Source organism: Aeromonas sp. S41-2 (genome assembly GCF_027705845.1).
Taxonomy (GTDB): domain Bacteria; phylum Pseudomonadota; class Gammaproteobacteria; order Enterobacterales; family Aeromonadaceae; genus Aeromonas; species Aeromonas hydrophila.
Genome location: NZ_JAPDCG010000005.1, coordinates 1 through 57,671, shown reverse-complemented (window position 1 = coordinate 57,671; position 57,671 = coordinate 1). Strand labels below are relative to the sequence as shown.

The 57,671-nt window shown below is 62.8% G+C and carries 44 protein-coding genes and 1 tRNA gene; 15 read left to right on the top strand and 30 right to left on the bottom strand.

Features of this window, described 5'->3' with window-relative positions:
• Nucleotides 1-218: 218 nt before the first annotated feature.
• The 4 genes from OKC44_RS13050 (at nt 219) to dtpB (ending at nt 4,731) form a co-directional block, all read left to right on the top strand.
• Nucleotides 219-542 carry a Bor/Iss family lipoprotein gene (locus tag OKC44_RS13050; RefSeq protein ID WP_044800525.1) on the top strand — a complete coding sequence of 108 codons (324 nt, stop codon included), beginning with the start codon at nt 219-221 and terminating at the stop codon, nt 540-542.
• Nucleotides 543-572: 30 nt separating this feature from the next.
• Nucleotides 573-1,526 carry a hypothetical protein gene (locus tag OKC44_RS13045; RefSeq protein WP_270813276.1) on the top strand — a complete coding sequence of 318 codons (954 nt, stop codon included), beginning with the start codon at nt 573-575 and terminating at the stop codon, nt 1,524-1,526.
• Nucleotides 1,527-1,702: 176 nt separating this feature from the next.
• Nucleotides 1,703-2,674, top strand: coding sequence for an HTH-type transcriptional regulator YidZ (gene yidZ / locus OKC44_RS13040; RefSeq protein WP_044800523.1), 972 nt, complete (start codon nt 1,703-1,705; stop codon nt 2,672-2,674).
• 551 nt (nt 2,675-3,225) lie between these two features.
• The gene (gene dtpB / locus OKC44_RS13035; RefSeq protein WP_268029410.1) at nt 3,226-4,731 is read left to right on the top strand and encodes a dipeptide/tripeptide permease DtpB; all 1,506 of its coding nucleotides are present in this window, start codon (nt 3,226-3,228) and stop codon (nt 4,729-4,731) included.
• A gap of 46 nt (nt 4,732-4,777) precedes the next feature.
• Here dtpB and ruvX read toward each other — a convergent pair whose 3' ends face one another.
• The gene (ruvX, locus tag OKC44_RS13030; protein WP_016351592.1) at nt 4,778-5,200 is read right to left on the bottom strand and encodes a Holliday junction resolvase RuvX; all 423 of its coding nucleotides are present in this window, start codon (nt 5,198-5,200) and stop codon (nt 4,778-4,780) included.
• Between the two features lie 46 nt (nt 5,201-5,246).
• A complete protein-coding gene (locus OKC44_RS13025) occupies nt 5,247-5,801 on the bottom strand; it encodes a YqgE/AlgH family protein (RefSeq protein ID WP_016351591.1) in 555 nt (184 codons plus the stop codon).
• Between the two features lie 118 nt (nt 5,802-5,919).
• Between OKC44_RS13025 and OKC44_RS13020 the strand changes: the two genes are divergently transcribed.
• Nucleotides 5,920-7,545, top strand: a complete 1,626-nt coding sequence (locus tag OKC44_RS13020; protein ID WP_270813272.1) for a methyl-accepting chemotaxis protein — start codon at nt 5,920-5,922, stop codon at nt 7,543-7,545.
• Nucleotides 7,546-7,645: 100 nt separating this feature from the next.
• Here the strand turns inward: OKC44_RS13020 and gshB are convergent, their stop codons facing one another.
• From gshB to metK, 5 genes are all read right to left on the bottom strand, one after another.
• Nucleotides 7,646-8,599 carry a glutathione synthase gene (gshB, locus tag OKC44_RS13015; protein WP_016351589.1) on the bottom strand — a complete coding sequence of 318 codons (954 nt, stop codon included), beginning with the start codon at nt 8,597-8,599 and terminating at the stop codon, nt 7,646-7,648.
• A gap of 114 nt (nt 8,600-8,713) precedes the next feature.
• Nucleotides 8,714-9,445, bottom strand: coding sequence for a 16S rRNA (uracil(1498)-N(3))-methyltransferase (gene rsmE / locus OKC44_RS13010; RefSeq protein ID WP_270813269.1), 732 nt, complete (start codon nt 9,443-9,445; stop codon nt 8,714-8,716).
• 63 nt (nt 9,446-9,508) lie between these two features.
• Nucleotides 9,509-10,192, bottom strand: a complete 684-nt coding sequence (locus OKC44_RS13005) for an endonuclease (protein ID WP_044800517.1) — start codon at nt 10,190-10,192, stop codon at nt 9,509-9,511.
• A gap of 78 nt (nt 10,193-10,270) precedes the next feature.
• Complete coding sequence (locus OKC44_RS13000; protein WP_270813268.1) at nt 10,271-10,804, bottom strand: SprT family zinc-dependent metalloprotease; 534 nt, start codon at nt 10,802-10,804, stop codon at nt 10,271-10,273.
• Between the two features lie 69 nt (nt 10,805-10,873).
• A complete protein-coding gene (gene metK / locus OKC44_RS12995) occupies nt 10,874-12,025 on the bottom strand; it encodes a methionine adenosyltransferase (protein ID WP_011706910.1) in 1,152 nt (383 codons plus the stop codon).
• Between the two features lie 342 nt (nt 12,026-12,367).
• Here metK and tkt point away from each other — a divergent pair, with 342 nt between their 5' ends.
• Together tkt and OKC44_RS12985 are read left to right on the top strand one after the other, a co-directional pair.
• Complete coding sequence (gene tkt, locus OKC44_RS12990) at nt 12,368-14,359, top strand: transketolase (RefSeq protein WP_016351585.1); 1,992 nt, start codon at nt 12,368-12,370, stop codon at nt 14,357-14,359.
• 422 nt (nt 14,360-14,781) lie between these two features.
• Nucleotides 14,782-15,183 (top strand): hypothetical protein, encoded by a 402-nt coding sequence (locus tag OKC44_RS12985; protein ID WP_024945982.1) that lies wholly within the window; start codon nt 14,782-14,784, stop codon nt 15,181-15,183.
• Between the two features lie 144 nt (nt 15,184-15,327).
• Here the strand turns inward: OKC44_RS12985 and OKC44_RS12980 are convergent, their stop codons facing one another.
• Nucleotides 15,328-16,593: a RidA family protein gene (locus OKC44_RS12980; protein ID WP_270813264.1), complete on the bottom strand. Its 1,266-nt coding sequence runs from the start codon at nt 16,591-16,593 to the stop codon at nt 15,328-15,330.
• 825 nt (nt 16,594-17,418) lie between these two features.
• Between OKC44_RS12980 and hchA the strand changes: the two genes are divergently transcribed.
• Nucleotides 17,419-18,282 (top strand): glyoxalase III HchA, encoded by an 864-nt coding sequence (gene hchA, locus OKC44_RS12975; protein WP_101150285.1) that lies wholly within the window; start codon nt 17,419-17,421, stop codon nt 18,280-18,282.
• 96 nt (nt 18,283-18,378) lie between these two features.
• On the opposite strand, the gene OKC44_RS12970 is transcribed toward hchA, so the two are convergent.
• Entirely contained in the window at nt 18,379-19,488 is a 1,110-nt protein-coding gene (locus OKC44_RS12970; RefSeq protein WP_270813259.1) for an anhydro-N-acetylmuramic acid kinase, read from the bottom strand.
• 139 nt (nt 19,489-19,627) lie between these two features.
• On the bottom strand, nt 19,628-20,938 hold the full coding sequence (locus OKC44_RS12965) for a peptidoglycan DD-metalloendopeptidase family protein (RefSeq protein WP_043119306.1): 1,311 nt from the start codon (nt 20,936-20,938) through the stop codon (nt 19,628-19,630).
• 114 nt (nt 20,939-21,052) lie between these two features.
• On the opposite strand from OKC44_RS12965, the gene tyrS reads away from it, so the two are divergent.
• Nucleotides 21,053-22,252, top strand: coding sequence for a tyrosine--tRNA ligase (gene tyrS, locus OKC44_RS12960; RefSeq protein ID WP_005303305.1), 1,200 nt, complete (start codon nt 21,053-21,055; stop codon nt 22,250-22,252).
• A 78-nt stretch (nt 22,253-22,330) separates the two neighbouring features.
• Here the strand turns inward: tyrS and ygjK are convergent, their stop codons facing one another.
• The 4 genes from ygjK to OKC44_RS12940 form a co-directional block, all read right to left on the bottom strand.
• Nucleotides 22,331-24,811 carry an alpha-glucosidase gene (ygjK, locus tag OKC44_RS12955; protein WP_270813255.1) on the bottom strand — a complete coding sequence of 827 codons (2,481 nt, stop codon included), beginning with the start codon at nt 24,809-24,811 and terminating at the stop codon, nt 22,331-22,333.
• Nucleotides 24,812-24,995: 184 nt separating this feature from the next.
• Complete coding sequence (locus tag OKC44_RS12950) at nt 24,996-25,808, bottom strand: helix-turn-helix transcriptional regulator (protein WP_270813252.1); 813 nt, start codon at nt 25,806-25,808, stop codon at nt 24,996-24,998.
• 11 nt (nt 25,809-25,819) lie between these two features.
• Complete coding sequence (locus OKC44_RS12945) at nt 25,820-26,356, bottom strand: YbhB/YbcL family Raf kinase inhibitor-like protein (RefSeq protein ID WP_270813251.1); 537 nt, start codon at nt 26,354-26,356, stop codon at nt 25,820-25,822.
• Between the two features lie 203 nt (nt 26,357-26,559).
• On the bottom strand, nt 26,560-27,816 hold the full coding sequence (locus tag OKC44_RS12940; RefSeq protein ID WP_270813249.1) for an adenylosuccinate synthetase: 1,257 nt from the start codon (nt 27,814-27,816) through the stop codon (nt 26,560-26,562).
• 187 nt (nt 27,817-28,003) lie between these two features.
• Here OKC44_RS12940 and OKC44_RS12935 point away from each other — a divergent pair, with 187 nt between their 5' ends.
• Nucleotides 28,004-28,912 carry a LysR family transcriptional regulator gene (locus OKC44_RS12935; RefSeq protein ID WP_011706900.1) on the top strand — a complete coding sequence of 303 codons (909 nt, stop codon included), beginning with the start codon at nt 28,004-28,006 and terminating at the stop codon, nt 28,910-28,912.
• A 70-nt stretch (nt 28,913-28,982) separates the two neighbouring features.
• Here OKC44_RS12935 and OKC44_RS12930 read toward each other — a convergent pair whose 3' ends face one another.
• The gene (locus tag OKC44_RS12930) at nt 28,983-30,362 is read right to left on the bottom strand and encodes a TAXI family TRAP transporter solute-binding subunit (protein ID WP_270813247.1); all 1,380 of its coding nucleotides are present in this window, start codon (nt 30,360-30,362) and stop codon (nt 28,983-28,985) included.
• A 262-nt stretch (nt 30,363-30,624) separates the two neighbouring features.
• Nucleotides 30,625-31,761 (bottom strand): MalY/PatB family protein, encoded by a 1,137-nt coding sequence (locus OKC44_RS12925; RefSeq protein ID WP_270813245.1) that lies wholly within the window; start codon nt 31,759-31,761, stop codon nt 30,625-30,627.
• Between the two features lie 161 nt (nt 31,762-31,922).
• Between OKC44_RS12925 and OKC44_RS12920 the strand changes: the two genes are divergently transcribed.
• On the top strand, nt 31,923-33,095 hold the full coding sequence (locus OKC44_RS12920) for an MFS transporter (RefSeq protein ID WP_005303290.1): 1,173 nt from the start codon (nt 31,923-31,925) through the stop codon (nt 33,093-33,095).
• Nucleotides 33,096-33,162: 67 nt separating this feature from the next.
• Here OKC44_RS12920 and OKC44_RS12915 read toward each other — a convergent pair whose 3' ends face one another.
• Both OKC44_RS12915 and OKC44_RS12910 read right to left on the bottom strand, forming a co-directional pair.
• Nucleotides 33,163-34,047 carry a LysR family transcriptional regulator gene (locus OKC44_RS12915; protein WP_016351569.1) on the bottom strand — a complete coding sequence of 295 codons (885 nt, stop codon included), beginning with the start codon at nt 34,045-34,047 and terminating at the stop codon, nt 33,163-33,165.
• A 99-nt stretch (nt 34,048-34,146) separates the two neighbouring features.
• Nucleotides 34,147-34,902, bottom strand: coding sequence for a YciK family oxidoreductase (locus OKC44_RS12910; protein ID WP_016351568.1), 756 nt, complete (start codon nt 34,900-34,902; stop codon nt 34,147-34,149).
• Between the two features lie 233 nt (nt 34,903-35,135).
• Here OKC44_RS12910 and sohB point away from each other — a divergent pair, with 233 nt between their 5' ends.
• Nucleotides 35,136-36,143 (top strand): protease SohB, encoded by a 1,008-nt coding sequence (sohB, locus tag OKC44_RS12905; RefSeq protein ID WP_042065667.1) that lies wholly within the window; start codon nt 35,136-35,138, stop codon nt 36,141-36,143.
• An 87-nt stretch (nt 36,144-36,230) separates the two neighbouring features.
• Here sohB and astB read toward each other — a convergent pair whose 3' ends face one another.
• Complete coding sequence (gene astB / locus OKC44_RS12900; protein WP_270813242.1) at nt 36,231-37,568, bottom strand: N-succinylarginine dihydrolase; 1,338 nt, start codon at nt 37,566-37,568, stop codon at nt 36,231-36,233.
• A gap of 361 nt (nt 37,569-37,929) precedes the next feature.
• Between astB and topA the strand changes: the two genes are divergently transcribed.
• The gene (gene topA / locus OKC44_RS12895) at nt 37,930-40,551 is read left to right on the top strand and encodes a type I DNA topoisomerase (protein WP_118880722.1); all 2,622 of its coding nucleotides are present in this window, start codon (nt 37,930-37,932) and stop codon (nt 40,549-40,551) included.
• Nucleotides 40,552-40,665: 114 nt separating this feature from the next.
• A complete protein-coding gene (locus OKC44_RS12890) occupies nt 40,666-40,833 on the top strand; it encodes a hypothetical protein (protein WP_005303277.1) in 168 nt (55 codons plus the stop codon).
• A gap of 15 nt (nt 40,834-40,848) precedes the next feature.
• On the opposite strand, the gene OKC44_RS12885 is transcribed toward OKC44_RS12890, so the two are convergent.
• From OKC44_RS12885 to OKC44_RS12835, 11 genes are all read right to left on the bottom strand, one after another.
• Nucleotides 40,849-41,205, bottom strand: a complete 357-nt coding sequence (locus tag OKC44_RS12885; RefSeq protein WP_102988225.1) for an MGMT family protein — start codon at nt 41,203-41,205, stop codon at nt 40,849-40,851.
• A 67-nt stretch (nt 41,206-41,272) separates the two neighbouring features.
• Nucleotides 41,273-42,826 (bottom strand): methyl-accepting chemotaxis protein, encoded by a 1,554-nt coding sequence (locus OKC44_RS12880; RefSeq protein ID WP_270813240.1) that lies wholly within the window; start codon nt 42,824-42,826, stop codon nt 41,273-41,275.
• Between the two features lie 215 nt (nt 42,827-43,041).
• The gene (locus tag OKC44_RS12875; RefSeq protein WP_270813239.1) at nt 43,042-44,910 is read right to left on the bottom strand and encodes a beta-N-acetylhexosaminidase; all 1,869 of its coding nucleotides are present in this window, start codon (nt 44,908-44,910) and stop codon (nt 43,042-43,044) included.
• 160 nt (nt 44,911-45,070) lie between these two features.
• The gene (locus OKC44_RS12870) at nt 45,071-45,943 is read right to left on the bottom strand and encodes a BadF/BadG/BcrA/BcrD ATPase family protein (RefSeq protein ID WP_171281370.1); all 873 of its coding nucleotides are present in this window, start codon (nt 45,941-45,943) and stop codon (nt 45,071-45,073) included.
• A complete protein-coding gene (locus tag OKC44_RS12865; protein WP_171281369.1) occupies nt 45,936-47,669 on the bottom strand; it encodes a glycoside hydrolase family 9 protein in 1,734 nt (577 codons plus the stop codon). The genes OKC44_RS12870 and OKC44_RS12865 overlap by 8 nt, the downstream gene beginning before the upstream one ends.
• Nucleotides 47,670-47,771: 102 nt before the next feature.
• Nucleotides 47,772-48,764, bottom strand: coding sequence for an ABC transporter ATP-binding protein (locus OKC44_RS12860; protein ID WP_016351558.1), 993 nt, complete (start codon nt 48,762-48,764; stop codon nt 47,772-47,774).
• A gap of 11 nt (nt 48,765-48,775) precedes the next feature.
• Nucleotides 48,776-49,798 (bottom strand): ABC transporter ATP-binding protein, encoded by a 1,023-nt coding sequence (locus OKC44_RS12855; protein ID WP_011706885.1) that lies wholly within the window; start codon nt 49,796-49,798, stop codon nt 48,776-48,778.
• Nucleotides 49,795-50,715: an ABC transporter permease gene (locus tag OKC44_RS12850; protein ID WP_011706884.1), complete on the bottom strand. Its 921-nt coding sequence runs from the start codon at nt 50,713-50,715 to the stop codon at nt 49,795-49,797. Before OKC44_RS12850 ends, OKC44_RS12855 begins: the two co-directional genes overlap by 4 nt.
• Nucleotide 50,716: 1 nt before the next feature.
• Entirely contained in the window at nt 50,717-51,700 is a 984-nt protein-coding gene (locus OKC44_RS12845) for an ABC transporter permease (RefSeq protein ID WP_011706883.1), read from the bottom strand.
• Between the two features lie 119 nt (nt 51,701-51,819).
• On the bottom strand, nt 51,820-53,505 hold the full coding sequence (locus tag OKC44_RS12840) for an ABC transporter substrate-binding protein (protein WP_011706882.1): 1,686 nt from the start codon (nt 53,503-53,505) through the stop codon (nt 51,820-51,822).
• Nucleotides 53,506-53,907: 402 nt separating this feature from the next.
• The gene (locus OKC44_RS12835) at nt 53,908-57,345 is read right to left on the bottom strand and encodes an ATP-binding protein (RefSeq protein WP_270813231.1); all 3,438 of its coding nucleotides are present in this window, start codon (nt 57,343-57,345) and stop codon (nt 53,908-53,910) included.
• 249 nt (nt 57,346-57,594) lie between these two features.
• Between OKC44_RS12835 and OKC44_RS12830 the strand changes: the two genes are divergently transcribed.
• Nucleotides 57,595-57,670 (top strand) — tRNA-Gly (locus tag OKC44_RS12830).
• Nucleotide 57,671: the final 1 nt, after the last annotated feature.

The following is a 57,671-nucleotide window of genomic DNA, read 5'->3' as shown; positions in this document are numbered from 1 at the left end:
ACAGGCTGAACCGCTATTCTATTACATCTCTCTTTTAATAATGGTCATATGCCGGCAGCATGCTGATGGCCAGTGTCGTCTGTATCTGAAAAACAGCTATTTGATAATTAACTCGATTGTATTGTGCGATGCTATTGCATCTCTTGGTGCACCTGTCACCGGGTATCTATCTGTAAAGTTTGGTATCTCCTCCTGACCTCACATGAAAGGTTGTATGAATGTTTGTTGGCAAATATTCCGTTGTCCTGTTTCTGGCGATCCTGAGTGGCGGCTGTGCCAAGCAGGTCATTGATGTGAATGCTTCGCAGCGGTTCGAGCTTGGCGCTGCCAGGCCGGTCAATTCCACCGAGATAACCAGCCACTTTTTCTTTTCCGATATCGATCTTGGCTTGAATGAAAAAGTGGATGCGGCTGCCATCTGTCATGGTGTCGAAAATATCATCAGCATTGAGACAAACGTTAGCTTTCTGGATTCCATGCTCAGTGGCATTACCTACGGTTTTTATACTCCACGATCGGCCAGGATCTATTGCGCCGCGTGATGACGATATAACAAGAAAGGAGAAAGGCTTGTGAAGAAGATCAACGGTCTGCTGCTGGCCGGCATCTGTGCCGGTTCGCTTTATGGATGTGGCGGGAGTGACGATAAAGGGGCTGATCCAGCAGGTTCGGCCCCGCCGGGCAAATCATTCGAGGTGGAACATGTGACTGTGCCCAATGCCGTGCTCTATCAGGCGAATTACATGAGCGCCGATGGTAAGGCCGGTCCGAGTGGTTATGCCCTGCAGTATGAAAAACGAGATGGCGGGACTTACCCGCGCTGGAGTGCTTGGGCCAATAACGGCGTAGTAGCCAGTTGGTGGTGGTTGAACGACGGGGATGAGACAACGACCAGCAAGCCGGCCACCGCTCGGCTTCATCGTACGAGTTACCTGGAGAAAGACGGCGGCATTGCTGCAGCCCAGGCTATCCGGCAGGCCGATGTCGTTTACGAGCGTACCGTGCATGCGCAACCACAGATCGTCACTGAACATCCGGTGGTCGGGGTGGCCAGCAATATCGAACTCAATCTCGCCGCAACCGGGACCGATAGCTATCCCACCTGGTCGGGCAAGGTCGCGCTGACCGAGCTCAAGACCCGGGGGGTCAATACGGGCAGCTGGCATGCAAACAACGGATATGGCACCGAGTTGCTGGGTAATGTGGAGAGCACGCGCAATGGCGACAAGGTGACCATCACGATGGAACTGCTGGCCGCCGGATGCACGCTGACGGGGGAGGGGATCTCATCCGGCCATACCCGCTTCGATCGTCTGCAGTTTACCGGTTTTGAGCGGTGCCGATTTGATTCTGCCAAGGGAGCGGACTGGACGGCGGTGGATTATCACCATAACGCCGCGCTGGCCAAGGCTAAAGAGAGTGCCCTCGGCTATGTGGCCACTTTCAAAAGTGACCATGGCTCCCGGCTGCTGGTGGTGGGCTTTCCCGAGCTGGATGGCCTGGTATGGCTGGTCAATCCGCGCTGACTGGGCGTAAAACCGACGATTGTTGAGGGTTGGAGGTGGGCGCTATCGCATCGCGATGATCAGCCATGTACCCTGTGAAGGGAGCCTCCGACATATTTGGTGCGCCGCAAGCTGCGGCGCGGCGCACGCAGCCCGGATGAGCGGTGCAGTGACAGGAGGCCTTGAGGAGGGGAAGCATGCGAACACTGAGTGAGCTCGACTTGAATCTGCTGGTGGTGTTCAAATACCTGATGGCGGAGCGCAGCGTGGCGGGCACGGCCAAACAGCTCAGTGTGACGCCTTCCACGGTGAGCAAGGCGCTCGCCAAGCTGCGGGAGTGGTTTGCCGACCCGCTGTTCGTGCGCGGGCGCAAGGGGCTGCAGCCCACCAATCTGGCGTTGACCCTGGAAGAAGAGCTGACGGTCTGGTTCCAGCTCACGGAGCGGATCGCCGCCCTCAACAGCGAAGCGATCCCCGATGGTGCCCGCTTCAATCTGGTGATGCAGTCCCCCTTCTACAACAGTCTGCTGAGCGATCTGCCCATGACCATTCATGGGACCTACCCCAACTCCGTGGTCAAGATGCTGGGCTGGAATCGCAACTCGCTGGATGACATCGTCAACGGCGATGCGGATCTCGGCGTCTGCGTGCGGGAGAGCTACAGCCGCTCCCAGCTCAAACTTCGCAATCTGCCTTATTACATCGATCATGAGGTGCTGTTCTGCGACAGGCCCGTGGTCTTCCTGCGCAAGGATCACCCGCTGCTGCAGCAGGAGTGGTCACTGGAGCACTTTCTGGATTGCCCTCACAGCAGCGTGGTGCTGGAGGTACTGGAGACCTGGGGGCTGGATCTGCTGCTGGAAGACGAGGGGCTGGCACGCCGAGTGCCGGTGATGGTCTCCAGCTTCGAGCAATCCCTGCACATTGCCTCCCAGGCCGACAATGACCTGATCGCCGTGGCTCCCTCCTATTGCGCCGGTTATGCGGCCAAATATCACCCCAATCTGATGACCATGCCGCTCCCTCTGCCAGAGGCGCTCTATCAGCAACTGGAGTTGACCTTCATCCTGCTCTGGCACAAGCGCCACAACCAGGATGCCAAGGTGATGTGGCTGCTCAACGAGATCCGGCGGCTCTACCACCGGGAATCGAGCCCCCTGGCGCCCTGAACCTGGCGGCGTATCGGGCGCCGCACAGTTTTCCCCCAGGCACCATAGCCAGGCTCACACTCCCATACAGTGAGCCATCTGAAGACACCTCATACACACAACGGCAGCGAATGCACGTCTCGAGTGAACCTCTTTTCACGAGAAAAACTTATCCGCCAGAATTAGAAAATGTCACATAAAGCATAGTTACAAGTGTGATCTGTGGTTAATTTGCGTAAATTACGGTGGATTATCATCAATAGTGACGATAGCTCGGCTTTTTAATTTTAGGCGAAAATGCCGAGCCATTTTGATGAAAGCGTGTCGCGACAGGACAGAAAGGCCCGTTCGATGCCCGGTTGTGTGTCTGCCCGCTGACGATCAGGCAAGCAGCCATGACGGCGCCGATGACCTGGCCGGAGAGATGGACTGTGTTGCAGCAGGTTGTCCACCCTGGCGCAACATGCACCTTGTTCACGTCGCTCGATCCACAGCAACAAGTTTATGACCCAGGCCGGGTAGGCTGCGGGCCCTTGATAAATAACAAAATACATACAGACAGGTAGGTTAGCATGCGTCCATCGGCCCCGACCGGGTTGTTGCAACAGCCCAAACCCTTTTTCATGATCTTCTTCGTCGAACTCTGGGAGCGCTTCGGTTATTACGGCGTCCAGGGGATCCTGGCGGTGTTCTTCGTCCAGCAACTGGGATTCTCACAGGAGCAGTCGTTCATCACCTTTGGTGCCTTCTCGGCACTGGTATATGGCCTCATCTCGGTGGGCGGCTATGTGGGCGACCATGTGCTGGGCACCAAGCGCACCATGGTGCTCGGGGCCATCGTGCTGGTCATCGGCTATTTCATGACCGGCATGTCCATCTACAATCCCGACCTCATCTTCTATGCACTGGGCACCATCGCCGTCGGCAATTGCCTGTTCAAGGCCAACCCTGCCAGCCTGCTCGCCAAGTGCTATGAGCGTGGCGATCCCCGGCTGGATGGGGCCTTTACCCTGTTCTACATGTCGATCAACATCGGCTCGCTCATCTCGCTGTCGCTGGCGCCGGTCATCGCCGATCACTACGGCTATACGGTGACCTACAACCTGTGCGGGGTGGGCCTGGTCATCGCGCTGCTGACCTTCTTCGCCTGTCGTCACATGGTCAGGGACATCGGCTCCGAGCCCGACCATCTGCCGCTCGATTACGGCAAGCTGCTGCAGGTCTTGCTGGGGTCGGTGGCGCTGGTCTTTTTCTGCGCCTGGCTGATGCACCACGTGGTGATCGCCAACATGGTGCTGATGACGGTGACCCTGGCCGTGGTGATCTTCTTCTTTCGCGAGGCCTTCAAGCTCGATGCGGTGGCTCGCAACAAGATGTACGTGGCCTTCGTGCTGATGCTGGAAGCCGTGGTGTTCTACGTGCTCTACGCCCAGATGCCGACCTCGCTCAACTTCTTTGCCATCAACAACATGCATCACGAGATGCTGGGGATGAGCGTCAACCCCATCAGCTTCCAGGCGCTCAACCCCTTCTGGGTGGTGGTAGGCAGCCCGGTACTGGCCATGATCTATACCCGGCTGGGCAGCAAGGGGCGGGATCTCACCATGCCCCTCAAGTTCACTCTGGGCATGCTGTTCTGCTCCCTCGGCTTTCTCACCGCGGCGGCGTCCGGCATCTGGTTTGCCGATGCACAGGGGCTCACCTCACCCTGGTTCATGGTGCTCATTTATCTGTTCCAGAGTCTGGGAGAGCTGATGATCAGCGCCCTGGGGCTGGCCATGGTGGCGGCATTGGTGCCGCAGCGGCTGATGGGTTTCATCCTTGGGATGTGGTTCCTGACCCAGGCGATGGCCTCTTTGCTGGGGGGCTATGTGGCGACCTTTACCGCCGTGCCGCAAGGGGTGACCGATCCGCTGCAGACCCTGCCCATCTACACGGACGTGTTTGGCAAGATTGGGCTGGTGACGCTGCTGGTGGCGGTGGTAATGGCGCTGATGGTGCCCTGGCTCAACCGCATGATGCATGCCGGTCAGGGTGAAGAAGGGGAGGATTTGCTCTCGCAACAGGCCAAGGCCTGATGCAGGCATGGGGAGGGGCAGGATTGACCTGCCTCTCCCCCGGCTGTCAACTGTACTGCTCTTCCATCCAGGCTTCCAGGATCAGCTGGGCGGAGACCCCGTCCACGCTGCCTTTCTCCAGCGCCCGATAACCTCCCCGCTCGAACAGACGCGCCCGCGCATCCGTGGTGGTGAGCCGCTCGTCCTTGAACTCCACCTGCTTGCCGAAGCGGCCGTGCAGCCGGTTGCCGAATTTGCGGGCCCGTACCGTGATCTCCTGCTCGGTGCCGTCCATGTTGAGTGGCAGGCCGACAACCAGCAGATCCGGTTGCCACTCCTTGAGCAGCTTGTCGATGTCGTCCCAGTTGGGGATGCCGTCGTTGGCCTTGATGGCGCGCAGGGGCTGGGCCGTGCCGGTAAGCTCCTGACCGATAGCCACCCCTATGCTTTTGGTGCCGTAGTCAAAGCCCATGATACTGCGTGATGACATTGCATTGATTCCTCAAAATGCCTCGCGAAATGCGTGGCAAACGGCATCAGCTGTGGCCGATGTCGCTGGATAGATGGATGGGGTTGACCCCTATGCTGGCGGCGGCCTGCTGCCAGCGCTGATGGATTGGGGTCTTGAACACCAGATCCGGATTGGGCGGTATCACCAGCCAGGCACCGTCGACCAGCTCCTGCTCCAGCTGACCGGCGCTCCAGCCAGCATACCCGAGCGCCACCAGCCAGTGGGCGGGGGCCTCCTCGGTGCCCAGGGTTTCCAATATATCCTTGGAAGTGGTGACCATGAGCTCGTCTCCCACCTGCAGGGTGGAGTTGAAGCCGGGTCGGAAGCTGTGCAGCACGAAACCGCGGTCGGCGTGCACCGGTCCTCCCTGCAGCACCGGCTGCTTGAGCTCGGGGCTGGGGGGCGGCGCCAGTTTGAGCTGGGTCAGCATGGCATCCAGCGACATGTCCACCGGGATGTTGACCACCAGCCCCATGGCGCCCTCTTCGCTGTGTTCGCACAGGTAGACCAGCGAACGCTCGAAATAGGGATCGGAGAGGCTCGGCATGGCGAGCAGGAAGTGATTTTGCAGTGTTTGCATATGGGCCAAATATTGCAAAGGTATTTGGGTCAATTATGGCAGTTCGCCGGGGCGGGCAAAACCGCTTTTTACCGCTTGCGGGCCGGTTCCCCGCCGCAGTCAGGATGGAGATAACACCATGGAAGGTATTTCGATCAGACAGAAGTTGATCCTGGGTTGTGTGGTACCCCTGCTGGCACTGGTGCTGTTGGTGATCGGGGTTGTCCAGGCGATGTCCCAGCTGATGGCTGGCATGAACAGCATGTATCAGGGGGAGGTGGTGCAGCTCAAGGAGCTCAAGCAGATCGCCGATCTCTACGCGGTCAAGGTGATCGATGCGGCCAACAAGGCCAATGTGGGGGGCTTTGACCCCGCCAGATCGCGTACGGACATGAGCGCCGCCCAGCAGGAGATCAAGCGCATCTGGCAGGATTACCGCAGTCAGCCGATGAGCCAGGCGGAGCAGCGGGAAGCCGACCAGATGCAGGGGCTGTTTGCGGCGGCAGACCGGGAGATTGAGGCGGTGATGCAGATCCTGGCGGACATGCAGGGGAGCAATCAGGGTCAGCTGGCCGCTCATATCATGCCGCTCTATCGAGTGATCGACCCGGTCAGCGACGGGATCAGCGCCCTGGTGGAGTATCAGCTGAAGGAGGCCGAGAAGAACATGACCGAGCTCAACGGGCTCAGGGTGCAGCTCAACCGGTTGTTTATCTTGCTGCTGGTGGTTGGCGGCGCCTGCATCCTGTTCTTCGGGGTGTGGGCCGGGCGCAGCGTCAGCCAGCCCCTGGCTGCCATGGGAGGGATCTTGCGCGGCATGCAGACGGATCTCGATCTGAGCAAGTTGGCGCCGGTGCTGCGCAAGGATGAGATGGGCGGGCTGGCCCACTCCCTCAATGACGTGATCTGCCATTTTCGCGAGCTCATCACCCAGATCAACGGCATGGCGGAGCAGCTTGCCAGAGAGTCGGCCCAGCTGGCCCATATCGGCGTCGAGAGCCGCCAGCGCTTCGCTCAGCAACAGGCCGAGACCGATCAGACCGCGACCGCCATGAACCAGATGAGCGCGACCGTAGCGGAAGTGGCCAATAGCTCCAACAACGCTGCCGATGCGGCGCGCCATGCCGACGGGAGTGCCCGCCACGGTCACCAGATAGTGGCGGACGCCATCCAGTGCATGTCCGGGTTGTCGTCCCAGATCCAGAATACGGCGGCCATGATCACCCAGCTGGCCGATGACAGCCGCAATATCAGCAGCGTGATGGATGCCATTCGCGGCATCGCCGAGCAGACCAACCTGCTGGCGCTCAATGCCGCCATCGAGGCGGCGCGGGCCGGTGATCAGGGGCGGGGGTTTGCGGTGGTGGCCGACGAGGTGCGCACCCTGGCCCAGCGTACCCAGCACTCCACCGAGGAGATCGGCAAGACCATCGTCAAGTTGCAGCAGGGGGCCACTCAGGCGGCGTCCAGCATGGAGCTGGGACTGGATCAGGTGGAGCAGTCCAACCGCACCGTGCAGGCCTGCGGTCAGGCGCTTGGCGAGATAGTCAGCTCGGTCAACGTGATCAACGAGATGAATACCCACATCGCCACGGCGGCGGAGGAGCAGAGCAAGGTGGCCGAGGACATCAGCCGCAACGTGGTCAATATCGCCCACATCGCCAGCGAATCGACAGAGGCCGCCTCCCAGTTGAACCAGAGCTGCCACGAGCTGGAACAGCTATCGAGCGAACTCAAGGTAAAGGTGGGGCAGTTCCGCTGCTGATGGGCAGAGGTAGAAAAGAACAAAAGCAGGATAGAAAAGAGGCGGCCCCGGGGCCGCTTCTGTTGTTTATCGCCTGTGGTCGTAGCTGGGCTGGGGCAGCTTAAGCCTTGGCCAGCCGACGCTCGATGGCATCCATCAGCATGCCGGTGATATGCACGTCGAAGGCCGCTTCAATCTCGCGGATGCAGGTCGGACTGGTGACGTTAATCTCGGTCAGCCGATCGCCGATGATGTCGAGACCGACAAAGATGAGCCCCTTCTCTTTCAGCGTCGGACCCACCGCGCGGGCGATGGCCCAGTCCGCTTCGCTCAAGGGGCGCGCCTCGCCACGGCCGCCGGCCGCTAGGTTGCCACGGGTCTCCCCCTGGGCCGGGATCCGGGCTAGGCAGTAAGGCACCGGCTCACCGTCCACCACCAGCACCCGCTTGTCGCCATCCTTGATGGCGGGCAGATAGGTCTGCGCCATGCAGTACTGGCTGCCGTGCTCGGTGAGGGTCTCGATGATGACGCCGACGTTGGCGTCATCCTCCTTCATGCGGAAGATGGAGGCGCCGCCCATGCCGTCCAGCGGCTTGAGGATGACGTCCTTGTGCTTGGCGTGGAAGGCGCGCAGCTTGTCGGCACGACGGGTCACCAGCGTGGTCGGAGTGTGCTCGGCAAACCAGGCGGTGTAGAGCTTCTCGTTGGCGTCGCGCAGGCTCTGCGGCTTGTTGACGATGAGGCAACCCTCATCCTCGGCCCGCTCCAGCATGTAGGTGGCGTAGATGAACTCGGTGTCGAAGGGGGGATCCTTGCGCATCAGGATCACGTCCAGGCTGGAGAGCGGTTGATCCACCACCTCACCCAGGCTGTACCAGTCGGCATAGTCATATTTGACGGTGAGCGGACGCATGGTACCGAAGGCGCGACCGGCCTCCATGTAGAGGTCTTTCATCTCCAGATAGAACAGCTCGTAGCCGCGCTTTTGCGCCTCTTCGAGCATGGCGAAGCTGGAGTCCTTCTTGATGTTGATGGCCGAGATGGGGTCCATCACGATGCCGAGTTTAATGGTCATCCGCTGTTCCTTCTTAATGGCTCGAGGGGGTTGTAGGGTCGATTAGCGCAGCGTAATCGGCCGCTTGCGGCTGCATCGAGGTTGCCGTGCGGCTGCTCGATGCGGCCTATGGTATCAAGCGAGATCGCCGAAGCGGCACTGCAGCGCAGTAATCGCCGTCAGGGCGGCGGTTTCGGTGCGCAGCACTCGCGGCCCCAGCAGCATCTCTTTGAAATCTTCCTGCACGGTACGGGCGATCTCGTCGCCGGACAAGCCCCCTTCCGGGCCGATCAGCAGGCGCACGCCGTGCTCAGGAACGGGCAGGGTGTTGATGCTGTACGGAGCGCGCGGGTGCAGGTTGAGCTTGAGCTCTTTGGTTTCTTCCGCCAGCCAGGCGTCGAGCTCCATCGGCATGCGCACTTCGGGCACGGTATTGCGGCCGCACTGCTCGCAGGCGCTGATCACCACCTTCTGCCACTGCTCGCGTTTTTTCTCCAGCCGATCGGCCGGCAGCTTGACGCCGCAGCGCTCGGAGAAGAGCGGGGTGATGCAGGTGACGCCCAGCTCCACCGATTTCTGGATGGTGAAGTCCATCTTGTCGCCGCGGCTGATCACCTGACCGAGGTGGATAGCCAGCGGGGACTCTACCGAGTGGGTGTCGCAACTGTCGATGGTCACTTCCACCGACTTCTTGCCCACATTGGCGATGGTGGCGGGGTACTGGTTGCCGTCGCCGTTGAACAGCTCGAGCTGCTGACCCGGCTGCATGCGCAGCACCCGGCCGATGTGGTTGGCACCGTCTTCCGACAGGGCGAGGGTCTGGCCCACCTGCAGGGCGGCCGGTTCATAGATACGTGGAATGCGCATGGCTCAGTGTCAGTCTCTGGTTCAAGAAGAGGGATTTTAAATCCCTTGTGTCCATAGATGGGGTTATCGGCACTGCTTTTCAATAAAGGGGTTGGTATTGCCCTGCAGCTTGCCGATGCGGCGGTTGCGCTCGCACTCCCAGCCGTCGGCCGGGTACTGCCTGTCCCAGGCTTCGAACAGTTTACGCTGTTGCGCCGCCAGACGCAGCCCATACTGCTGGCTCATGTAGAGGTAGGCGCGGGCGATCTGGCCGCGTACCGGCCCCTTGGGCGGCTGCACCTGACGATTTTTGAAGTCCACCAGCATCCGGCACTGGCCGTACTGATCCGGGGTGCCGTTCCAGTCGGAGAAGCGGAAGTTGGCCCGATCGCCGTTCACCTCGCCGATGGCGGGGAAGAGGTTGTGCATGTCCCCTTCCATCTGGTTGAACTCGTCGCTCTTGCCGCAATTCTTGCGACCGCCCTGCTGCCAGCACTGCAGCTGGTGGCCGAACTCCCAGGCCGGTACCACGTGTTCCCACTCGATGCGAGCGGCGCGCTTGGGCTGCTTGCGCGGCTCATAGCCGCAGCTGGCCAGATCCGGGCTCATTTTCTTGCCCTGATAGTCAATCTTGCAGCCGCAGTAGAAGGTGACCGGGTGATCCTGATAGAGGCGGTTCAGATCCTGTTTGGCGGCGCGAAAGGTCTGGGCATGCAGGGGCAGACTGACCAGCAGGGTCAGGACGAGAGAGAGCAGGGGACGAAGCATGGTGATCCTTGGCAAATGAGATGGTTGGCGGAAAAAAGCAGAGAGGCACCCTAGCACAGGGACGCGACACCGGCTGGCTTACTGCGACGAGCCAACCCGCTCCAGCGGCTGCTTGCAGCGGCGGCAGTGGTAGCGGGCCTCGCCGCGCACCACCTTGTTGTGGCGGCGCACCGACAGCTGATGCTGCTGGCAGAGGCAGCGATAGGGGATGGTCGGCTGCGCCAGTACCGCCAGATCGAAGCTGTGGGTGGTTCTGGGCTCAAGGCCGAACACCTCCCGCATCACCGACTGCCACTGGCGGCCGTGGGGCAGCACCCGCGATCTGCCGCGCCCTTCGCCCCACAGGGCATAGACCAGCAGGTGGGCCACCTCGTGGGGCACCACCTCGGCCAGAAACGCCTGCTGGTTGGCCTGATAGAGGGCCGGGTTGAAGCGCAGCTCCCAGGTTTGCAGCCGCGCCGATCCCGCCGCCCGGCCGCGCATGTTGCAATGGACTTGCGGGCGGGGAAAGGGGCGGCCAAGGCGCGCTTCGGCCTGCACAAAACAGGTGTCGACGCGGGCGAGCAACTGCTGGTGCAGGGCGGGATCGAGGCGGGTAGTGGTGACGGACATCGGGTTCTCGGCAAATGGCGGACAAGCAAAAGGGGAGCCAGGCTCCCCTTTATACCACAAGCGTGACGCTTACAGACCGGCGGCGGAACGCAGCAGTTCGGCCTTGTCGGTCTGCTCCCACGGGAACTCGTTGCGACCGAAGTGACCGTAGGCGGCAGTGGCCTGGTAGATCGGGCGCTTCAGATCCAGCATCTGGATCAGACCGTACGGACGCAGCTCGAAGTGCTCGCGAACCAGCTTGACCAGCAGATCCTCAGCCACCTTGGCGGTACCGAAGGTTTCGACGCTGATGGAGGTCGGCTCGGCCACGCCGATGGCGTAGGAGATCTGGATTTCACAGCGATCGGCCAGACCGGCGGCGACGATGTTCTTGGCCACGTAGCGGGCGGCGTAGGCAGCGGAGCGGTCAACCTTGGACGGATCCTTGCCGGAGAAGGCGCCACCACCGTGACGGGCCATGCCGCCGTAGGTGTCGACGATGATCTTGCGACCGGTCAGACCGCAGTCACCCATCGGGCCGCCGATGACGAAACGGCCAGTCGGGTTGATGAAGTATTTGGTGTCCTTGTTGACCCACTCGGCCGGCAGCACCGGCTTGATGATCTCTTCGCGCACCGCTTCCACCAGATCCTTGTGGCTGATGGATTCGGCGTGCTGGGTAGAGAGCACCACGGCATCCACACCGATGATCTTGCCGGCGTCGTCGTAGGCGAAGGTCAGCTGGCTCTTGGCATCCGGACGCAGCCACGGCAAGGTACCGTTCTTGCGCACTTCAGCCTGACGCTTCACCAGCAGGTGAGAGTAGGTGATGGGGGCCGGCATCAGCACGTCGGTTTCGTTGGTGGCGTAGCCGAACATCAGGCCCTGGTCGCCCGCGCCCTGTTCCAGCGGATCGCTGCGGTCAACGCCCTGGTTGATGTCCGGGGACTGCTTGCCGATGGCGTTCAGCACGGCGCAGGAGTCGGCGTCGAAGCCCATGTCGGAGTGGGTGTAGCCGATGTCGCGCACGGTGTCGCGCACGATCTGCTCGATGTCTACCCAGGCGGTGGTGGTTACTTCACCGGCCACCATGACCATGCCGGTCTTGACCAGGGTCTCGCAGGCGACACGGGCCTTGGTGTCTTGCTTGAGGATGGCGTCCAGGACCGCATCGGAGATCTGGTCCGCAATCTTGTCGGGATGGCCTTCGGAGACCGACTCGGAAGTAAACAGCTTTGCCATGATGGGATTCTCAGCTTGTCTGGGGTTATCGCCGCAGCAATAACCGGGTGATGATAGGATGATTGTAGAGGTATCTACATCTGGACGTCCATTTTAGTTAGCGCCCCCCTCGATTGCCAGCACTATTTTGGTTTTACCGCCCCCCGGCCGAACAAGATCCGCGCTTTACCCCATTTGGGGTGTAAAGCGGTTACGACTCAATCGTTTGCCCCGTCAAGAAAAGCGATTGAGCTCCCAAAGCCACTTTATTCGCCCAGATAATATTTGCACGCCGCGCCCCCTGCTGGGACAATAACGCGCCTTAATCTTGGCCATCAAATGAAGCAATCGCAGGAGATACAGATGCCTTCTCGTAAAGAGCTTGCCAATGCCATTCGCGCATTGAGTATGGATGCCGTTCAAAAAGCCAACTCCGGTCACCCGGGCGCCCCCATGGGAATGGCGGATATCGCCGAAGTGTTGTGGCGCAGCCACCTCAAACATAACCCGAACAACCCCAAGTGGGCCGACCGCGACCGTTTCATTCTCTCCAACGGCCACGGCTCCATGCTGCTGTACTCCCTGCTGCACCTCTCCGGTTATGACCTCTCCATCGACGATCTGAAAAACTTCCGCCAGCTGCACTCTCGCACCCCGGGTCACCCGGAGTACGGTTACGCGCCGGGCGTTGAAACCACGACCGGTCCGCTGGGTCAGGGCATCACCAATGCCGTCGGCATGGCGATCGCCGAGAAGGCCATGGCCGAGCAGTTCAACCAGCCGGGTCACGACATCGTCGACCACTACACCTACGCCTTCATGGGCGACGGCTGCCTGATGGAAGGTATCTCCCACGAAGCCTGCTCCCTGGCCGGTACCCTGCAACTGGGCAAATTGATCGCGTTCTGGGATGACAACGGCATCTCCATCGACGGTCACGTGGAAGGCTGGTTCACCGACGACACCGTCAAGCGCTTCGAAGCTTACGGCTGGCACGTGATTGCCGCCGTTGACGGCCACAGCCCGGAAGCGATCAACGCTGCCATCGAAGCCGCCAAGGCCGAGACCGGCAAGCCGACCCTGATCTGCTGCCGCACCATCATCGGTTACGGTTCCCCGAACAAGTCCGGTTCCCACGACTGCCACGGCTCACCGCTGGGCAACGACGAGATCGCCGCCGCCCGTGCCTTCCTGAAGTGGGACCACGCGCCGTTCGTTATCCCGTCCGACATCGCTGCCGAGTGGAACGGTCAGGAGAAGGGCGCCAAACTGGAAGCCGACTGGGCTGCCAAGTTCGCCGCCTATGAAGCTGCTCACCCGACCCTGGCTGCCGAATTCAAGCGCCGTACCGCTGGCGAGCTGCCGGCCAACTGGGCCGCTGAATCCGCCAAGATCATCGAAACCCTGCAAGCCAACCCGGCCAAGATCGCGACCCGCAAAGCCTCCCAGAACTCGCTGGAAGCCTTCGGCAAGCTGCTGCCGGAGTTCATGGGTGGCTCTGCCGACCTGGCACCGTCCAACCTGACCATGTGGTCCGGCTCCAAGTCCCTGACCAACGACGATGCCTCCGGCAACTACATCCACTACGGTGTACGCGAGTTTGGCATGTCCGCCATCATGAACGGTATCGCCCTGCACGGTGGTTTCATCCCCTACGGCGCCACCTTCCTGATGTTCATGGAATACGCCCGCAACGCCCTGCGCATGGCCGCCCTGATGAAGCAGCGCGCCATCTTCGTTTACACCCACGACTCCATCGGTCTGGGTGAAGATGGCCCGACTCACCAGCCGGTCGAGCAGATCGCTTCCCTGCGTCTGACCCCGAACATGAGCACCTGGCGTCCGTGTGACCAGGTTGAATCCGCCATCGCCTGGAAGCACGCCATCGAGCGTACCGACGGCCCGACTGCGCTGATCTTCTCTCGTCAGAACCTGGCCCAGATGGACCGCAGCGCCCAGCAGCTGGCCGACACCGCCAAGGGTGGCTACGTGCTGAAGGATTGCGCCGGCAAGCCTGAGCTGATCCTGATCGCCACCGGTTCCGAAGTGGAACTGGCCGTTGCCGCCTATGAGCAGCTGACTGCCAAGGGCCGTGCCGTGCGCGTGGTCTCTATGCCGGCCACCGACGTGTTCGATGCTCAGTCTGCCGAGTACAAAGAGTCCGTCCTGCCAGCCTCCGTCACCAAGCGTGTGGCGATCGAAGCCGGCATCGCCGACTACTGGTACAAGTACGTCGGTTTCGGCGGCAAGATCATCGGTATGACCACCTTCGGTGAGTCTGCACCGGCCGAGCTGCTGTTCAAGGAATTCGGCTTTACCGTGGAAAACGTGGTTGCGACCGCAGAGTCCCTGTAACAGCCCCTATAATTCCTAAACGTTGGGCCACTCTGGCCCAATAGCCGGAACGATAAAACGCCCTCCATCGCAAGATGGGGGGCGTTTTTTATGGCAGCTTGGGTATGACGAAATAGCGTGTGAGCCGATACGGGAGGTATTCAGATCGATTACTTGATCAATCTCGCTTTTTCTTTTGAATTTGCTTTCAAATTTGGCGTCATACGATACCATGCTGGGCGGCTTACCCCCGTCATTACAAGGCATAAACCAATATTCGGTAGCGTCCATTGAACAAGCCTGGTTAGCAACGTTCGGGCTATTTGATGGTTGCTGGCTGCTTGGTGTCATGCAGCAGGGTTGTCGGGATGGCGGTCAGTTTTTCATGAAGAGTTCTTGATTATAAAAATGTCATGTGACATATATCTGAAATGGAGTTTCCCATGTCTTGTTCCATTGTCATCAATCAGTCAGCACAGAAACTACAAGTAAATAAGGACAGTTACGATCTGGGAAGAATATCGAATGTACAGGTCAGGGTACTTTCCTGGAAAGACAAAATACTCAATATGATTATGTTGGGGGCCATTGCTTCCAGTTTACTTTTCATATTCGTGCCAACGGATGCACAAGGTCAGGTTATTACATGGATTCTTCCTGCTATTGCATTTTTGATTGGTGCATGTCTGGCACTGGTGATAAGTACCAAGTATGAATTCAGGTTGGAATTCAGACATTCTGATGAGGTAGGGGTGCAATGGTTCACGGCAGCCAAGAGTCGAGCCGAGGGTGACTTTACATTGTTCAAACAGTGGGAAGCTGAACTCAAGCACCATATTCGATAGCGTGTTATTGGCCCGCAGGTTCGATTAGCGAAGCGTCATCGAACGTTCGCGCATCTGTGTCGATGCCATAAAAATAATATCCTTCCTGTTACCAAAAAAGAGACCGGCATATAGCCGGTCTCTTTTTATTATTCAGGGCATGTCTTATGCCTGCGGCGGGGTGCTTTCCGCGTTGGACATCACCGCATCAATCTGCACCAGAGCGCCGGCGGGCAGCTCGCTGACGGCAATCACGGTGCGGGCGGGCAGATAGGCCGGGAAATATTTGGTGTAGATGGCATCTACCTCCGCCAGATCCGCGATGTTCTTCACCTGGATATTGACCTTGACGATATCGTCCATCACGTGGCCGATGCTCTCGACGATGGTCTTGATATGGCCGAGGCACTGGGCGGTCTGCTCCTTGACACAACCGGTCAGGATCTTGCCGGTGGCCAGATCAACCGGCAGCTGGCCGGCGATGTGGTTGTAGTGGGAGAAGGCGACGGTCTGGGTGTGCAGCGGGCTTCTCGGCGCCTTGTCGGTATTGCGGGCGCTGATCACCAGATTGTGTCTGTCTTCCACCAGCTGTGGCGGGGTGCCGTCACCGTGGGAGATGACCGCATCCATCTGCACCCGGGCGCCCAGCGGCAGGGCGGAGGCCACGATCACGCTGCGCGCCGGCAGGTAGGCGACGGCACGGGCAATGGCGGAGTCCGGGAAGAAGGTGGTGTAGACCTCGTTGACGGCGTCCAGATCGGCCAGGCTGGTCAGATAGACGGTGACCTTGACGATATCGTCAAACGGTACATCGATGCTCTCCAGCACGTGCTTGATGTTGCGCAGGCACTGGCCAGCCTGCTGCTGGATGCCACCGGCGACCAGCTGGCCCGACGCGGCATCGACCGGCAGCTGGGCACCGATATTGTTGTAGTGGGAGAAGGCGACGGTGTGGGTCGAGAGTGGATCCTGCGGCGCCTTGTTGCTGTTGCGGGAGAGCTTCAGCAGCGGGCAGGGGGCCTGCGGGAAGGTGCCTTCGCCGTTGGAGATGAGCGCGTCCATCTGCACGGCGGCGCCGAGCGGCAGACCGGCCACCGCCAGCACGGTGCGGGTCGGCAGCAGGTGGGGGAAGAACTCGCCATAGACGGCGTTGACCGCGTCGAGATCGGCAATCTCTTTGAGAAACACCGTGATTTTGACCACGTCATCCATCACATGATCGATGCTCTCGACGATGGCCTTGATGTTGGTGAGGCACTGTCTGGCCTGCGCCTTGATATCCCCTGCGACCAGTGCGCCCGTTTTCGGGTCGACCGGCAGCTGGGCAGAGATATTGTTGTAGTGGGAGAACGCCACGCTCTGGGTGCTGGGGCTCAGATCCTGCGGTGCATTGGCGGTATTTCTGGCTGACTTGATGATGGTACCACTCATGGCGATACTCCTTTTTCGTTTTTGATGTAGGGTCAGGCCGCGTTGCTCTTCCCTGGCCGAATGCGTCACGCAGGGCGATACCCATGATGGCGGCAACAGTTGCCCGTTCCCGCCGCAGGGTGACGGGGCAAGGGACCATGGTCATCACTGTGTAAAGCCTTGTGCCGGTGCCGCCGGCGCGTGCAAACGGATAAGGGAGAAATAAATCGGCTTGATGATTCAGACGGGAGGATTCTAGGGGGCGTTCGCCAGCGGATGCAAACCGGGATCCGGTTTCTATGAGGTGGCTCAACAGAGTGAAATATATTCACTTTGCTATTCAATGCATGACCAGAATGACCAATAAAGGTGATGGCGCTCCCACTTTTTGCCATGCAGGCGGCTGATGGCGCCTTTATTTGCGTCGGTTCAGGTTACCAGCTGTAAATTCCAGGTTAATGATTCTGACCAACTTGCAGGATATTATCCCGGTTTTGCATAGCTATTTATTTTTCGGCCTGGTGAAGGGCTTTTCATAAGGCCAAAAATATGCCTGAAGTGAGTCGCAAGCGAGCCATTGAAATAACATTCAGCCCATCTGCATGGCAATAAGCTGGAGTGGCAAGAGCGGATGGAAATGAGGGGCGCCGTTCACTGCCGGATGCGGCAACCAGACGGGCAGGATGGAACCCTGCATATGCCATATATTTTCAGCGCTGCGAACAGGGCCTGGCTGCGCGGGCGCGATGCGTGAGCTGCCAGTCTGAGGTAAGGGCGCTGCGCATTTACCCGGCCCCTGGCAGCCAATACTGTGAGAGCGAGTCAACCCATGATGGAGAGAGTCCCATGACCGAGAAGCTGATTGACGACAGGCAACCGACCCCGGATCCGGCGGAGCAGAATGCCTTTTTCCCTTCCCCCTATTCATTGAGCCAGTTCACTTCGCGCAAGTCGGATCTGGCGGGGGCCGACTATCCCGCCCCCTATCGCGGCGGCCGCTGGAAGATCCTGCTGATCGGGGCCGATGAGCGCTATCTGCCCACCGATAACGGTACCCTGTTTTCTACCGGCAACCATCCGGTGGAAACCCTGCTGCCCATGTATCACCTCGACAAGGCAGGCTTTGCCTTTGAGGTGGCCACCCTGTCGGGCAATCCGGTCAAGTTCGAGTGGTGGGCCATGCCGACGGAGGATGAGGCGGTGGTGGGGCTCTATGGCAAATACCAGGGGCAGTTCCGCCAGCCCGCCAAACTGGCGGATCTGCTGGCGCGGGTGCAGGCCCCCGATTCCGACTACCTCGGCGTGTTCATTCCCGGCGGGCACGGCGCCCTGCTGGGGCTGCCCGAGAGTGCCGAGGTCAAGGCGCTGCTGGAGTGGGCGATGGCCCACGAGCGTTTCATCATCACCCTCTGCCACGGGCCGGCGGCCTTGCTGGCGGTAGCCAATCCGCACACCTTCGCCGGCTACCGGATCTGCGCCTTCCCCGATGCGCTGGATGAGCAGACACCGGCGATCGGCTACATGCCGGGCCGGCTCACCTGGAAATTTGGCGAGCGGCTCAAGGGGATGGGGTTTGAGATCGTCAACAGCGGCATCTCGGGGGAGGTGTGCCGGGATCGCAATCTGCTGACCGGTGACAGCCCGCTGGCCGGCAATCCGCTCGGCAAGCTGGCCGCCACTACCCTGCTGGAGGCGGTGAGCCGCCGATAGCGTATCCACCTCGCAAGAGGGACTGGCAGAGCAGGCAGGAAATCAGGCAAGGAATAAAACCGCAGGGCCGTCGCGTGACGGCCCTGCTTTATTGGCTCAGGCAGGATAAAGGGCACCCAGTATCGCCGGGCGGCTGGCACCGGTGACAGCCGGCAGGTTGCCGGGTTGGCGGTGGATAAAGCGCTGCGCCAGCCAGGCAAACGCCGCGCCTTCCATCCAGTCGGGGGCGATCCCCAGCTCGGCCGTGTTGGCAATGCGCCAGCCGGGCAGCAGGCTGGCCAGCTCCGCCAGCAGCGGGCCGTTATGGGCGCCGCCGCCGCAGACATACAGCTCGGGCCGGCTCTGCGCATCAGCTAGTACGGGCAGCTGGCGGGCGATGCTGTGGCAGGTGAGCGCCTGCAGGGTGCGCTGCACATCTGCCGGGGCATGGGCGTGGCCGGCCAGCTCGCCATCGAGCCAGTCGAGGGTGAACATCTCCCGTCCGGTGCTCTTGGGGTGGGGGGCGGCAAAGTAGGGGTGAGCCAGCAACTGCTCCAGCAGTGCAGGGACAAGCCTGCCGCTGGCCGCCCACTGGCCGCCGGCATCGTAGCCGGCACCCTGGGGGTGATGGCGGCGATACCAGCCGTCGAGCAGGGTGTTGGCCGGGCCGGTATCAAAGCCATAGACGCCGTCTGCCTGGCCCGGCAGCACCGAGATATTGGCGATGCCGCCGAGGTTGAGCACCACCCGCAGGGCGCCGGGGCGGGCAAAGAAGGCCTGATGGAAGGCGGGCACCAGCGGCGCCCCCTGACCGCCGAGGGCCATGTCCATGGTGCGAAAGTCGGCCACCACATCGATGCCGGTCAGCGCCGCCAGCAGGGCTGCGTTGCCGATCTGCAGGGTAAAGCCGAGCTGGGGGCGGTGGCGGATGGTCTGGCCGTGGCTGCCGAGGGCGCGAATATCTTTGGGAGTCAGCCCCGCCTTGGCCAGCAGGGCGTGGGTGGCGGCGGCAAACTCGCGGGCGACTAGGTTGTCGGCCACCCCCATGCGGTCGATCTCGTTGTTGCCCGGGGTGCAGAGGGCGTGCAGCTCGTGCGCGGTCTCCGCTGGCCAGGAGTGGCACAGCGCCGCCTCTACTCGAAATGCTTCCCTATCCATCGTCACCAGCACGGCGTCGATACCATCCATGCTGGTACCGGACATCAAGCCTATATAGCGTTCAGTCATCAGGCTTCCTTACTTGCAGGTCGGGAAATAGTACGTGAGGAGGAAGCGGCCTCGATTCCATGCCGTATTCTGGTGCCCGGCATCAAACCTATATAACGCTCGCTCATGACTGCTCCTTGTGGGTCTCTGGCATGGTGGCTCAGCTGCCGCCGTTGGCCCGCTTGTTCTGGGCCAGCTGCAGCTCCGGGCTGTCCAGCTTGGCCAGCTGGGGCATGGCCTGCGCCTTGAAGTTGGCCAGCGCCCGTCCGCTCAGCGTCTCCGCCTGTGGCAGGTTGAGGGTGCGCGGGTTCTTGTGCACGCCGCCCACCACGAACTCATAGTGCAGGTGTGGCCCGGTGACCCGTCCGGTCCCCCCCAGATTGCCGATGGTCTGGCCCTGTTTCACGCGCTGCCCCTTGTTGACGGTGCGCTTGGAGAGGTGCAGGTACTTGGTCACGTAGTTGCCGGCGTGTTTGATGAAGACGTAGTTGCCGTTGAACTGGTTGTAGCCGGCGGCCACCACGCTGCCTGAGCCCGCCGCCATGATGGGGGTGCCCACCGGCGCCACGTAGTCGATGCCGTTGTGGGGGCGCACCTTGCCGGTGACCGGGTGCAGCCGGCGCGGATTGAAGTTGGAGCTGATGTATTTGAAGTTGACCGGCGCGCGCAGGAAGCTCTTGCGCATCGCCTTGCCATCCGGGGTGTAGTAGTTGCCGTCCTCGTTCAGCACGGCGCGATAGGTGGCACCCTGGTTGACGAACTCGGCGGCCAGGATGTCGCCGGAGGCAACCCGCTCGTCATCCTGGTACTTCTCTTCGTAGACCACCCGGAAGCTGTCGCCCGGCTGCAGGTCCTGGGCGAAGTCGATGTCCCAACCGAAGATGGCGGCCAAGTCCATGATCTGATCCTCGGTCATGCCGGCGTCGACGGCGGCGCCCCAGAAGCTGGAGCGGATCTCGCCCTTGGCCACTTGTTCGCGGGTGTCGAGTTCGAGCTTGACCGGTCTGGCCACGAAGCTGTCGGCCTTGCGGCTCACCTTGAGCGCCTGCTCCAGGCTGTGGGGGTAGTAGAGGCTGTGCAGCTCGCCGCCCTTGGTGAGCTTGAAGGTGAGCTCCTGGCCCGGCTTGAGCAGGCGCAGGGTATCCGTGCCCTCGAGCTGATCGATCAGGTGCAGATCCGTGGTGCTGAGGCCGAGGCGCTGGAAGATGACCCCCATGTTGTCACCGCTGCGTACCTTCACCTGCTTGGTGATGTAGCTCGGCTTGGGCGGGGCGACGGGCTTGGCTTCGGCCAGCAGCGCCTCCTCGTCGACCTGCTGCTCCATGGCCAGCTCGTTGCCGTTGTCATCGACCCGGGTCGCGACCGCCTGTTCGCTGGGCCAGGCCGCCAGCATCATCACCATGATGCTCAGGATCAGCACCATCTTGCGGTGCCAGTGAGGGAGAGAGTTGAAGGCGTGCCAAATGACCATGAGAAGCAGACGAAGTTGAGCCGGGAAGAATGTCGGAGTTTACCGCCTTTCCAATTGGCCCGCCATTCCAGTAATATGTCTGGCCCTGTGGAATCGTGATTGGAGAGTCAAAAAATGTCCCAGCTCGAGGTGGCGCTAGCCGAGATCAAGCGCGGAGCGGAAGAAATTCTGGTGGAAGAAGAACTGGTCGCCAAGTTGAAGGAAGGGCGCCCGCTGCGCATCAAGTTGGGGATGGACCCGACGGCTCCCGACATTCATCTGGGTCATACCGTGATCCTCAACAAGCTGAAGACCTTCCAGGATCTGGGCCATGAAGTGATCCTGCTGATCGGTGACTTCACCGCCATGGTGGGTGACCCGTCCGGCAAGAACGCCACCCGTCCGCCGCTCTCCGAAGAGGCCATCAAGCACAACGCCCTCACCTATGCCGAGCAGGCGTTCAAGATCCTCGATCCCGCCAAGACCCGCATCGAGTACAACTCGACCTGGCTGAGCGAGTTGGGCGCGACCGGCATGATCAAGCTGGCGGCCAAGCAGACCGTGGCCCGCATGATGGAGCGCGACGACTTCAAGAAGCGCTACAGCAACGGCCAGTCCATCGCCATTCACGAATTCCTCTATCCGCTGCTGCAAGGCTATGACTCGGTCGCGCTGAAGGCGGACGTTGAGCTCGGCGGTACCGATCAGAAGTTCAACCTGCTGATGGGCCGCGAGCTGCAAAAAGATGCCGGCATGGCGACCCAGTGCGTGCTGATGATGCCGCTGCTGGTGGGCCTGGACGGCGTCAAGAAGATGTCCAAGTCCGCTGCCAACTACATCGGCGTGCACGACGCCCCGGGCGAGATGTTCGGCAAGATCATGTCCATCACCGACGATCTGATGTGGAACTACTACGAACTGCTCTCCTTCCGTCCGCTGGCTGAAATCGAAGAGTTCAAGGCGGGCATCGCTGCCGGCACCCTCAACCCGCGCGACGTGAAGATCTGGCTGGCCAAGGAGATCATCGCCCGTTATCACGACGAGGCGGCGGCCGAAGCGGCCCACGAAGACTTCACCCAGCGCTTCTCCAAGAACGCCATTCCGGACGAAATGCCGGAAGTCGAGCTGGCACTGGAAGGCGAAGGGCTGGCCATCGCCAACCTGCTCAAAGACGCCGATCTGGTGGCCACCACCTCCGAAGCACTGCGGATGATCAAGCAGGGCGCGGTGAAGGTTGATGGCGAGAAGCTGGACGATGGCAAGGCACTCATCGGTGCCGGTACCGCCGTCTACCAGGTCGGCAAGCGCAAGTTTGCCCGGGTGACCGTCAAGTAAGTCGCCACCTTTGGCGCCGCCATAAGAAAGGCCTCCCTTGCGGAGGCCTTTTTGTTGGCTTATTTCTGCTGATAGGGATCAGCCCTCGGTTTTCAGGAAGTTGCGATAGAGCATGTAGAGGTGGGCCGAGCTCCAGCTGAAGTTGCTGGCCCCCTGCATGGCGCCGGTCTCCGGGTTGTAGTTCTCGCGGATGGGGCCGCTGCCCGCCAGCCCCTCGGCGTTGGCAAACAGCTTGTTGACGAGCTGCTGGGCATCGCTGCGATAGCCGTAGTTCTCCAGCCCCTTCATCCCGAAGTAGAACTGATCCAGCCAGACCCGGCCGCGCCAGTAGATGTCGGGGTCGTAGGCCGGGTTGGTCAGCGCCGCCGTGCCGAGCGGCACCTTGGTGTTGAACTCCTGGGCATTGAGCATCACTTCGCGCACCCGCGCCGCCTTCTCCTTGTCTGCCACCTCGGCCCAGAGCGGGCTCCACCCTTCCGGGCCACGGCCGCGGGCGGTCAACAGCTTGCCGACGCAGCCGTTGGCGTCGGGCAGATCCCCCTGGGCTATCTGGCGGTCGTAATAGAAGCCGGAGGCCTCATCGAACAGGCAGCTGTTGATATAGCCGGCCAGCTGGGTCGCCCCTTCGCGATAGCGGCTCGCCTCGTCCGGCTTGCCGAGCAGCTCGGCCATGTCGGCCAGGATGCGTTTCTCCTTGGCGAGGAAGGCGTTGAGTTCCACCGACTCCTGATCGATGGAGAAGCCGATGAGGCTGCCGTCGTCCTGGTGGTTTTCGAAGAAGAAGACGTTCCAGTCCTGGCGCGCCTTGGCCATGTCGCCGCCATAGGTCTTGTCGGCATAGCGCTTGAGCTGCTCCGGTTCGATAAAGCCGAAGCGGGCGGCGTTGTCCATGCCGGACTCCCAGCCGGCCCCGTGCTGGGCGCCGATATCCATGTCGGCGTAGCCGCCAACGCTCAATACCTGCTGATAGAGCGCCATGCCGGCGCAGCCATACCAGCCATCTCCCTCATTGGTACAGCTCGACAGATCCAGCCCGGCCGGTGCCCCCGTCGGGTACTGCACCTTGAAGGTGATGTTGCCGAACTCGTCGTTGTGCTCGACGTGGCGGGTGGCGCCGTATTCGATGATGCCGTTGCGGTTGTTGTCCCGCGCCCGATACCACCAGTCGTGATAGGCCTGGATCTTCGGATACATCTCGGCGATGAAGGCCTTGTCCTGGGTGGCGCTGTAGATCTCCCAGATGGCCCAGGCGGAGAGGGGCGGCTTGGTATCGCGCTCGTTCCAGTTGCCACCGTCGCCGCCGCGATCGGCGAGCTTGTTGTAGAAGACGGCGTCGATCACCATGCCGGCATCCTGCGGCCGGACCGGGTCATCGGCCTGGATCTGGTAGTCATACATGGCGCGCACGTTGTTCTTGGCTACCTCGGGGTTGAAGTGGGCCATGGCGTAGGCGTGCTTCCAGCTGTCCCAAGCCCAGACCCCGTCGAACCAGCGAGCGGTGTTGGAGGGGGTCACCCCGTCGTGCAGGATGGCGCCGGCCGGTGAGCGCCAGTTGCCGTTGAGGGTCTCCATCGCCTTGACCGCGATGCGCCGCTCCGATTCCGGGATCCCCTGATTGGAGAGGCCGCGCGCCAGGTAATCCTCCCAGCGGCGGATGGAGTCGTCGAAATGGCTGGCGGGGTCGGCCAGCAGCGCCTGGCGGCTCTGCTCGAAACGACTCGCTTCAGCACTGCTGTGGACATAGCTCTGCAGGGTGTAGATATCCTGCTGGCCCTTGGCGGCCAGGGTGAGGCTGGCCTCGCTCACGTAGCCGAGCCCCTGTTCGTCGAGGGTGGTGCGACTGGGCAGGGTGCGATCGATGCGGTAGCTGGCGCTGCCGCTTTGCATGATGTTCCAGGTGCTGCGCAGTTTGCCGAACTGGAATGCCACGCCGCGCTCGGTCTGGCTGATGGTGCGGGTCCAGGCGGGGTACTGCTCGGCGACCGTCTTGTTGGCATCCCACTGGTTGAGCAGCTCCCCCTGCCAGTTGAGCTTGAGGGGGAGGGGGGCGTCAGTGTGGTTGATGAGGCGGGTGCGAACCAGCGCAGTGCGGGCATCGCCATAGCGCAGCTCCAGCTCCAGGGTGAAGGGGTCAAATTCGAAGCGCTGCACCAGCGCCCCCGGGATGGCGTACAGCGCCTGCTTGCTGGCGCTGGTGAGCGGGAAGGCGCGGCCGCTCTCGTCGCTCAGGGTCAGCTTGTCCAATTCGCTTGCGAAGAACAGGCTGTACTCCTCGGCGATGACCATGGGGCCGGTAAAGCCGCCCCATTCGCTGTCGCTGGCGGGCAGCAGGAAGCCGTGCCAGGCGCCGAGATCGAGCAGCGGGTTGTATTTGAGGTTGGAGTAGCTGTCAAAGTCACGGAACTGGAGCGGGGTGCCGCTGCGGTCGATCACGTTCTGATACTGGTTCGCCAGGGTGGCGCTGGGGGCGGCTGGGCTGCTGGAGTCATTGCCGTTGCAGGCAGTGAGGCCGAACAGGGCGACGCTCAGGGTAACGGATAGTAAACTTTTACGAAACATCTCTCGCTCCAATGACAGTTTTTGTAGGTTAAGGAAGGTGTTTTTTAGTGTTTGTTTTAGTGAAATCGTTTGCGAGAGCCATTATAGGGTGATTTTGACGGGATTATTGGCGCTGCGTCACAGTGCAGGAGGGGCTGGTGTGAGCCGGATCACCCGGTTACACGAGGTTACATAATTCGATATTTTAGTAACTATTTACTTGTCTGGCGGCAGTCAGCGAGAGGGAGGAGGGGCAGGTACGCAGGTATTGATAGGGGGTCAGGCCGAACTCCTGCTTGAAGCGGGCGGCAAAGCGGCTGGGGGAGTCGTAGCCACAGGCGAGGGCCGTCTCCAGCGGCGCCAGCCCCTGCTGTAGCAGGGTGAGGGCGTGGCTCATGCGCACCTGGGTCAGCAGCTGGCGAAAGCTGCGCCCCTCGGCGGCCAGCTTGCGCGCCATGGAGGCGCGGCTCATGGCGAAGTGCGGTGCGACCCCCTCCAGGGTGTGATCGGCGCCCGGCTCCACCCCAAGGTAGCGGGCCAGCCGCTCGCCGAGGGTCATGGCATGGGCGGGAAACAGCAGGTCGAGCCCGCCGGCGGCCTGCAGCTCGGCATAGAAGCCCTGCAGCAGCTGGGCCTGGGTGGCCTCATGGAGTCGCTGATCCGCCATGGAGCAGACCAGCTCGAAACAGAAAGCCAGCGCCGGACTGACCGTCAGGCGCGGCTCCCTGAGCGGGCCGGCCTGGGCGGCGCCGAGCCATTCGACGGGGGGCGGGGTCAGCAGGGTCAGCGCGCGGGAGCGAAACTTGCCCTGCTCCGGCTGGTTGACGAAGGTGAGCTGGTGACCGGCCGGGATCAGCAGCCAGCTCGCCTGATCGAATGCCAGGCGCTTCTCCTGCCACCACAACTGCTTGTGACCCTGCTCCACCCAGATGATGGTGGGGGCGTAGATGAGCACCCGGTGCAGCGGCTGCTGGCGGATCCCGAGATAGTGGTGCAGTTGCAGCAGCGGCGTGCTCATCCGGCTGGCTCCTAGGGGGTGACGAAGGTGGCGGTCAGGGTGGCCTTGCCAAGGACCATGCTGTTGAGCATGTAGCCTACCATGGCGGGCGGGGTGTCTGCCTTCACCTCCAGGGCCTGGGGCAGGGCCCAGGCGGTGAACTGGTAGCGGTGCATGCCGTGGCCGGCGGGCGGGCAGGGGCCGCCGTAACCCTGGCTGCCGAAGTCGGTCTTAAGCTCCAGCCCCTGCTTGAGCTTGCCGGAGGCGTTGCTCGGCAGCTCGCTCTGACTGGCCGGCAGGTTCACCACCAGCCAGTGCCACCAGCCGCTGCCGGTGGGGGCATCGGGGTCATAGGCGGTGATGGCGACACTCTTGGTGCCGGCAGGCAGGTCCTGCCAGCTCAGCTGGGGCGAGCGGTTGTCACCGCTGCAGCCAAAGCCGTTGAAGCTGAAGGTCTTGTCCATCAGCTGGCCTTCGTGGATGTCGCTGCTCTTTAGGGTCATGGCACTGGTGGGCAGGGCCGCCACGCACAGCAGGGAGAGCAGGGTGGTACGCTTGGCAATCTTCATGGTGAGGCTCCTCGGTGGATGATGGGATCAGTCTAGCGAAGAGGGGGAGAAGGTGAGTGACCCAACAGCTCAAAGTGGCCTGCTTGCTGCCATGATATGAGTCGTTGTGTTAATTGCTTTGAAAGCGGGTGGCGCGCCCGGGCATAAAAAAACCGGCATCTTGGATGCCGGTTTTTTACTGTGCTGACAGCTGATCGCGCGACTTAGCGCAGGATCATCTCGTCACGGCCCGGGCCGACGGAGACCATCGGCACCGGTACGCCCAGCAGCTCTTCGATGCGCAGTACGTACTGCTGAGCCGCTTTGGGCAGCTCGGCGAAGGTACGGCAGCCGGTGATGTCTTCGTTCCAGCTTTCCATCACTTCGTAAACCGGCTTCAGACCGGCAGTTTGCGGCCAGATCGGGTTCTCGGTGTGGGCACCTTCGTAGGCGACGCAGATCTTCAGATCCGGCAGACCGGTCAGGCAGTCCAGCTTGGTCAGCGCCACTTCGTTGGCAGCCTGCAGCTCGACACCGTTCTTGGTGGCGACGGCATCGAAGTAGCCGACATCGCGGGGACGACCGGTGGTGGCGCCGAACTCGTTGGCGATCTTGCGGAACTCGTCCTGGTTCTCCATGGCGGTCAGCAGGGTGCCGGTACCGACGGAGGTGCTGAACGCCTTGGCGACGGCGATGATGCGCTCGGGACGCAGACCCGGCAGGCCGCCACCGATGCCGGCATAGGCGCCGGACACGTGGGAGGAGGTCACCCAGGGGTATTCGCCGTAGATGAGGTCACGGCCGGCGCCCAGCTGGGCTTCGAACAGCAGGGTCTTGCCTTCGGCCTGCAGCGCTTTGAGCGGCATGCTGACGTTGCAGACGGAGTCGATCCAGGGTGCGGACACTTCCAGCAGCCAGTCGGCCATCTCCTGGGCGGTCTGGTTGAATTCGAAGGTCGGGTAGAGCGCTTTAAGTTGCGGCAGTTTCCAGTCGAGGAAGAATTGAATGCGCTCGACCAGTACTTCCGGCTGCTTCAGCCAGCCCACCAGGATCGCTTTCTTCATGACGCGATCGCCATAGGCGGGAGCGATGCCCTGACGGGTGGAACCGTAGGCGCCGTCGCCCAGGCGCTGCTCTTCCAGGGTATCTTCCATGGCGTGCAGCGGCAGGCAGAGGGTGGCGCGATCAGAGATGGCCAGCTTGGGAGTGACGCCGGAGGCTTTCACTTCGTCCAGCTCAACGGTCAGTTTCTCGGGGCTGATCACCATGCCAGGGCCGAGCACGACCAGGCAATCCGGGTTGAATACACCGCTCGGAACCTGGTGCAGCTTGAAGGTGCCAAGGTCGTTGACGACGGTATGGCCGGCGTTGTTGCCGCCCTGGAAGCGAATGCTGGCGCCTGCTTGGCCTGCCAGATAATCCACGATACGGCCTTTGCCTTCATCACCCCAGTTGGCACCTACGACTACGATAGACGACATGACTCTTTCTCCTAAGACGTTAGGCGATCATCCTAGGAGGCTCAGGAGGATTAGAAAAATTAATTATCTTTATAATTCCGATAAGAGAGTCATATAATTGCGGTGAATTTATCGGCAAACCGCCCCGCTGCCGTGCCTATGTCCCCCTCAGGGGCCAGTGCGGCCGTGGCGGCACAAGAGGATCCCCATGCTGGATATTCACTGGCTGCACACCTTCGTCACCCTGGCCCGGCTGCAGCACTTCGGCCAGACCGCCACCGAACTGCACATGACCCAGCCCAATGTGAGCCTGCACCTCAAGAATCTGGAGCAGGCTACCCGGGTCAAACTCATCGAGCGCAGCCCGTTTCGGCTGACCCAGGCCGGCGAGCGGCTGCTGCAAAGCGCCGAGCGCGCCATCGCTGAGCTGCAGCTCTGCCAGTCCGATCTCAACGCCCTCAACCAGCTGAGCCAGGGAACGCTGGCCATCGCCGCCAGCGACATCATCTCGCGCCTGCTGCTCATTCAGCCCTTTCAGCGCTTCAAACAGGAGTTCCCCGGCATCGACCTCACCCTGTTCAACACCACTTCGGATCAGGCGGCGGAGCTGGTCAAGGCGGGCAAGGCGGATCTGGGCTTCGTGATGGCGCAAAAGCGCAGCGAGCCGCTGTTCTACACCGAGCTGCAGCAGGTGACCTGGTGCGCGCTGGGCCACGGCCTCGCTCGTTGGCAGGCGCGGGCGAAGGCGGGGGAGAGCGATCCCCTCGACGAGCCGACCCTGATCCTGCTGGGCCACGACACCCGCACCCGGGCGCTCATCGACCCCTCTTTGCCGCTGCTCGGTCTGCCCAGCTGCCGCATCATGGAGGTGGGCAGCGTGGACGCCCAGCTCGACTGGGCCGAGGCGGGTTTCGGGGTGGCCATAGTGCCGGACTTCTCCATTCACCCGCGGCTCAAGCTGACCGCCCCGGTGACCCGGCTCACCGACTTTCCCGGCACCAGCTTGGGGTACGTGGTGCGCCAGAACCAGGTGCTGTCGCGGGCCATCAAGCAACTTTTGCACTGGGTGGAGCAGGAGATCCAGCGCCCGCAGCCGTTGCCGGACGCCAGGGCTTGAGCCCACCCAATATCGAAACAAAAAGAGGCCACCCTTGGGTGGCCTCTGTCGTTGTGGCTGTTTGGCGGTCTTACTGGGCTGGCACGCCGTCCCCGGTCGGTGAGGCGGCGCTTGGTGCGGCCGTTGCTGGCTCAGAGGGCTCTGGCGAGGCGGGTTGTTCCCCGCTCATCACGGCAGAGGGGCTTGGTGTGGCCGTGCCCGTCAGCTTGCCGCCCTGCTCCACGGCGGCCCCTTCGAGCACGCTACTGGCGCCCGGCTGGGTAGTTGTGGCTGCCGAGGGGGTCGGCAGCAGGGCGCCAGGGGTCTGCCCGGACGAGGGGGCGGGCGCGCCTTCCGGGGAGGGGGCGCCCGTCTCGCCGGCAGGTTGCTTCGCGTCCTCACCGGCGGGGCGTTCCACTTCGGTGGGCTGCGCCGCTGAGGTTGCCAGGGCCTCCGAGGTGGCTGGAGCCGGGCTTAGGGCTTCGGGCAGCAGGGCAGGGGCGGGCGGGGCATCCGCCATGCCGGCGTGGCGCGGTACTTCCGCCTCCGCCTGCATTCCCTCCAGGGTGAGGGCGGTGAGGGCCGGATGGAGGCGGGTGAACTGCTTGAGTCGCCCGCTTAGCACGTCGCGCACGGTGCGCACTTCGCCCTCTGGCAGGCTGGCCAGCGCCACCAGCTCGGCGGTGACGGCGAAGGTGTTGACGCCGCTCGGCTGGCCCGGGTAGAGGTTGGCGCCGATGCGGCTGCGCTGATAGTAGGGATGCTGTTTGAGCAGCGCGTCGACCTGCTCCCCTTCGATGGGGATGAGGCGCGCCTTGCAGCGGCCGGTGAGATCGCCGATGGCCTGGTTGGGGTGGCCCGCTACCACGAAGGCGGCGTCCAGGGTGCCGTCACAGAGCCCCTCCAGCCGGTTGTTGGCCGCGGCGGGGATGACGGGGGCAAAGCTCTTGGCCTGCCAGCCCATGGCATCGAGCAGGGCCTGGCTGGTGATGTGCTCGCCGGAGCCCGGGTTGCCCAGATCGACCCGCTTGCCCTCGATGTCGGCCAGGGTGTTGATGCTGCTGTTGGTGCTGGCGAGCAGGGTCAGCGACTCCTGATGAAGCCGATAGAGGCTGCGCAGCTGGTCGTCGGGCGCCTGACCCATGAAGGGGCCGGTGCTGTGGGCGGCGTGGTGCACCACATCGGACTGCACCAGCGCCAGCTGCACTTTCCCTTGATGCAGCGCCTTCAGGTTGGCAAGGGAGCCGGAGGTGCTCTGCACCGAGCAGTGCAGGCCATGGCTGGCCGTCTCTTGATTGAGCAGCCGGCAAATGGCGCCACCGGTCGGGTAGTAGACGCCGTTGAGTGGGCCTGTGCCGATGGTGAGATAGGCAGGCGTGGCTGCCTGCAGGGGCAGCGCCAGGGCCGCTGCCAGCCAGGGCAGGGTGCGGCGAAGCAGAGTCGGCAGAGGGTGCAAGGCTGGTTGGGGCATAGTGAACCGGATCAATGGCTGATAAAAGGGATGGGGCTGGCCCATCCCGGTTGGCATTCGGCCGCGCCAGCTGCTGGCGGCGGCACTGCACCGTATTCGGCGCCATCGACATCCCGGGTTGCGGGGCCGTGGCGGCATGTTGCCAAAATATACCCTATTGCGATCGGATACGGATCTGGCTGACTTCAATATATTGCGGGGCCGGCTGCTGCCGGCCCCGCCACTGCCCATAGGGTGAGGCCATGAGGGAGAACGCGCGTGATCAGCGCGCCAGAATGGCCTTCTCCATGCGGGCCAGCGCCTCGACGAGGCGGGCCCGGGTGCAGCCGAAGTTGAGCCGCACGAACTGGCCGTCACCAAACTGGGCACCGGGGGAGAGCCCCACCCCGGCCTGCTCGAAGAAGGCGATGGGGTCGTCCAGCCCGAGCGCGCTCATGTCGATCCAGGCGAGGTAGGTGGCCTGGTGGCGCGCCAGCTCGATGCCGGGCCAGCGGGCGACTGCCTGCTCGATCAGGGACAGGTTGGCGGCCAGGTAGTCGAGCTGTTCGCTGAGCCACTGCTCGCCGCCTTCGTAGGCCGCCTCTGCCGCCACGAAGCCCAGCAGGTTGACGTCGGCACTGATGCCGCGCATCGCCTGCTGCAGCTTGAGGCGCAGACGGGCATTGGGCACCACCGCGAAGGAGCAGCAGAGCCCGGCGATATTGAAGGTCTTGCTCGGGGCCATCATCACCGCCGAGCGCTGGGCCGCCGCCGGGCTGATGGCGCCGTAGGGGATGTGGCGGGCGTCCTTGTCCAGCAGCAGGTCGCAGTGAATTTCATCGGAGCAGATCACCAGATTGTGGCGCTCGGCGATGGCGTCGATGGCGAGCAGCTCCTCGCGGGTGAACACGGTGCCGCCCGGGTTGTGCGGGTTGCACAGCAGCAGCAGATCTGCCGCCGGCGCCTGGCGCTCCAGCTCCTCGATATCCAGCACCCAGCGACCGGCCTCTTCCACCATGGGCACGGTGAGCAGCGGCCGGTCGTTGAAGCCCGGCGCCTGCAGGAAGGGGTAGTAGACCGGCTTGGGAGTGATGATGCCACGGCCGTGCTGGCTCCAGGCCTTGCAGGCGAGGTTGAGACCGGGCACCACGCCGGGCAGGAAGACGATCCACTCGGGCTGGATGGTCCAGCCATAGCGGCTGGCCAGCCGCGCGATAATGAGTTCGATCAGCCGGGGAGAGGGGCGCGAGTAGCCGAAGATGCCGTGAGCGACCCGTTGGGTGAGGGCCTCGATGACGGCAGGGGGGGAGACGAAGTCGGTGTCGGCAACCCACATGGGCAGCACGTCCTGTCCCTTGTACTTGTCCCATTTCAGGCTCATGGTGCCGCTGCGATCTATTTCCCGGTCAAAATCAAACATGTGAAATCCTTATGCTGGCCAGTGGGCTTTCACTGTACGGGGTCGGGGACGGGGTCGCAAGCCTTGAGGTGGCTCTTGATAATGACATAAAATAAGCGACGCCATTTCATGCACTTGCCGAATTTTGGCCAGTTTTCTTCCCTCCAATCAGTGGTAATTCTATGCGCTTGCTGACCGCCGCTCGCAACAGGACGGACCCCGTCTCTCTCTCTTTTCTGGCCGTGACCTTTATGACCGGGGTGGCGGTGGCACTGCAGGTGCCCACCTTGAGCCTGTTCCTGGCCGAGGAGGTGCAGGTGCGTCCCTTCCTGGTGGGGCTCTTCTATACCGTCAACGCGGTGATCGGCATCCTGATCAGCCAGTGGCTCGGCCATCGCTCCGACAACAAGGGGGATCGCAAGCGGCTGATCCTGCGCTGCTGTTTCGCCGGCGTGGTGCTCTCCCTGCTGTTCGCCTGGAACCGGCAGTACTGGTTGCTGGTGAGCTTGGGGGTGTTGCTGGCGAGCCTGGCCGCCACCGCCAGTCCCCAGCTGTTCGCGCTGGCGCGTGAATACGCCGACAGCCGCAACAAGCGGGCCGACATGTTCAGCTCGGTGCTGCGGGCCCAGTTCTCGCTGGCCTGGGTGATAGGGCCGCCCATCGCCTTCGCGCTGGCCATCGGCTACGGCTTTGAGGTGATGTACCTCGCCTCCGCAGTGGCCTATCTGCTCTGCGCCTTCGTGGTGTGGCGCTGGCTGCCCTCGCTGCCGCTGCCGGTGATGGACAGCGAGGTGGAGCGGGTCAGCAGCTGGCGGGATCCGTCGGTGCGGGCGCTCTTCATCGCCTCCACCCTGATGTGGACCTGCAACAGCATGTACCTCATCAACATGCCGCTCTACATCACCCGCGAGCTGGGGCTGGAGGAGAAGCTGGCCGGGGTGCTGATGGGCACGGCGGCGGCTCTCGAGATCCCCTTCATGCTGCTGGCGGGCCACTACACCCAGCGCTTTGGCAAGCGCCCCATGATGCTGCTGGCGGTGCTGGCCGGAGTCGGCTTCTACGTGGGGCTGGTGACCCTGTCGAGCCAGCATGCCCTCATTGCGCTGCAACTGCTCAACGCCATCTTCATCGGCATCGTCGCCGGCATCGGCATGTCCTACTTCCAGGATCTGATGCCGGGTCGCGCCGGGGTGGCGACCACCCTGTTCGCCAACAGCATCCGTACCGGCTCCATCATGGCGGGGGCGATCGCCGGGACTGTGGCGGAGATCTGGAGCTTCCACGGGGTCTTCATGGTGGCCATGGGCTTGGCGCTGCTGGCGCTGGCCGCCTGCTGGCGGGTGCCGAACGTCTGAAAGCGGAGGGGTTGAGGGGGCGAGCGGGTCGGCCCGCCTCACTGTCTGATGGCGGCGGGGAGGCGCTCTAGCGGTCGTTGTCGTTCTGGTATTCGTTGCGCAGGCAGCGCAGCAGCAGCTCGGTGGCCGGGCCCAGCGCATCGGCCGACGGAGTCAGCAGATAGGTATAGAGGTGGCGCTCGTTGCCGCTCGCCAGATCCAGCGGTACCAGGGCGCCGCTTGTCAGCTCTTCCTGCACCAGGTGGCGCGGCAGCCAGGCATAGCCGAGGCCGAGCTTGAGCATGGCGATCACCTCGTGGTAGTGGGTCGCCTTCCAGCCGGTGTCGTCCGCGTCGTTCCAGTCTACCGAGCGGTGAATGGGGGGATGCAGGCTGATCTGGTTGTGGCTGGCCAGCTCCTCGGCGGCGATGGCGCCGCCTTGAGTGGCGAGCGGGTGCTCGGCCGAGCAGAGCGGCAGCAGGCACACCTCGTCCAGCGGCAGGCCGGTGCGATCGTGGGGCAGGTGTTCGGAGAGCATCAGATCCCCCACCTGCAGGGCGTTGAAGTGGCAGTGGATGCGCTCGTGCAGATTGACCCGGCAGCCCCGGCTGCGGGGATAGAAGTTGGCCAGCGCCCGATAGAGTCGCTCGCGCGGCTGCAGCACCGACACATAGAGGTTGATCTGCGGCTCCCACTGCCGCTCCAGGTTGTTGGCCAGGTTCTCCAGCTCTTCCACCTGCTGGCTGAGCTGACGGGCCCGCTTGAGGAAGATCTCCCCCGCCGGCGTCAATACCGCCTTGCGCCCTCTCACCTCCAGCAGAGCCACACCCAGACTCTGCTGCAGCTTGGCTACCGCATGATTGAGAGAGGATTGGCTCTTGTTCAGTGCCTCGGCGGCCTGGGCGTAGCCGCCACAGTCCACCACGGCCTGAAAGATCCGCCATTGCTCAAACGTGCTCTTGGGACGAAACATATCTCAACCTGATAAGGGAGCGGATGTTGCAACAGGGTGCCGACGGCACCCTATTGAATGTAACCCCATGCGGAGCAGGGTTGCGGTTATTTTGTTGATTTATTTGGGCTGGGCCACAAAGGTCTGGCCGGTTTTGCCCCGGCTGTCCGCGCCCATCAGATAGAGATAGAGCGGCATCAGGTCGGCGGGGGTCTTGAGGTTCATCGGATCTTCGGCCGGGAAGGCGCTGGCCCGCATCTTGGTGCGGGTGCCGCCCGGGTTGAGGGTATTGACCCGCACACCGGTATTTTCCAGCTCGTCCGCCAGCACTTCCATCATGCCTTCGATGGCGAACTTGGAGATGGCATAGGTGCCCCAGTAGGCGCGGCCCTTGCGGCCCACGCTAGAGGAGGTGTAGACGATGGAGGCATCGCCCTGCTCCTTGGCGGTCTGGCGGATGAGCGGCAGCAGCGCCTGGGTCAGCAGGAATTCGGATTTGACGTTGACCTGCATCACTTCGTCCCACTCCTGCTCCTGGATGTGTTCGAACGGTGACAGGGTGCCGAGCAGGCCGGCGTTGAACAGCACGCCGTCGAGGCGGCCGAACTGCTGGGCGAAGGTCTCGGCCATGCCAAGGTAGTGGCTCTTGGTCGCCCCCTTCAGATCCACCGGCACGATAGCGGGCAGCGGATGGCCGGCGGCCTCAATCTGGTCGTAGACCGCCTCCAGCTTGGCGCTGGTGCGGCCGAGCAGGATCACGGTGGCGCCGTGGGCCGCATAGGTGAGCGCCGCTTCGCGGCCGATGCCGTCACCGGCACCCGTGACCAGAATGACCTTGTCCTTGAGCAGATCCCGGGGGGCCTGATAGTTGAACATGACAACTCCTGTTAACAATTCGTGGCAGATGCGCGCGGCAAATAGAGGGGCAAGTGTACTGATCCCGCACGGCGTTTGACCAGTATGAGATGGCAAAAATGTGAATAAATCAGAGGGGTTGTGATTGTCGATTGGCATTTTTGACGGGTTGACGCAGAGTTTTTGCGCACACCGGGCAAACTCCCTAGAATGTGAAAAAATCGTCCCCCCGGGGCACACCAGTGGAGCATCAAGTGGCATTTTTGACCGAATACGGCCTGTTCCTGGCCAAGACCCTCACCCTACTGCTCGCCATCGGCGCCGTCATCCTGATGGTGGTGAGCAGCCGTCAGCCCAAATCCCGCAAGGGGGAGCTGGTGGTGACCGATCTCTCCAGCGAGCTGGAGCAGGGACGTCACCAGTTGCAGGCCGCGCTGGCCGGCAAGGCGGAGCGCAAGCAGCTGGAGAAGGCGCGCAAGGCCGAGCACAAGGCGCGGGCCAAGAGCGAAGATGCGCGCAGCCGGCTGTTCGTCATCGATTTTCACGGCAGCATGGATGCCAAGGAGGTGGCCTCCCTGCGTGAAGAGGTGAGCGCCGTGATAGGGGTGGCCCAGCCGGGCGACGAGGTGCTGCTGCGGCTCGAATCCGGCGGTGGCGTGGTGCACGGCTACGGCCTAGCTGCCTCCCAGCTGCAGCGGCTGCGGGATCGTGACATCAAGCTGACCGTGGCCATCGACAAGGTGGCGGCGAGCGGCGGCTACATGATGGCCTGCGTGGCGGATCAGATCCTGGCGGCGCCGTTTGCCATTGTCGGCTCCATCGGGGTGATCGCCCAGCTGCCGAACTTCAACAAGCTGCTCAAAAAGCACGACATCGAGTTCGAGATGCACACCGCCGGCCAGTACAAGCGCACCATCACCATGTTCGGCGAGAACGACGATCAGGGGCGCGAGAAGTTTCGCGAGGAGCTGGGTGCCATCCACGAGCGCTTCAAGGCATTCGTGGCCGAGCACAGACCCAACCTCGACATCGACAGCGTCACCACCGGCGAGCACTGGCTGGCGAGCCAGGCCAAGCAGCTCGGGCTGGTGGACAGCCTCTGCACCAGCGATGACTATCTGCTGGCCCAGGCCAGCCAGCACAAGGTGGTCGGCATTCGCTACAGCAAGCCAAAAAGCCTGACCCAGAAGCTCGGTCAGCAGGCCGCCGTGGCGCTGGAGTCTGGTCTTGGTCGGCTGTGGCAGCAGGGCCCCTGGCGCTGAGTTAGGGCAACGTAAAATCAAATCAAAAAAGCCGGGCACTTGCCCGGCTTTTTTGATGGGGTCGGCGCTGCAGGCCGATGGCGCGTCTCAGCGCTGGAACGGGTAGACGGAGCCGAGTTTGAGGATCTGGGTCAGCTCGTCCAGCGCGGTGCGGGACTCCATGACCAGCGCCGGATCCCGCAGGTCGTCCAGCGCCAGGCTGTCGCGGTAGTGGCGATCAACCCAGCCATCAAGGCGGGCAAACTGGCTGTCGGTGATGAGGCAGGCCGGGTTGACCGCAGCGAGCTCGGTGTCGTTCATCGCCACCCGCAGCCGCAGGCAGGCGGGGCCGCCACCGTTGCGCATGCTCTGCTTCACGTCCATGTAGTGCACCCCCTTGATCGGGGTACCCAGGGTCACCAGCTTGGCCAGATAGGTGGATACCGCCGGGTTGTCGCGACATTCGGTGGGGGCGATGATCGCCATCTCGCCGGACGGCAGGGTGAGGATCTGGGTGTTGAACAGATAGGACTTCACCGCATCCTGCACCGACACTTCGGCAGTCGGCACCTCGATGAAGTGCAGCTCGCCGTCGCCGAACTTGGTGCGCACCTCGGCCAGCGCCGAGGCGGTATTGAGAAACGCCTGCTGGTGGAAGAACAGCACGTTCTGGTTGCCCACCGCGATCACGTCGTTGTGGAACACTCCCTGATCGATGACATCCGGGTTCTGCTGGATGAAGACCGCGCTCTCGTCCCCCAGGCCGTGCAGGCGGGCGATGGCCTGGCTCGCTTCCAGGGTCTGGCGGGCCGGGTAGCGTTTGGGGGCAGGCTGGGAGACGTCGAAGGCGCTGCGGCCATAGACGAACAGCTCGACCCCGGACTCGCCGTAGGCGCGGCACAGCCGGGTGTGGTTGGCGGCCCCCTCGTCACCGAAGTGGTCGTTCTCCGGCAGGTGCTGATGGTGATAGAAGTGGCGGTCGTTGTTGAACACGGCGCGCAGGATGCGACCGGTCACCTCGGGCTCGAGGGAGCGGTGAAACTTGTTAGTCAGGTTGGCGGGGGTGAAGTGGATGCGGCCATCCTGGGTATCGGCACTCGGGGAGACGGTGGCGGCGTTGGCGGTCCACATGCTGGAGGCCGAATAGCAGGCGGCCAGCACGGCGGGGGCCTGCTTGGCGGCCTGGGCCAGCACGCTGGCATCGTTGCCGGTGAAGCCGAGGCGGCGCAGGGTGGCGAGATCCGGTCGCTCCTGCGGGGCCAGCACTCCCTGGGTCATGCCGAGCTCGGTCAGTGCCTTCATCTTGCGCAGACCCTGCTTGGCCGCCTCCTTCGGATTGGACGCCTCCTTGGCATTGTTCTGGGAGGCGACGTTGCCATAGGACAAGCCGGCATAGTTGTGAGTCGGGCCGACCAGGCCGTCGAAGTTGACCTCGAAGTGCTTCATTGAGTACATCCTTTCGATTTTTATATGGGTAGCGGTTCCTTCCGCGCACAATGCTGCGGGATGCAGCCATTATAAGGAGATTTTGTCTTTTGTAACAAGCTGATAACGAAACTGGTTTGTTATGTTACAAGAGCGGTTGGTTATGTCGTTTCAAATATAAAAAGAGGGTGGATATAGCATAAAAATAAAAAAGCGGTTGCTTCCCGCGGCTCGGCTTCGCATTAATAAATAAAGAAACAAAGTGGTTCGGGCTGCCGGGCAAATTTGCTCACAAGATTGCTTTTTCCCGTCAAATCTCTTATACAGCCCCACAAAACCGCACACCAACCCCGTCGGGTGCAATGAGGATAATAGTTACAGCATGGGCAAATCACTGGTCATAGTGGAGTCTCCGGCCAAGGCCAAGACCATCAACAAATATTTGGGCAAGGACTACGTGGTGAAATCCAGCGTCGGTCACGTGCGCGATCTGCCCACCAGCGGCAGCGCCAGCAACGAGCCCAAAAAACCTGTCATTCGCGGCATCAAGCTGAGCGAAGCAGAGAAGGCTGCCAAGGATCGCAATGCCCTGTTCTCACGGATGGGGATCAATCCGACCGCAGGCTGGCAGGCCAACTACCAGATTTTGCCCGGCAAGGAAAAAGTGGTCAGCGAGTTGCAGAGTCTGGCCGAGAAGGCCGACACCATCTATCTCGCAACCGACTTGGATAGAGAGGGAGAAGCGATCGCCTGGCACCTGCGCGAGATCATCGGCGGCGACGACAGCCGCTACAAGCGCGTGGTGTTCAACGAGATCACCAAGACCGCCATCCAGGAGGCGTTTGCCCAGCCATCCGAGCTGAACATTCACCGCGTCAACGCCCAGCAGGCCCGTCGTTTCCTCGACCGGGTGGTGGGCTACATGGTCTCCCCGCTGCTCTGGAAGAAGCTGGCCCGCGGCCTCTCCGCCGGTCGGGTACAGTCGGTCGCGGTGCGCCTCATCGTCGATAAAGAGCGCGAGATCAAGGCGTTCGTGCCGGTCGAGTTCTGGGATCTCAACGCCGATCTGCTGACCGCCGACAAGAGCGATCTGCGGATGGAAGTGGTCAGCCGCAACGGCGCCGACTTCAAGCCGGTGACCCAGGCCGAGACCTTCGCCGCCGTGGCCGCCCTGGAAGGGGTCGACTACAAGGTGGTGAACCGGGAAGACAAGCCGACCGGCTCCAAGCCGTCCGCCCCCTTCATCACTTCTACCCTGCAGCAGGCAGCCTCCACCCGGCTGAGCTTCGGGGTCAAGAAGACCATGATGATGGCCCAGCGTCTCTATGAAGCGGGTTACATCACCTATATGCGTACCGACTCCACCAACCTCAGCAAGGAGGCGGTCGAGGCGGTGCGGGAATACATCGGCGAGCAGTATGGCGCCGCCTACCTGCCGAGCGATCCGAACCTGTACGGCGCCAAGGCCAATGCCCAGGAGGCGCACGAGGCGATCCGCCCCTCCAGCGTGCTGGTGACCGCCGAGATGCTGGAAGGGATGGAGCCGGACGCCATGCGGCTGTATGACCTCATCTGGCGTCAGTTTGTCGCCTGTCAGATGACGCCGGCCCAGTACGACTCCTCCACCCTGACCGTCAAGGCAGGCGAGTTCGAGCTCAAGGCGCGCGGTCGTACCCTGCGTTTCGCCGGTTGGACCAAGGCGCTGCCGCCCATGGGCCGCAAGGGCGAAGACAGCCAGCTGCCGGCGGTGACCGTCGGCGAGATCCTCAAACTCGTCAAGCTGGATCCGCGCCAGCACTTCACCAAGCCGCCCGCCCGCTTTACCGAAGCGGCGCTGGTACGCGAGCTGGAGAAGCGCGGCATCGGCCGTCCGTCTACCTACGCTTCCATCATCTCCACCATCGTCGACCGTGGTTATGTGCGGGTCGAGAGCCGCCGTTTCTTCGCCGAGAAGATGGGTGAGATCGTCACCGACCGGCTGGTGGAGAACTTCGTCGAGCTGATGAACTACGAGTTCACCGCCAAGATGGAAGACAAGCTCGATGGCATCGCCGAAGGGAGCCTGGAGTGGAAGAAGGTGCTGGATGCCTTCTACGCCGAGTTCACCCAGGAGCTGGAGAAAGCGGACAAGGCGCCGGAAGAGGGGGGCATGCGTGCCAACCAGATGGTGCTGACCGACATCGACTGCCCGGATTGTGGCCGCAAGATGGGTATCCGTACCGCCACCACCGGGGTGTTCCTCGGCTGTTCCGGCTACGCTCTGCCGCCCAAAGAGCGCTGCAAGAAGACCATCAACCTGGTCTCCGCCGACGAGTTCGTCTCCGCCACCGACGGTGAAGAGGCCGAAACCGAGGCGCTGCGTGCCAAGCACCGCTGCACCATTTGCGGCACCGCCATGGATGCCTACATCATCGACGACAGCCGCAAGCTGCATGTCTGTGGTCGCAACCCGGATTGCGATGGCTACGAAATCGAAAAAGGCCAGTTCAAGCTCAAGGGCTACGAAGGGCCGAGCATCGAGTGCGACCGCTGCGGATCCGAGATGCAGCTCAAGAACGGCCGCTTCGGCAAGTACATGGGGTGCACCAACGACACCTGCAAGAACACCCGCAAGATCCTGAAAAACGGTGATATCGCGCCGCCGAAGGAAGACCCGGTCCCGCTGCCGGAGCTCAAGTGCACCCAGTCCGACGCCCACTTCGTGCTGCGTGACGGGGCGGCCGGCCTGTTCCTGGCCGCCAGCAACTTCCCGAAATCCCGCGAGACCCGTGCGCCGCTGGTGGAAGAGCTCAAGCGCTTCAAGGAGCGTCTGTCGCCTAAGCACCAGTATCTGGCCGATGCCCCGGCGTCAGATCCTGACGGAAACCCCGCCATCGTGCGCTTCAGTCGCAAGACCAAGGAGCAGTACGTGATGACCGAGGTCAACGGCAAGGCGACCGGCTGGACGGCGCACTACGACAACGGCAAGTGGCAGGAGAGCCTGGCCAAGTCGAAGAAGGCGTGATTGCGCGCAGTTCACACTCTGATGAAAGAGGCCCCTTGCAGGGGCCTTTTTGTTTTCGGATGGCGGTATACTGAAACCGCTGCAAGGATGACAGCGCTGGACACGGAGGTTGTGATGGAGATTAACGAGATCCGGCCGGGAATGACCTGTCTGACCCGGGAAGGAACCGCCTATGTGCTGGAAGTAGACAAGCAGAGTCTGCTGGTGCTGCTGCAGCGGGAGTACGAAACCATCCCGGTGCAGGTGCGCAGCGACGAGATCCTGGCCCCCATCACCCGGTGAGGTGGGCCGTCATCGTCAAAAGGGCAGGAGAAACAGCAGCTCGGCGAGGTCGGGCTGCCACTGCCACTCTCGCATCCTGACCCGCCCGCCAATCACGGGCACCCCCTCTTCCTGCAGCAATCCCGCCTGTTTCTCAAAGCCTGCCGACCCCTTGGGCAGTGAAATGGTGCCCGCCGCGCCCAGTACCCGGTGCCAGGGCAGCACCTTATCGGTCTCCCGCAGCACCTTGCCCACCAGCCTGGCTCGACCGGGCAGCCCCGCCAAATCCGCCACCTGGCCGTAACTCACCACGCGACCAGCCGGGATCAGGGCGAGGATCGCCTCGATGCGGGCAACCTTGTTCAGCGGGGCAGGGGTCGATTCCATTCTCATCCGGATCACTCGTCAATAACGACAGAAGCGCCATTGTGGCGCTTCTGTCGGGTGGCTGGCAAATGGGTCAGCCGAAGGTCTGGCTGAGCCCCTTGAGCTGCTTGGCCCGCTCCAGCAGCTCCTGACTGGAGTCGTCGACCTCCTGCATCTTCTGGCTGTTGGCGTGGGAGTACTCGGAGATCTGGTTGATGCTGCGGCTGATGTCCTCCACCACCGTCTGCTGCTGCTCGGCGGCGGCGGCGATCTGGGTGGAGAACTCGGTGACCAGCTCGATCTCCTGAAGCACGGTATGCAGGCTGCTGGAGCCCTGGCGGGTCATTTCGGCGCATTCGCGGGTCTGCTGCAGGTTCTCCTGCATCATCCCCTTCCAGCGGCCCAGGGTGTGCTGGATCTGCTGGATGCTGCCCTGGATCTGCTCGGTCGCCTTGTGGGTACGGGTCGACAGGGTCCGCACCTCGTCGGCCACCACCGCGAAGCCGCGCCCCTGCTCGCCGGCCCGGGCCGCCTCGATGGCGGCGTTCAGCGCCAACAGGTTGGTCTGGTCGGCGATGCCCTGGATCTCCCCCATCACGCTGCCGATCCGCTCCGACTCGCTGGCCAGCTCCACCGCCGAGTTGAAGGCCTGCTCCGCCTGTCTGGCGAGCTGCTCGATGCGCTGCTCGGTCTGGGCCAGCTGCTTGTCCGTGTGCTGGCAGCGGCTGCGCGCCTCGCTGACCTGACCGTTGGAGTCCTGGATGTTGCGGGCAATCTCGTGGGCCGTGCTGGCCATCTGGGTCATGGCGGCGGCCATCTGCTGGGTCTGGGCATCCTGCTCGTTGATGTCGAGGCAGGCCTGATGGGAGGCCTGTTTCAGGTTGGTGGCCAGGGTCTGCAGCGGATTGGTCGCATCGTTGACCCGGCCCAGCACGGTGCGGATGCGGGCCTGCAGCATCTTGATGTGAAAGTCGGCGATGGCGCCGGGGGCGTCCCCGGAGTAGACCAGCCGGGTCAGGCTGTCGTATTCGCGACCGAGCTGCTGCAGATAGAGCGGCAGGGCGAAGAGCTCGCGCCAGTAGGCGCCGCCGATGAGCAACAGGGGCAGCAGCATCAGCAGGGCTGTCGTCGGGCCCTGACTGCTGGCGGCCCAGCCCAGCAGGCCGAGCAGCAACAACGCGAGCACCGGCAGGCGGGCACGGGCGAGAGAGGGGAGGCGGCGGCTGGTGCCGCGCTCCGCCTTGAGCAGGGCCTGGTAGGTCTGGCTGGCGATGCGCTTGAGCTGGGGATCCGGCTTGCAGCGCACCGACTGGTAGCCGCTGATCCGGTTGCCCTCGTAGATGGGGGTCACATAGGCATCGACCCAGTAGTAGCAGCCATCCTTGCAGCGGTTCTTCACCATGCCGCGCCAGGGTTTGCCCTCCTTGAGGCGGGCCCAGAGATCGGCGAAGGCGGCCTTGGGCATGTCGGGGTGGCGTACCAGGTTGTGATTGTGGCCGACCAGCTCCTCGACGGGGTAGCCGGCGATGCGGCAGAAGGCTGGGTTGGCGTAGGTGATCACCCCGCGCAGATCCGTGGTGGAAACCAGTTGTTCGTCGGCAGGAAACTCCACTTCGCTGTCCAGGGTATGGACGTCTCTGCGGGCCATAGGAATACGCTCCGATGTTCTTGTTGATAACTTTGTCGTTGTTATTGTGGCAGATCTGGAGGTGGCTGCAGGCTCGTGCCAGCAGGCGGCAGACCGGCTTCATAGGGGGCTGAATTTTGCCAACAATGACGGATGAATGGTAGGGGCAAGTTGATGTTTTGTTGGCGAATCGTAAAAAAAGGCGGCCATCGGGCCGCCAAGGAAAAAAGATAACACTACCTCTGTGGTACCCGGTAACGCACCTGAAGCTGGTCGAGGATCTGCAGCTGGCCCGGCAGACGGGCGGCGAAGTGCTCCCACGCCTTGCGGGCGGGGTCGCTCCAGGCCACCTCGGCGGTCGCCAGCATGCGCGGGAACAACATATAGTCGAGGCGATCGCGAGAGGTGATCAGCTCCGACCATAAGGGGCTCAGCACCCCCAGGATGTTATCGTTGGCATGGAAATCGGCTGGGGCCGGGTCACATGCGTAGACCTGCGCCAGATTGAGGGTGCCCGCCCAGTAGAGGCCGGGTTCATGGATGTCCTGGCTCCAGGCCAGATCCAGATAGAGGTGCTGGGCCGGTGCCATCACCACCGGATAACCCGCCGTCGCGGCGTCGAGCCCGGCCTGGAAGCTGGTCCAGGCGAAGATGGTGGCGTCCCGGCTCACCTTGTCACCGAGCAAAATCTCCTCCCAGCCCAGCATCCGCTTGCCCTTGCCGGCCAGGTACTGCTGACAGTGGCGCAGCAGGTGGCCCTGCAGCTCGCGGCAATCCTGATACCCCTGCTGCTTCATCAGCTGCTGGCAGGCGGGGCTGTCGGTCCAGACCCCGGCGGGCACCTCGTCCCCCCCCATGTGCACCAGCGGCCCCGGGAACAGTTCGCACACCTCGTCCATCACGGCTTCCAGGAAGCGGTAGGTGCCGGGCAGCGCCGGGTTGAGCACGTTGTCGTCAAAATATTGCACCGACAGGTAGCGGGAGCGGTCGGCCTCCTCCACCAGCAGTTCGGGCAGCGCCTTGATGGCGGCGTGGCAGTGACCCGGGATGTCAATTTCCGGAATGATGGTGATGCCGAGCCCGGCGCCGTAGGCCACCAGCTCGCGCACCTCGCTCTGGGTGTAGTAACCGCCGTAGGGCTCGGGGCCGCCGCTCAGCTGGGGCCCCACCGGCAGGGCGTGGCCGCGCCAGGCAGCCAGCTCGGTCAGCTGGGGGAAGGCCTTGATCTCGAGTCGCCACCCCTCGTCATCGGTGAGGTGCCAGTGGAAGCGGTTGAACTTGTAGAGACTCATCAGCCTGAGCAGGCGCTTGAGGGTGGCGAGGGAGTGAAAGTGGCGGGCACAGTCGAGAAAGATGCCGCGAAAACCGAAGCGCGGTGCATCGCTGAGCTCGATGCAGGGCAGGCTCTCTCCGTGCTGCAGATACCACTGGGCCAGGCTGACGAGGCCGTGGCGCCAGCCCGCCTCGCCGCTGGCGGCAATCACTATCTCCTCCGGGGTGATGGTCAGCCGGTAGGCCTCCGGGCCCAGACCGCTTTCAACCAGCCGGATCTCGGCGTCGTGATCCTGCGCCAGCGCGAGCCCGGTCAGCTCGTTGAAGTGGGCCAGCAGCGGGCCGAGCAGGGGGCTCGGGCCGCTGACGTGGGCGCGCTCCGCCAGCCGGAAGTTGCCCTCCAGCAGCAACAGCCGATCCGGCTGGGGCACGATGCCGGCGAGGGGCTCCACCTCGGGCAGATCCGGCGTCGCAGTGGCGGATTGCGGCAGGCCCAGCTCCTCGCCGGTCAGCGCCACCGGCATCAGCTGGGGGCCGCCGCTGGCCTGGGGCAGGCTCAAGAAGAAGCCGCGCGGCATGTCGGAGAGGCGCTTGATGGGGGTGTTGCGACAGCAGAAGCACAGCTCGCTGGCCCCCGTTTGCGGGATCAAGACCTTGTAGCTGCCGCTCTGGCGCTCCAGCTCCCCCCCCTCTACCGAGCCGGGGTCGATGTGGCGGGCCAGGCAGAAGTGGAGTTTCCAGGGGGCATCCGGTAGCTGGCTCAGGCTGAAACGAAACCAGACGTCATCGCCGTCGCGTCGGTCGACCTGGGTGTGGATCAGGGGTGCAGACATGAAAATTCCTCTGATGGAGTGAAGGGGACGAACAGCCAGACAGCGTCCTTGTGGTATTGATCAACCCCGGCCGGGAGCCGAAGGGCTGACATGGGCTCCCCCCGCAGCGGGCAGACCGGGGTCAGGCCCGCACTTTGGGGTGGGGTGAATGGGGACAGATTCAGGGGTGCAGACACGGGTAGGCCTCCGATCGGGCAAACAGGATGGCCCCCTCCAGCGCATCGGCGCCGGGGCTGACCAGCGGCAGGTGCGCCAGGCGGGGGGCGAGGCGCATGCCGATGCCGCCGAGCAGGGCTATCCGGTCGGCGCCCAGCTGGCGCATCCCCTCCAGCAGGGTGGCCAGCTGCTGGCAGGTCTCATCCAGCAGCTGGCAGGCAAGCTCGTCACCGTCGCTGGCGGCATCGAACACCCAGGGGGCGAAGCGGCCGTAGTCGGCGGGAATGGCGCGGGCGGCCCAGCGCACCACCTCGGCCTGATCCCGCTTGAAGTGATCGAGCAAGCGGATGGCCAGCGTGCTGGGGGGCAGGATGCCGTCGTGGCAGAGCAGGGATTGCTGGATGGCGCGCAGCCCCAGCCAGGCGCCGCTGCCCAGATCCGAGATGGGAAAACCGCGACCGGAGCAGGTGTGCAGCTGGCCGTGGCGATAGATGAGCCCGGCCGAGCCGGTGCCGGCGATGAGGATGGCACCCTCTTCGCCGCCAAAGGCACCCAGGCAGGCACCGAAGGCGTCGGAGGTGAGCCGCACGCTCGCAAAGGGGAAGGGCATGGTCAGCATGGCGTGATAGCAGTCGGCCAGCTCGGCGGAGGCAAGCGCCAGCCCGACCCCCATCCGTTGCTGGGCATTCTCAGCCAGGCCGGCCTCGATACGGGCCTGCTCGATGGCGGCCAGCACGTTGCCGTGGGCGAGCGCGATGCCGAGCTCCAGATTGGAGCCAGCGGCGCGCCCCTCGCCGAGCAGCTTGCCGGCCCGATCCCGAATGCGGGCACGGGTGTGGGTGCCGCCGCCATCGACCCCGACCCAGTACTCAATCATGTCGACCTCCATTTCCCTGCGCATTCTGCCAAGTGATGGCCAGAGCAAACCAGGCGGCGTGGGGTATCCACTGCTCGCCCCAGCGCCAGTTCTGATCCAGCCGATCCTTGTACGCCTCTGGAATGAATGCGATCTCCGCCTCGTCATCGAAGCCGGCGGTGATGCCGTTGCAGATCCCCCCCAGCGCATTGGGATAACCGGCGGTGTAGGTGGGGTTGTTGCTGCCATGACCCGCCAGCATGCAGGCGTTGAAGGGATTCCGCCCCAGGATCCAGTCGAGCTGGTGCTGACCGAAGGTGAGAAGCGGCTTGCGCTGGCGCGGCAGCTGGGCAGCGGCGGCAAACGCCATGGCGGCCAGCGATGCCAGCCGGGCGTTCTCCCCCTGCCACCAGTAGCCCGACTCGTTGTGATGGGGCATGAAAAAGCTCACCCGGGGCGCCTCATCGACCCCCTTCACATACTGGCGGGCGAGGGCGAACGGGTTGCCAGGGTGGGCGCAAAGCGCCAGCTCGGCGGCCAGCGCCTGTTCGATGACGCGCTGGGCCGTCCCCTGGCGCGCCGGATCCGGCTCGATGGCGAGATACTCCAGCAGCGCCAGCACCGGCAGGCCCGCCTCGGCGGCGTGGTAGTAGGGGCGCGAGCCATCCTCGTTGGCCGACCAGTAGTGGCCGAGCTCAGGGTGAGGGCGCTGGCGGGCGCACAGCTTGTCGGCCCGCACTCTGGCCTCTGTCAGCCACTCGGAGCCCAGGGTGCGAGTCAGTTCGATGGCGGCCAGCAGGGCGCAGTAGTCGTCGATGATGTTCTCGACCCCGTCGTCCAGATAGGCCAGGTTGTGCTCACGCAGGTGCAGGTAGCCGCGGCGGGCCGCCTCGGCGTAACGGCTGGCATCAAAGTCGCCGCTGACGCTCTCGCGGGCGGCGCGGGCCAGCGCCGCGATGGCCATGCCGCCCCCTTGTCGAAAACCCGCCTGCCAACTGGTGGACTTGAGCCCCTGCTGGGTGGCGTAGGCGCACAGCTCGCGCTGGGCGGGATCCTTGCTCCATTTGTCGAACAGGGTCATGTAGAAGAAGCCCGACTCATCCTGCATCCGGCAGAGGAAATCCGCGCCGTGCAGTGCCTCGTCGTTGAGCCGCTTGCAGAGGTTCACCCCGTCGATGTCCTGGCGCGGGGCCAAGAGCTCGCGACACTTGAGCAGGGACCAGACCACCATGGGGGTCTGCTGGGGGTTGAGGTAGTTGGCGTAGGAGAGGTGGCTAAGGTACTTGCTCACATCCCCGCTGGCGTCATACCAGCCGCCGTGCACGTCTTTGCGCTGATCGCTGCCAAACAGGCGGGCGCTGCGGTCGGCCCGATCGAAGGCGCCGCTGGCGCGCTGCCCCTTGAAGTAGTGAATGACGTCGGAGAGGCAGCGGCTGGCCAGCAGATCCTGGCCGATGGCAAAGGGGGCGGTGTGCACGATGCGCTCCTTGGTGCCCGTCTGGATGAGGGCCTCCAGCCGGTAGTGGCCGGGCTCTTTGCAGGGGGAGAAGTCGGCGCGCCAGTAGTGGCGCCCCTGCCAGCCCTCGACCTGGCCGGCCGGCTGCAGCGGGATTTCCAGCAGGATGCGCTCGTCATCCTGGCGCAGCAGCCTGAGGTGGCCGCGGATATCGAGGTCGGTGTCGCTCTGCAACAGGGCGATCTTCTCCCCGTCGCACTGGTAACCCACCTGATTGATCAAGAGTTCCATCAACGTCTTACTCCTGTGGCTCGCCTGGCGTGGCGAGGCACATTGCGGGGCCCTGACGGCCCCGTGGCGAGGCGTGGCCGGACGCCGTGTCCGGCCGGTCTGTCATTGGTAGAGGTAGCAGCGCACGAAGTGGTTGTCGGCGAGCTTGCTGACGGGGGGCAGGGTCTCCTTGCAGCGGGGCATCGCCTGATTGCAGCGCCCGGCAAACGGGCAGCCGCAGGACTCCGGCGTCCAGAGCGGGATCTCCCCCTTGCGGCCCCCCTCCAGCTCGGCGTGGATGCTCTTCTCGGGGTCCGGCACCGCCGAGATGAGCAGCTGGGTGTAGGGGTGCTGGGGGTGGTGCAGGATCTCGTCCACCTCGCCCCACTCCACCATGTGGCCCACGTACATCACCGCCAGATCTTCGGCCACGTAGCGGGCGGTGGCGATGTCGTGGGTGATGTAGAGCATGGAGACCCCGAGCTCATCCTTCATCTGCTCCATCAGGTTGAGGATGCCGATGCGAATGGAGACGTCGAGCATGGAGGTGGGCTCGTCCGCCAGCACCACTTCGGCCTCCACCGCCAGGTTGCGGGCGATGTTGACCCGCTGGCGCTGGCCGCCGGAGAGCTGGTGCGGGTACTTGGCTGCGGTGGCCTTGGCGGGGGTGAGCCCCACCTTCTCCAGCAGGCCGTAGACCATGTCGGGCAGATCTTTCTTGTCGATCACCTTGCTGTGCAGCAGCAGGGGGCGGGCGATGTGGTGGTAGATGGTGTGGGTCGGGTTCAGTGAACCGAACGGATCTTGCCACACCATCTGCACGCTCTGGCGGTAGTCGAGCAGGGCGGTGCCCTTGTTGAACTCCTCGAGGTCGCGGCCACGATAGAGGATGCGGCCGCCAGAGAGCTTGTACATCTTGGCGATGATCTTGGCGATGGTGCTCTTGCCGGAGCCGGACTCCCCCACCACCGCCAGGGCGCGGCCCCGGTGCAGGTTGAAGGTGATGTCCGAGAGGGCCCGCATCTTGCCGCTCTTGATGGCGTTGGAGTTGACGGGGAAGTCCTTGTAGAGGTGCTGGACTTCGATGATGGGGGCGTCGGTTTGGGCGATTTGCATGACAGACATCCTTAACAGCCAGCGGCCTTGTCCAGATAGATCAGGGGATCTTGTTGCTCATCCTGCGCCTCATAGAGGTGGCAGGCGGTTTGTTGGCCGGGGCGGATCTCGGCCAGTTTGGTGTACTGCTGGCGGCAGCGCTCGTGCACCCTGGCGCAGCGGGCCTGAAAGCGGCAGCCCACCGGCACCTCCAGCAGGTTGAGCGGGGTGCCCGGGATCCCTTCCAGCACCGTCTTGGGCCCGTGCAGGGGCGGGAAGGAGTTGCCGAGCCCCTTGGTATAGGGGTGCAGCGGCGCGGTCAGGATCGCCTTGGCCGGCGCCACCTCCACCAGTTCACCGGCATACATGATGCCGATGCGATCGCAGAACTCGACCATGAGCGACAGGTCGTGGGTGATGAACAAGATGGAGAAGTTGAACTTCTCTTTCAGCGCATAGACCTTCTGCAGGATCTCCCGCTGTACCACCACGTCGAGCGCCGTGGTCGGCTCGTCCATGATGAGCAGCTCGGGGTTGAGCGCCATGGCGATGGCGATCACCAGCCGCTGGCGCATGCCGCCGGAGAACTGGTGCGGGTAGTCCTTGAGCCGGCTCGGGTGGATGTCGACGATGGCGAGCAGCTCCTGGGCGCGCTTGATCGCCTCGTAGCGGGTCAGCCCCGGGTTGTGGGCCAGCAGCACGTCGCAGAACTGCTCCTCCATGCGCAGCACCGGGTTGAGCGCGTTCATGGCGGACTGGAACACCACCGACACCTGCTGCCAGCGGTAGGATCGCAGGCGTTCGTCGCCGTAGTGGAGGATGTTCTCCCCCTTGAACAGGATCTCGCCGCCGCTGATGTAGGCGGGCGGCTTGTGCAGCCGCGCCACCGAGAAGGCGACGGTGGACTTGCCGCAGCCCGATTCGCCGGCCAGGCCGAACACTTCACCGGGGGCGATGTCGAAGCTGACCGAGTTGACGGCGCGCACGTCGCCGTTCTCGGTGATGTAGTCGACGCAGAGGTTGCGTACCGACAGCAGGGGTTGTTGCGATCTCATGCTGTCTTCTCCTGTACGGCCGGCACCGGCGTGGTGACGGGGGCGGCGAGTTTCTTCCAGCGATTGAGCCCCTTGTGGGAGCGCAGCTGCGGGTTGGCGATTTCGTCGATGGCGAAGTTGAGCAGGGCCAGGCCGGCGCCCAAGGTGGCGATGGCGAAGCAGGGGGCCAGGATCTCCCACCAGGCGCCGACCAGGATGGCGCTGGAGGTCTGGGCGTTGTAGAGCATGATGCCCCAGCTCACTACGGTGGGGTCGCCCAGGCCGAGGAACTCCAGGGTCGCTTCGGTGACGATGGCGTAGATGATGGAGCCGATGAAGCTCACCCCTATGATGGAGATGAGGTTGGGCAATATCTCCACCAGGATGATGCGCCAGGCCGGCTCGCCCAGCACCTCGGCGGCGATGACGAACTCTTTCTCCCGCAGCGCCAGAGTCTGTGCCCGGATGACGCGCGCGCCATAGGCCCAGGAGGTAAAGCCTATGATGAGCGCGATCACCGTCGGCGACGCCTCCCCGATAAAGCTTGCCAGCACCAGCAGCAAGGGGAGGTTGGGGATCACCAGCACCACGTTCATCAGGAAGGTGAGGCACTCGTCTATGACGCCGCCGAAGTAGCCGGCGGTGATGCCGACCGTGATGGCGAGGGCGCACACCAGAATGCCGGCACCGAAGCCCACCATCAGGGAGATGCGGGCGCCGTTGGTGAACTGGGCCCAGATGTCGTGACCCATGCGGGTGGTGCCCATCACGTACTCGGCACTGGGCGGCTGGTGCGGGCGGGAGACCCGCTTGGTCGGCTCGTAACTGGCCAGCAGCGGGGCGAACAGCGCCATCAGCACGAAGCTGACCACGATGAAGAGGCCGCAGGCGGCTTTCTTGTTGCCCAGCAGGATTTTCAGAATAGTCGGCATGCGCATCTTATTTGCCTCCGGTACGCAGACGGGGATCCAGGAAGACGTAGAGCACGTCGGCCAGGAAGTTGAAGCTGAGCATGGTGATGGTCATGATGAGCAGCTGCCCCTGAATGAGCGGGTAGTCGCGGGCCAGAATGCCCTGATAGAGGGTCAGACCCAGTCCCGGGTAGTTGAAGATCACCTCGGTGATGAGGGATCCGCCGATGACGAAGCCCAGCGCCATGGAGAGGGCGGTGACGCTCGGCAAGATGGCGTTGCGGGCGCCGTAGTTGAAGATCACCCGGTTGCTGGAGAGCCCCTTGGCCTTGGCCATGGTGATGTAGTCTTCGCCCAGCAGGTTGATCATGTTGTTGCGCATGGTGATGAGAAAGCCCCCCACCTGCACCATGGCCAGGGTGCCTACCGGCATGATGGCGTGGGTCAGGATGCTCTTGATGTGCTCCCAGCCCCAGTCAGGCTTGATCTCCGGGCTGTAGGCGTAGCCAATCGGCAGCCATTCCAGACTCACCCCGAACAGGAAGAGTGCCAGCAGCGAGATGACCACCGGCGGAATGGCCTGCATCACCAGGGTGAGCGGGGAGAGGAAGCTGTCCATGCGTCCGCCCCGGTGCCAGGCGGCGAAGATGCCGACGATGGAGCCGATGGAGAAGCTCAGGATGGTGGAGGTGCCCACCAGGAACAGGGTCCAGCCGATGGCACGGCCGAGCACGTCGGCGACCGGTTGGGGATAGTAGCGCACCGAGGTGCCGAGATCCCAGGTGAAGACACTCTTCACATAGGTGAGAAATTGGGTGCCGATGGGGCCGTCCACGAACCCGAAGGTGGCCTTGAGGGCTTCCAGGGCGGCGGGTTCCATCATGGCACCGGCCCGGGCAAACATGACGGAGACGGGATCCCCCGGCATGGCTCTGGGTAGCAGGAAGTTGATGGTGGCGGCCACCAGAAAGGCGACCAGATAGAAGGAAAAGCGTCTCAGTATGAATCCCATGATGATACCTTTTACTGCTGGTCCGCCCCGCGCCGGGCATAGTTACCCCAACCCCGGCAGAGCCGGGAAAAAAGGGGGATGGGCGGGGAAGAGGGCCCCCCGCAGGGGGCCGGGATTGATTAGCTGTTCGGCTTGAGTGACAACACGTGCAGCAGACGCTCCGGGGTGTCCGGGTGAACCTGCGGCTTGGCGACCGGGTTGTCGGCACTGAACCAGCCGTGGAAACGCTTGGTGCTGTATTCGTACCAGGTCGGGTTGTTGAACACCGGGATGATGGTCTGGTTGGCACCGACCCTGTCCTGGATCTCGAACATGATCTCCTTCTGCTTGGCGGCATCGGCGGTCTGGGTAAAGTCGTCGATCAGCTTGTCCAGCGCCGGATCCTTGTAGCGGGGCGCCGCAAAGCGGTTGCCGCGCTCACCCATGTTGCGGGAGTGGAAAGCCGTCTCGAAGTACTTGTGCGGGTTGGCACCGGCAAAGTAACCCTGCAGGGCGACGTCGAAGTCACCGGTGATGAGGTTCTCGGTCCAGACGGTCGCTTCCGGGGTGGCGGTCTTGGCGTTCAGGCCCAGTGCCTGCAGCCCTTCCACGCCGATCTGGGCGGTGTTGACCCAGTCGGTCCAGCCGTTCGGTACCAGCACCTTGAACTCGATCTTCTGGCAGGTGGGGGTGTCGAGGAACTTGTCGCCGTCACAATCCTTGTAGCCGGCCTGTTTCAGCAGGGCCTTGGCGCCTTCCAGATCGAACTTGTTGTACTTGCCGTACTTCTTGTCCACTTCCGGGTTGTTCCAGGAGTCAAAGGCTTTGCCGAGCCCTGACGGGTACTCGTTGACGGTCGGGTAGCCATAGCCCGCGATATCCACCATGGACTGGCGATCCATCGCCATGGAGAAGGCGCGACGGAAATTGATGTCGTTGAAGGCTTCGTGGTTGCCCGGTTTCTTGGCCTGGAAGTTGACGTTGAACGCCACTGTACCTGAGGCCGGGAACCAGTACTTGTTGTTCTTCGGATCGTTGCCGACGTAGAGGCGCTCGATGTCCGGTACGAAGGAGCCGAACCAGTCCACGTCACCCTTCATCACAGCGGCCAGTACCTGGTCGTTGGTGGCCATCTGCGGCATGCGCAGGCAGTCGATGGAGAGGTTGGCGTTGTCCCAGTAGTGCGGGTTGCGGCACTGGGTGTAGAGCTGGGCGGAGAAGTTGTCCACTTCGGTGAAGGGACCGGTGCCGACCGGCTTGTCGTTGGTGAAGGCGACCGGGTCTTTCACTGACTTCCACTGGTGCTCGGGCACGATGGGGACCAGTACCAGATCGTTCACCACGTTGGTGTTGACGTCGGTCAGCTCGAACTTGACCTTGTTGGGGGCCAGCTTCTCGACGCTCTTGATCTGGGTCCAGATCGAGCGCTCGTCCAGCGCCTTGTTGGCCTTGACCAGATTGAAGGAGAACAGGATGTCATCGGCGGTAAAGGGCTGACCGTCCGACCACTTCACGCCGTCACGCAGATCGAAGGTGACGGACTTGAGGTCCTTGCTGAACTCGTAGTGGGTGGCCAGACGATAGACGGGTTTGCCACCCTGCATATCGTTGAAGATCACCAGCGGTTCATAGATGAAGTGACGAGTGGTGTGCAACAGACCCGCTTGCAGGAAGGGGTTGAAGTTCTTGACCCACGCGGTTTCCTGTTGTGCGACCAGGGTCAGCACCGTCTTGTTGTCGGCCGCCATGGCGTTGCCGGCAGCGCCGGCAAGCATCATGGTGCCCAGCATTACAGCAGTAGAGATTTTGGATACTTTGGCAAGCATATTATTTCCTTTCTTATTTATATTCCTTGTTTGGATTTGAGCACCGACTTCGCATGCTGGGGAGGTCGGCCCTCAATGTTGGCCAGGTTTTGCACCCTTGTAGTTGTGTCATCCAACGTCCCTAGCAAAGCAGAGTTAACAGGAAAACAACAACTGTTCAGATCGTCGATATCGTAAAAATCGACGCCCTCACGTCAATTTCGTCAAAACTTCTTTTAACTCGATTTAAATCATCAGGTTATGTTAATTGCTTTGGCGTAATAAGTCCCTGTCAATCGACCTTCCATGACAATTGTGTGAATTGGATCGGCTCTCGTTTTGACGTATGGCGAAGGCTTAATTCTGCACAAAAAAAAACCGCCCCGGCAAGTGTGAGCCAGGGCGCAGATTGGGCGGTGGATATCAGGGCTTGCGGTTGGCGAGCTGACGCAGGGTCTGGGCGCTGTGGTGCAGCTGCTGGCGCTGGGTCTCGTTGAGCGGGCCGTGATTGAGCACGTACTCGGCGGTGGCGACCACCGTCTTCCAGCGCGGCGCCTTGGGCAGGGTATCCAGGCTCAGGTACTTGTCGAGGGTGCGGGTCTGCGGGCTGGAGCGGTCCATGTAGACCCGCCACAGCTTGCTCTTCTCCGCCAGCACTATCTTGCCCTTGCCGGTGCTCTGCTGCCAGGCATCCAGGGTGAGCCGCATGGTGTCCACCAGGGCGCGGCGCAGGGGCTCGTCATCCTGCTGGCGGATGAGGTCGTCGGCCAGCGAGCGGAACTCCCCGCCCAGCCGGCTCAGCTCGCCCAGCAGTTGGCCATCTTCGATGATGGCCTGGCGTGACAGGCTCTTGAGGGCGTTTTCCAGCGCCATCACCCGGTTCTCGTCCTGCCGCAGTTCGGTGCTGAGGGTGAGGGCCAAGGCGGCCTGGCCCCCCAGGCTGATGGGCAAGGCGCGGGCATTGAGTTCGTCTTTCTGGCCGGCCACCAGAAACGCCAGCTGCTGCTCCCCTCGATCGTGCAGATCGGGCCACTGGCTGGTGAGCGGGCTGGCCAGCCAGTCGTCAAGCGGTTGCCCCTCCATGGCTTCCGGCTCCTGGCCCAGCAGGCGGGCCAGCGCCCGCGAGGCGAACAGCACTGTGCCCTGACCATCGATGAACACCATGGGGTCGGCCCCTTCGCCGAGCAGACCCAGCAGTCGCTCCTGATCCTGATGCAGCTGCTCCTGCAGCAGCAGACGGTGCTCTATCTCCTGCTTGAGCAAGCGGTTCTCCACCAGCGAGGCGCGTCCGGCGCTGGCTTCCAGCAGGGCCCTGACCCGGGCGAACAGCTCCTCCTTGCAGAAGGGTTTGACCAGATAGTCGTTGGCGCCGGCGTTGAAGCCCTCCTCGATGTCCTTGGGCTGGTTGAGGGCGGTGAGCAGCAGTACCGGCAGCTTCTCCTTGGGGTGTTGCTGGCGCAGCCGGCGGCAGACGTCGAAACCGGAGAGGGTGGGCATCATCACGTCCAGCAGGATGAGGTCCACCGGCTCCTGAGCCAGCTTGGCCAGCGCATCGTGGCCGTCGCTGCTGGGCAGGATGCGATAACCGCAGGGCTGCAGCAGGTGGCGCAGTATGTGCAAATTGATGGGCTCGTCGTCCACCACCAGAATGAGGGGGGCATCCTCGGGGGGAGGGGGGAGGTCATCGCTCTCCCAGTCCGGCAGGATCAGCGGCTGCTGGCGCACCAGCTGGTGCTCGATCTGGCGGCTGTCGAGGGTCAGGCTGCCCGCCTTGCCGCTGGCGAGCGGCAGGGTGAAGGCGAAGGTGGAGCCGACGCTCGGCTCGCTCTCCACGAACAGCTCGCCCCCCATCAGGTGCACCAGCTGGCGGGTGATGGAGAGGCCGAGGCCGGCCCCCTGCTTGCTGACCTCCGGGCTCATCTGCACCAGCGGCTCGAAGATGTGCTCCAGGTGATCCGGGGCTATGCCGATGCCGGTGTCGGTCACCTTGATGCGCAGGAAGTTGCCCTCCACTAGGGCGCTCAGCACCACCTTGCCCTGCGGCGTGTACTTGATGGCGTTGCCCACCAGGTTGTAGAGCACCTGTTCGAGCCGCTGCTCGTCGGCCAGTACCGGCGGCAGCTCCACCGGGCTGATGTCAACCAGAGTCAGCGGCTTGGCCTGCACCAGGTGCTGGCAGAGATCCAGCACCAGCCGGATGACCCCCTTGGAGGAGACCGGCTGGGGGTGGATCTCCAGCTGGCCGTAGCGCATCTGGTGGTAGTCGAGCAGATCGTCCACCAGCCGGGCCAGGCCGTCGGCGCTCTTGATGATGAGCCCCAGCTGTTTTTGCTGCCCTTCGGTCAAGTCCTGCTGGCTGGCAAGCATGGACTCGGCCATCCCCTTGATGCCGTGAATGGGGGTGCGCAGCTCGTGAGAGGTGTTGGCCAGCAGCTCATCCTTGAGTTTGTCCGCCTGCTGCAGACTGAGGTTCTGCTTGTGGGTCAGCTTGACCTGCTGTTGCAGCTCCTGGGTCTGGCGTTCGATGAGTTCGATCTTGTCCTTCACCGAGCGCTGCATGTGGCGAAACGCCTGGGCGAGCCGGTCGATGTCATCGTCGGTGCGTTCGATGGCGATGGGGTGATCCAGCGCACCGTCGGCCACCTGCTCGGCGGCGGCGGTGAGGGAGCGCAGCGGCGCCGTGATGGAGTGGGAGAGCCAGCGAGAGAAGAGGATCAGCAGCAGCAGGGAGCCGGCCCCCAGCAGGATCACCAGGGTCTCCAGCTGGCGGATGGGGCGATAGGCCTCGCTGGTGGAGATCTCGGCGATGAAGGCCCACTCGGTGTCGAACACCTTCACCTGGGTGTAGGCGGCCAGCACCTCGTCATCGTGGTAGGAGCGAAACAGCCCGACCCCCTGCTCGCCGGAGAGTGCCTTGACCACCAGCGGGGTCTGCAGCGGCCGGAAGTTGGGGCGAAAGCTGTTCTCCACGCTGAATTCAGGGGCCAGCCAGGCGTTGGCGCGCATCCGCTTGTCCGGGCCGATGAGGATGGTCTCGCCGGTCTCGCCCAGCCCTTCCCGCTCCGCCATGATCTGGTTGAGCTTGTCCGGCAGCAGCTCGAAGATCACCACACCGCGCACATAGTCGTACTGCATAACTGGGGCGGCCATGTAGGCGACCACCTGGCCGGTCAGCTCGTTGCGGCCAAAATCGGTGAACTCGAAGATCTGCTGCGGCTTCTGGCCGCCGTCGAGGCGCCGCTTGATCTTGGCGAAGGTGCTGCCAAGGCCGCTCGACTGGTAGGGGCCGGAGAGCAGATTGGTGGCGAAGTTGGCATGCTTGGTGACCGAATAGACCACGTCGCCGTTGAGATCGATGAGAAAGATGTCGCTGTAGTTGGACTTGCGCACCATGTCGGCGTAGCCGCGGTGAAAACGCTGGTGCACCCGGCCGTACATCTCGTCCGCCAGGATCAGGGCGCTGATGGAGGGTTCGATGTCGCTGGTGCTGTCGGGTTTTTGCAGCTGATCCCAGGAGCCCGGCACATAGCGGGCCTGGGCACGGGCGCGGGCCTCCTGCGGTGTGGTGCCGAGTTTCTCGAAGGCACCGGTGAAGCCATAGAAGCGACCGATACTGTTGCCGGCAAAATCCTGCTGGGAGAAGTTGATGATCTGCTCTTTGAGGTTGCCGAAATAGTCTTCCAGCTGGTTCTTCTTGATGTTGCGAACGGAAACCAGATGGTTGGAAGTCTGGGTGGTGAGATCCTTGCCGTGGCTATAGAGGAAAAACAGGGTGACGACCAGGAAGGGCACCATGGCTAGCATGAAAAATGCCAGCATCAGCTGCGGCCTGAGCCCACGGGGCTTGAAGATCCATTTCATCGGGTGATTTTCAATTGAGAATCCGGTTACTAACCGCAGCAAGTCTCTGACTAAAGGCTAATCATTTCAATGACTTTATCTCAAATTCGCCTGTGGGGTCACAGCCTGGTGCGGATTTTTTGGGCAAGCCGTCTAAACCCTGAGCAAACAGCACGGGAAAGGGCTCAAAGTGCGAAAAAAGGGTTGTGCCCGCGCTCGGGGTACGTATAATGCGCCTCGTTGTCAGGCAACTGGCAGCAAGCAGTACAGGCGGGAATAGCTCAGTTGGTAGAGCACGACCTTGCCAAGGTCGGGGTCGCGAGTTCGAGTCTCGTTTCCCGCTCCAA

What these genes read in the sequence shown, in the direction of transcription:
- OKC44_RS13000 (WP_270813268.1), bottom strand. Translation starts at nt 10,804, where the DNA reads ATGTCCGTCACCACTACCCGCCTCGATCCCGCCCTGCACCAGCAGTTG.
- OKC44_RS12860 (WP_016351558.1), bottom strand. Translation starts at nt 48,764, where the DNA reads ATGCAAATCGCCCAAACCGACGCCCCCATCATCGAAGTCCAGCACCTC.
- OKC44_RS12945 (WP_270813251.1), bottom strand. Translation starts at nt 26,356, where the DNA reads ATGAAGATTGCCAAGCGTACCACCCTGCTCTCCCTGCTGTGCGTGGCG.
- OKC44_RS12980 (WP_270813264.1), bottom strand. Translation starts at nt 16,593, where the DNA reads ATGAGTGGTACCATCATCAAGTCAGCCAGAAATACCGCCAATGCACCG.
- tyrS (WP_005303305.1), top strand. Translation starts at nt 21,053, where the DNA reads ATGTCCCAGCTCGAGGTGGCGCTAGCCGAGATCAAGCGCGGAGCGGAA.
- OKC44_RS12920 (WP_005303290.1), top strand. Translation starts at nt 31,923, where the DNA reads ATGCGCTTGCTGACCGCCGCTCGCAACAGGACGGACCCCGTCTCTCTC.
- OKC44_RS12950 (WP_270813252.1), bottom strand. Translation starts at nt 25,808, where the DNA reads ATGAGCACGCCGCTGCTGCAACTGCACCACTATCTCGGGATCCGCCAG.
- OKC44_RS12875 (WP_270813239.1), bottom strand. Translation starts at nt 44,910, where the DNA reads ATGTCTGCACCCCTGATCCACACCCAGGTCGACCGACGCGACGGCGAT.
- OKC44_RS12870 (WP_171281370.1), bottom strand. Translation starts at nt 45,943, where the DNA reads ATGATTGAGTACTGGGTCGGGGTCGATGGCGGCGGCACCCACACCCGT.
- astB (WP_270813242.1), bottom strand. Translation starts at nt 37,568, where the DNA reads ATGAAGCACTTCGAGGTCAACTTCGACGGCCTGGTCGGCCCGACTCAC.
- OKC44_RS12840 (WP_011706882.1), bottom strand. Translation starts at nt 53,505, where the DNA reads ATGCTTGCCAAAGTATCCAAAATCTCTACTGCTGTAATGCTGGGCACC.
- OKC44_RS12865 (WP_171281369.1), bottom strand. Translation starts at nt 47,669, where the DNA reads ATGGAACTCTTGATCAATCAGGTGGGTTACCAGTGCGACGGGGAGAAG.
- OKC44_RS13025 (WP_016351591.1), bottom strand. Translation starts at nt 5,801, where the DNA reads ATGCAAACACTGCAAAATCACTTCCTGCTCGCCATGCCGAGCCTCTCC.
- OKC44_RS12965 (WP_043119306.1), bottom strand. Translation starts at nt 20,938, where the DNA reads ATGGTCATTTGGCACGCCTTCAACTCTCTCCCTCACTGGCACCGCAAG.
- yidZ (WP_044800523.1), top strand. Translation starts at nt 1,703, where the DNA reads ATGCGAACACTGAGTGAGCTCGACTTGAATCTGCTGGTGGTGTTCAAA.
- OKC44_RS12855 (WP_011706885.1), bottom strand. Translation starts at nt 49,798, where the DNA reads ATGAGATCGCAACAACCCCTGCTGTCGGTACGCAACCTCTGCGTCGAC.
- rsmE (WP_270813269.1), bottom strand. Translation starts at nt 9,445, where the DNA reads ATGCGCATTCCACGTATCTATGAACCGGCCGCCCTGCAGGTGGGCCAG.
- OKC44_RS12850 (WP_011706884.1), bottom strand. Translation starts at nt 50,715, where the DNA reads ATGCGCATGCCGACTATTCTGAAAATCCTGCTGGGCAACAAGAAAGCC.
- OKC44_RS12985 (WP_024945982.1), top strand. Translation starts at nt 14,782, where the DNA reads ATGTCTTGTTCCATTGTCATCAATCAGTCAGCACAGAAACTACAAGTA.
- OKC44_RS12835 (WP_270813231.1), bottom strand. Translation starts at nt 57,345, where the DNA reads ATGAAATGGATCTTCAAGCCCCGTGGGCTCAGGCCGCAGCTGATGCTG.
- topA (WP_118880722.1), top strand. Translation starts at nt 37,930, where the DNA reads ATGGGCAAATCACTGGTCATAGTGGAGTCTCCGGCCAAGGCCAAGACC.
- OKC44_RS13050 (WP_044800525.1), top strand. Translation starts at nt 219, where the DNA reads ATGTTTGTTGGCAAATATTCCGTTGTCCTGTTTCTGGCGATCCTGAGT.
- OKC44_RS12890 (WP_005303277.1), top strand. Translation starts at nt 40,666, where the DNA reads ATGGAGATTAACGAGATCCGGCCGGGAATGACCTGTCTGACCCGGGAA.
- ygjK (WP_270813255.1), bottom strand. Translation starts at nt 24,811, where the DNA reads ATGTTTCGTAAAAGTTTACTATCCGTTACCCTGAGCGTCGCCCTGTTC.
- OKC44_RS12940 (WP_270813249.1), bottom strand. Translation starts at nt 27,816, where the DNA reads ATGTCGTCTATCGTAGTCGTAGGTGCCAACTGGGGTGATGAAGGCAAA.
- OKC44_RS12845 (WP_011706883.1), bottom strand. Translation starts at nt 51,700, where the DNA reads ATGGGATTCATACTGAGACGCTTTTCCTTCTATCTGGTCGCCTTTCTG.
- dtpB (WP_268029410.1), top strand. Translation starts at nt 3,226, where the DNA reads ATGCGTCCATCGGCCCCGACCGGGTTGTTGCAACAGCCCAAACCCTTT.
- OKC44_RS12925 (WP_270813245.1), bottom strand. Translation starts at nt 31,761, where the DNA reads ATGTTTGATTTTGACCGGGAAATAGATCGCAGCGGCACCATGAGCCTG.
- OKC44_RS12885 (WP_102988225.1), bottom strand. Translation starts at nt 41,205, where the DNA reads ATGAGAATGGAATCGACCCCTGCCCCGCTGAACAAGGTTGCCCGCATC.
- OKC44_RS12930 (WP_270813247.1), bottom strand. Translation starts at nt 30,362, where the DNA reads ATGCCCCAACCAGCCTTGCACCCTCTGCCGACTCTGCTTCGCCGCACC.
- OKC44_RS12915 (WP_016351569.1), bottom strand. Translation starts at nt 34,047, where the DNA reads ATGTTTCGTCCCAAGAGCACGTTTGAGCAATGGCGGATCTTTCAGGCC.
- gshB (WP_016351589.1), bottom strand. Translation starts at nt 8,599, where the DNA reads ATGACCATTAAACTCGGCATCGTGATGGACCCCATCTCGGCCATCAAC.
- metK (WP_011706910.1), bottom strand. Translation starts at nt 12,025, where the DNA reads ATGGCAAAGCTGTTTACTTCCGAGTCGGTCTCCGAAGGCCATCCCGAC.
- OKC44_RS13020 (WP_270813272.1), top strand. Translation starts at nt 5,920, where the DNA reads ATGGAAGGTATTTCGATCAGACAGAAGTTGATCCTGGGTTGTGTGGTA.
- ruvX (WP_016351592.1), bottom strand. Translation starts at nt 5,200, where the DNA reads ATGTCATCACGCAGTATCATGGGCTTTGACTACGGCACCAAAAGCATA.
- OKC44_RS12880 (WP_270813240.1), bottom strand. Translation starts at nt 42,826, where the DNA reads ATGGCCCGCAGAGACGTCCATACCCTGGACAGCGAAGTGGAGTTTCCT.
- tkt (WP_016351585.1), top strand. Translation starts at nt 12,368, where the DNA reads ATGCCTTCTCGTAAAGAGCTTGCCAATGCCATTCGCGCATTGAGTATG.
- OKC44_RS12910 (WP_016351568.1), bottom strand. Translation starts at nt 34,902, where the DNA reads ATGTTCAACTATCAGGCCCCCCGGGATCTGCTCAAGGACAAGGTCATT.
- OKC44_RS13005 (WP_044800517.1), bottom strand. Translation starts at nt 10,192, where the DNA reads ATGCTTCGTCCCCTGCTCTCTCTCGTCCTGACCCTGCTGGTCAGTCTG.
- OKC44_RS12935 (WP_011706900.1), top strand. Translation starts at nt 28,004, where the DNA reads ATGCTGGATATTCACTGGCTGCACACCTTCGTCACCCTGGCCCGGCTG.
- OKC44_RS12970 (WP_270813259.1), bottom strand. Translation starts at nt 19,488, where the DNA reads ATGACTGAACGCTATATAGGCTTGATGTCCGGTACCAGCATGGATGGT.
- hchA (WP_101150285.1), top strand. Translation starts at nt 17,419, where the DNA reads ATGACCGAGAAGCTGATTGACGACAGGCAACCGACCCCGGATCCGGCG.